Source organism: Peribacillus sp. B65, from assembly GCF_058513295.1.
The window spans coordinates 4,296,992-4,354,114 of sequence record NZ_CP195840.1 but is presented as its reverse complement, the minus strand read 5'-3'; the positions used below and the strand labels follow the sequence as shown (position 1 = coordinate 4,354,114).

The following is a 57,123-nucleotide window of genomic DNA, read 5'->3' as shown; positions in this document are numbered from 1 at the left end:
CATTGGGTGTTTTAGTTCCTTTCTTTTTCTTTGCTGTCAGTTTGCCCAAAGTGGGTGTCGGCCTTGGAACGATTCTTTGTGCTGCGGAACTGCCCTCAGCGATGGTCGTTTCCGTCATCTTTTTGCATGAACAGGTTACGTCACTGCAATGGTTCGGGATGTGCTTGATCATCGTAGGCATCGCCTTGCCTGAGGGAATAAAGCATCTGCCGCATTTCCTTCCTGACAGAAAAAAAACGCTGCATGAAAAAAGGATTTCATAACGTGCATGCGCACAAGAAAGACCATTCCCGTTAGCGGAATGGTCTTCTTTTGTATATATTGTTTTTCCTATCCTTCTTAAGAATCCAATTGTTGTACTTGAAATAGGTTGTAGTAATGCCCTTGCTTTTTCATAAGTTCTTCGTGTGTTCCCATTTCCGTAATTTCCCCATTATCGATATGAACGATCCGATCGGCATGGGTGATGGTGGATAACCGATGGGCCACGATGATGGTTGTCCGGTCTTTCGCTAAAATATCCAGCGCCTCCTGGATGTAGTGTTCACTTTCCAAATCCAATGCGGATGTGGCTTCATCAAGTACAAGGATTGGCGGGTTTTTCAAAAATACCCTCGCAATGGCCACCCGTTGCTTTTGGCCTCCGGATAATTTAACTCCCCGCTCCCCGACTTTCGTTTCATATCCTTCTTTCAGACCCATGATGAAGTCATGGGCATTCGCCGCCTTTGCCGCTTCAAATACTTCTTCATCACTTGCATCAGGCCGTCCCATAAGGATGTTGGCCTTAACCGATTCGCTAAATAAGATATTATCCTGTAGAACCATTCCTATTTTATCTCTTAGGCTGCGGACTTGATACTTACGGATATCCGTCCCATCCAATAATACCCTTCCCTCCGTCACATCATAGAAACGGGAAATCAAACTGACGATCGAGGATTTTCCGCCGCCGCTCATCCCGACAAGTGCAATGGTTTCCCCTGGTTTGACATCCAAGTTTATATGTTTCAAAACGGGTGCCTCTTTTTCGTCATAAGCAAACGATACATCCTGAAAGGTTATTCTGCCTTCCACATGCTTAAGCTCTTTCGCCCCTGGTTCGTCATCGATATCATACTTCTCATCCACAAACTCAAAAACCCTGTCCATGGACGCCAATGTCTGGGTCATTGTCGTCGAAGAGTTAACTAAACGTCTTAGGGGATTATAAAGCCGGTCAATGAAACCGACGAAGGCAACCATGGTACCCAGTGACAATTGTTCATGAATGACCTGATAACCGGCAAATCCTATTACGAGCAAGGGGGCAATATCCGTGATCGTATTCACGACGGCAAATGACTTGGCATTCCAGCTTGTATGCTTTAGGGCCTTATCGAGGAAATTCTTGTTTTGCTTCGCAAACAATTCCTGTTCCCTGTCTTCTATCGCAAAGCTTTTGATGACTGACATCCCTGAAACCCGTTCATGAAGGTGACTCTGTACATCAGCTAACGCTTGGGATCGAATCCTTGTATAGGTTCTCAGCTTGCCAAAGAAATGCTTAATCGAAAATGCGTAAAAAGGAAGCATGATGATCGATACAACGGTTAACTTCACGTCCATTGTAAACATGATGACTATCACTATGATGATCGTTGCTATATCGAGCCAAAGGTTCATCAAACCCGTGATGACAAAGTTCTTCGTTTGTTCCACATCCGTGATCATCCTCGAAATGACCTCGCCCACCCTTGTATTGGAATAATATTTAAAACTCAGTTTCTGTATATGAGTAAATAAATCATTACGAATATCATATAAGATTTTCGTTCCGGTCCATTGCGCAAAATATTGTCTGTAATACTCAATCGGCGGTCTAACTGCAACGAAAATGAAAATCATGATGGCCATTGCCCATAAAAGGCGTTCGGATTTCACGGCCTTGGACAGATCACCATTTCCGATGATGTCATCCACTATATACTTACTGAGCAATGGAAGCAGAAGCGGAATTGCGAACTTTAGCAATCCAATCAGTACCGTTCCGATTATCTGCCATTTATATGGTTTGACGAATTGCAAATATCTCTTAATGCTCCCCACGGAATACCTCCTTTTCTGAATCATTAAATCCAAATGAAAAAAGTCCATACCAGCAATTTGGAATCTTATATGCACTGTTCAATTATATTTTCCTTTTCGATGATTAAGTATCAAAAGGATTTCATTCACTAACTTTCAAACACATTTAAAGGAGGTTTAATGGTTCCTGCATCGTGATAGATTGAAACAGTTGTGTAGATATATGTTACACAATGAAAAAGCCTGCCAATTAAGCAGCAGGCCTTTTCTATCATCGATAGGTTAAAAAGCGTTCATACCAACTATCAATAAACTCTGCGGAGAATGGTCCTTTTCGCTGGCGTATCATATAAATCAAATAGTCTACGTTCTGTTTCAATATTGAATCGATGGCATCCGGGTAATTCATTTCTTTCCGATGCCTTTCATATTCATCCTCATCCAGCAAATTAAACGTCATATCTGGGAATACTTTAATGTCCAGGTCATAATCAATGTATTTCAATGCTCCCGAATCGTATGTGAACGGCGAACTGATATTGCAATAATAATAAACCCCGTCCTCTCTCAACATACCAATAACATTAAACCAATACTTTGAATGAAAATAGCAAATCGCCGGCTCTCTCGTAATCCAGGTCCTTCCATCTGATTCCGTTACCATAGTACGGTCATTCGCTGCTATCACCAGATTTTGGGTCCCTTTTAAAACGGTTGTCTCTTCCCAGATACGATGGATATGTCCATTATGTTTATAGCTGTGGATTTGGATTTTTCCTCCTTCGGCAGGAACAATCCCCATTTATCTCTCCCTACTTTCTATAGACACCCTGACAGCGTACTGTGCCCTATTCCGTTTGCAGTTGTTGTGTGTATTTAAAATATATACTTTTTTCCATTTACCCTATATTCCTATATTATAGCGATTTATTCACAAATTTAAAACAAAAGTGGCTAATCTCCCAGTGAAAATGTGTAAATAAGTCGAAAAAGTCTGACCATCCACCCATTTTAACTAAGAAATTAGCCGGTTATTTATCGTATGGCAGCCTGTCCTTGCTGAAAATAACGGATGACTTCTTCCGTTTGCTTCTCGAACATATCATGGATACTTTTCAATTCCTGCTTTTTGAGTTGAATCTCTTCCTGAATGGTGACCGCTTCACTCTCCTCTTCCAGGGCAAGGAGTTGCTTCTCTATATCTTGGCATCTTTCGATTTCGGATTGTAAAAGTAAAAGCTTATCCATCGTTTTCAACTGGTTGTTAATAAGCCGGTTAAATTCCTCCATGAATGCACCTTCCTAATCTGTATTTTTTCTATAAGTATGTATATTCTATTTTAATCAGCTTTTTCCTTTGACATAAAATGTAAACACAACGAAACATTTGTCGAATACAATGAAAGGCAAAAAAAAGCACCCTTCATAAGAAGGATGCTTTTTCATCGGCAATTAGCCTTGGTTTTTATTGCTTTGAGATTTTTGGTTTTGTTGTTTCACTTCTTGAACGTTAGTTTCAGAAGCAAACTCTGTACCGAATTGGCCTTGTGCTTGACCTTGGCCTTTTCTTTGTTGAGATTGCGCGTTTTGTTGTCTCACTTCTTGAGCGTTGGTTTCAGAAGCAAACTCTGTACCGAATTGACCTTGACCTTGTTGAGATTGCGCGTTTTGTTGTCTCACTTGTTGAACATTTGTACCTGCTTGTGATTTATTCATGTTTTTAGCCATTGATATCACCTCCACGATAATAAGATAACCATTATCCAGGAGTGCTATCCAACAAAAATCATTTAAATTTTTCCAGTTACATTAAACAAGCAATGAAATGCCTCCATCAACAATTACGGTTTGTCCACGAATCATACTGGCTCCATCGGAAATTAAAAACAGGATGGTATTCACCATATCTTCCACCTCGACCATCCGGCCAGCGGGAGTCTGATCTGCCGCCTCAGCAAGCATTTCATCCCGATTCGGGAAAGACTTCAGGGCATCCGTATCGATCACACCGCCTGATACAGCATTGACACAAATATTTTTTGCAGCCAGTTCGACCGCTAAATATCTTGTCAGTGCTTCAAGTGCAGCCTTGGAAACTCCAACAGCTGTATAATTTTTCAAATAGCGAATGGATCCCAGTGAACTGATGCTGACAATTTTCCCTCCGCCGTTCCTCTCCATTAATTTCGCCGCTTCCTGTGCGCAGAAAAGGAGGGCTTTTGTATTGATGTCCATGGTCCAGTTCCAATGGGATTCCTCCAGCTCCATCAATGGGCGCTGCACTCCAGAGGCCGCATTATTAATGAAAATATCCAAACGTCCATAATAAGCATCGATTTCCTCGAACATGCTTTTCACTTTTGCAACGTCACCGACATTTGCCTTAACTACAAGGGCTTTGCGCCCTAACGCTTCAATTTCGGCCGCCACTTCTAATGCTTTCGACTTGCTCCGGGCATAATTAATAACGAGGTCGTAACCTTCCTCTGCAAGCCTTATTGCCGTGCTTCTGCCTAAACCTTTACTGCTACCTGTAACGAGTGCCACTTTTTGTTCCATACGTTTATTCATCCTTTCTGAGTAAACACCTAGTAATAAAAATCATTTTTTTTAAGGAGTGTTACTGTTATGTATGTTGGACGTGATATGACAGAGTTATCGATGATGCAAAAATCGGATTGGGAAAATAGTGAACTTGCCTATTTTCATCACTCCCTTCAACAAATGGTACCTTATTTAAACCAAGAAGGACAGAGTATCCATAGCGAAATCGTCAAAGAAATTGAAAATAGAGGCGGACTTAATAGACAAGAAGCAGATTATACCCATGGAACGAAAACCATTTACGATTGATTTTATACGGATATCGTTTTAATAATCAACAAAAGGAAGAGGATATCTTAGCGGATATCCTCTTTTAGCATAATATCCCTGTTCCCAGGGAAATACAAATCGCACCCAAAAAATAAAGAATGTAATATGATTGACCCCATGAATGCTTGAATACTATAAAGATTTATTCGATACACTCTTTTTCTTTATACGCTCTCATCATTTTTTGGTGGGAAACCGGAAATGCCAACTCCTCCATCTCTGCCTCACTCACCCACTTAAGTTGCTGTTCTCTTAATGTCTCTTCACTGATGGCTTCTTTGACCACTCCGATATACGTGTCCACTTTCCAAACGAGGTGTGAGAAAACATGTTCAATTCTTACAAGTGATTCAGTGATTTCCGGTTTGACGCCATACATTTCCTGAAACCTACTTTCGAAGAACTCCCTCTTATGCAAAAGGGATGAATGGTTTTCGAAATTCGGATATTCCCAAAGATTTGCAAGCAATCCTTCTGGTGCTCGCTTGTGAATTAAAAACTCACCTTTTTCATTCGTTAAAACGGCAGCTACAATTGGTACATCCCGCGTCTTTTTCTTTTGGATTTTCACCGGCAATTCCGACTGAACCCCAGCTTCAAATGCTAGACAATGACTTTGGACGGGACATAATAGGCAGGCAGGCTTACCTGGTGTACAAATCAATGCTCCAAGTTCCATCAACGCTTGATTGAAGGCTGAGGTATGTTCATGATCGATCAGCTTTCTGACGGCTGCTTCGAAAGTTTTTCTTGTCTTTGGCTTTGCAATGTCTTCATATATCATCAATATCCTTGATAAAACACGCATGACGTTTCCATCAACGGCTGGCTCCGGCTTACCGTATGCGATACTAAGTATCGCACCAGCTGTATAAGGGCCGACACCTTTCAATTTGGATATTTCATCGGGATCATCCGGTACAATCCCATTATAGGATGCCTTCACTTCCTGAACGGCACTATGCAGATTCCTTACACGTGAATAATATCCCAGCCCTTCCCATGCTTTTAGGATTTTCTCTTCATCGGCATTGGCAAAATCCTCGAGTGTAGGAAACCATTCCACAAACCGGTTGAAATAAGGAATCACCGTGTCCACTCTCGTTTGCTGCAGCATTATTTCAGAAACCCAAACACGGTACGGGTCCTTATTTTCCCTCCATGGCAATTCTCTTTGTTCTTCGAGAAACCAGGAAACCAAATCTTTTTGAAATTCATCGATTTTTATTTTTTCTATTGTCGGGATCGTTATTTCTTTCACATCAGTTCCTCCAAAGATGTTACACTCTTATCAAAATTGGGAATACCTATAGTAGGCCATTCTTTTTTTAATATCATGTTCATATTCATTTATTTGTAAAGATTCATGGAAATAAATCAAAATTATATTCATTTGATGGTTAATATATAAATACGGTATGATGAAAGAAGACCATTTTTTTCAAATTGTGGCAGGGAGGTTAGTTTTTTGGATACAGGTACTCACTTTGTCATGGGAATTGCTCTTGGAGGTCTTGCCACATTAGATCCTGTCATTGCGCAGAGCCCAGTCACTGCAAGTGCAGTCATAGCAGGTACGATATTGGGATCACAAGCTCCGGACATTGACACTGTTTTAAAATTAAGGAATAACGCTGTATATATACGAAACCACCGTGGAATCACGCATTCCATTCCCGCTGTTTTACTCTGGCCCTTGATTATCAGCGGAGCACTTTTCGCCATCTTACCTGAAGCAAATTACCTTCATCTTTGGCTTTGGACCTTTTTAGCCGTTTTCCTTCACGTGTTCGTGGATATATTCAATGCTTATGGGACCCAGGCTCTCAGGCCGATTTCGTCAAAATGGGTAGCTTTAGGGGTCATCAATACATTTGACCCGTTCATTTTTGGAATACATGTTGCCGGCCTGATATTATGGGGCTATGGATTTCCTCCAGGCTATTTATTTCTTTCCATTTACGGAATACTCGTCATTTATTATATTTCCAGGTTCAGGGAACAAGCTTTTATAAAAAAAGTGGTCAAAAAGCAAATTCCAGGAGCAAGGAAAATCCTATTATCACCGACCATGCGTTTTCATCGCTGGAAAATTGCGGTGATTACCGAAAAGAATTATTATGTGGCACGGGCCGATAATGGATATGTGACGATTCTAGATACCTTCGATCGAGTGCCATTGCCTGAAAGTGAAATTCTTGAAGCCGCCAAAAAGGATATCAACTTGGCAGCCTTTCTGTCCTTTTCGCCGGTTTACCGATTTGAAATCGAACAGATTAAAGAATATTATGAAGTCCGTTTTATCGATTTAAGATACCGCAGCAATGGATATTACCCGTTTGTGGCAGTGGTCCATTTAGACAGCGAATTGAATATCTTGAATTCTTATACCGGCTGGATCTTTAGCGAAGCGAAACTGCAGAAGAAATTGAATATTATTTTGTAGTCACTGCGTATTGAAAAAGAGCTGATTCCAGGGAACCCCTCTGGAATCAGCTTTTTTAATGCACTCGATTCTGCTGATTTAATAACTGTTGATATTTAGGGTTTTTTGCAATGAATTCGTGGAATTGCTCACCGTAGTTATCAATCCAGGTCCTTACAACTCGCGATGTCATTTCTTCTCCGGCATATTCATGCCCGGCCTTTGCATAGGTCGCCTCGAAATCTTCCCATAATAATTCCACCCAAGTCAAAGCTTGCTCATACGTGATGTGTTCATTTTTCTCAAGCAGTATCTTGGTTAATCTTTCATGGTAATCATTCATTAGAACCACCTCATTGCCAATATTTTTACAGAATGAACTATACTGTTCCATACCCATACTAGTGGTAAGCGGAAACGCTTCTGTCTTTAATCTGATGCTTGGAGGAGAAAAATTTGCGAAATAAACAAAAAGGATTCCCCAACCAAAACAATAATAAATTCCAAGGCGAGCCTCGTGCCAAAGCAAGGTATGCTTCAAAGCGTGCAGATGGCAGTATAAATACACACCCTCAAGAAAGAATGAAAGCCTCAAACGAGCGATCGAATTAAAAGATGCACCAGAAGGAATCGGGTAGTTCCCCGGTTCCTTTTTATTTTAACATTGAAATCGGCAGTGCTTCTTCCTTACCGCTTCCGCCTAAGCGGTATCCCCAGGCGAATACGCCATTCATATAATCAATTTTGAAATAGACACCGGGATCTCCGTCAATTTGATATATTTCACCTTTTTTGAAATCATCCGGATTTAACAAATAGGCCTTTGCCATCGTCACTTTTCGTTCCAATACTGAAAATTCATTAACCATTCCCAATTGCTCTGCTTTTCTCGCTTTTTCAGTCAACGCTGCAATTTCCTGCTGTAGTTCATAGGCGGACAACTTGCTGTATCTTACGTCGCTCATATATATGACTCCTTAAATGAAATATTAATTTACCTCTATATTAAACAAAATTTTGCGATTTGGCTATCGATGCACTTAATCCCCATCAGGATTGGAAAGATAACGCTCAATCAATTCTATTGGAAAACCTTTTCGGTATAATGCCTGCTTCATTTTTTGTTCATATTCGAAGCCTTCATGGTTTTTATATCGACGTTGCATTTTTTCGGCATGGTGGCAAAGAGAATCCCATTGTTCATCTTCATCCTTTTCAACCGTCACATCTTCAAGTGCTTCATGGATGACATCTCTTGGGAAGCCTTTCCGTAACAAGGTTTGTTCAACCTTCAGCTTTAAAGCTCGTTCGGAAATGTTTTTTTCCTTTTTGACCGCTTTTCCAGCAAGTTTGCTTGCATGTTCAATCTGAATATCATAGGGGTATTCCTTCAATGCCTCGACAACCAACTTTTCTTGCACCCCTTTTTCCTTAAGCTCGAGCTTAAGGGTAGTGGGCCCTTTATTGCCGCCATTCACATGGGTCCGTACGTAAGCCTTGGCAAATTCAAGGTCGTCTAAATAGTTAAAGCTGTAAAGTTTATGTATCGCTTCCTTAATGATCGGCTCTTCCGTTTCCTTCTTTTTTAAATAAAGGCGAATTTCCGATTCCGAGCGCATCCGGTATGATAAATAATTAAGTGCATCGGTAAATGCTTTTTGGATTTCATCATGGAATTGTATTTCAGCCAAAAGCAGGTCATCAAGTTCCATACCCTTTTTTAAGTGAAATTTCAATAGCACTTCTTCGTCTACACTGAAGGCATATTTTTCGTCAACGAAAATGTTATAACGATCTTTACGTTTCTTTTGGGTTGTTATTTTTGTTATGTTTGGCATAAATCCACCCCCTCCACTACTTTACCCCTTTACGTTTACCATTTCTATATATAGCATGTCTAAAAATGAAAAAAGAACATGGGCATGTTAAAGTGAAGGAAAGAAAGGGAAAGGAAGTGGTTTTCATGAAAATAGCCATTGCTGGTGGAAGCGGTTTTGTCGGCACAGCCCTTATTGATGAATTATCAAAAGAAAATCATGATATATATATTTTGACGCGTCATCCCGAAAAATTTAATAAACAGACTAATTTGACATATATCGGCTGGTTGACCAAGGACGCAAAGCCGGAAAAACACTTGGCAGGGCTCGATGTTTTCATTAACCTTGCTGGTGAATCTTTAAACAGCGGGCGTTGGACACCTGAACGGAAACGCCGGATTGTCGAAAGCAGGGTCGAAGCTTCCAAAGAGATGAACCGGATCATTTCCATACTGCCCGATAAAGTGTCCGTCATCATTAATGCAAGTGCAATCGGATATTATGGGATTTCGGACAATGAAACCTTTACCGAAACCTCTGAATCGATTGGTGATGATTTCTTGGCCCGTACTGTTCAACTATGGGAAAAGGAAGCGGCTAAATCACGCTCTTACAGTAAAAGGTTGATTCTGACAAGATTCGGGGTGATTCTTGGAGAAAAAGACGGTGCACTGCCAATGATGGTCCTCCCCTATAAACTATTCGGCGGAGGAAAGATGGGCAAAGGGAATCAGTGGCTTTCCTGGATTCATATCCATGACGTGGTCCGTGCAATCATCTTTTGCATGAACGATGCTCGGATAGAAGGTCCAGTCAATTTTACTGCACCGAACCCCGTTCAGATGGATACATTCGGGAAAACGATAGGAGCTGTCCTGCACCGGCCCCATTGGTTGCCCGTACCTCCCTTCTTCCTCAAGAAACTGCTTGGGGAAATGAGCATACTTGTACTTGAAGGGCAAAATGTCCTTCCCGCTAAACTTAAAGAGGAAGGATTCACCTTCTCCTTTCCAACCCTTAAAGAAGCTTTACAAAATACCTTAAAAGAAGATTCTCACGTATGAAAGGGTCATTTTAGGAAAAAATAGGGATATTAAGTGGAATGGAGATGATCTAATTGCTTAAAAAACACGATAAAGAGAAAAGTAACTTGACTAGTACACAAGCGATTCTTTATGCTCGCGAATTTAAAAAAGCAGATCGGGCTGGTGGATATACCGAAAAGAAATCCCGTCGTTAAGTTTGGAGTTTTTTCCCGTACATTTTGAACAGCCACTCAACACAAAATAAGCTGGAGATGATAAATGAATTCATCTCCAGCTTATTTTTTATTCTAGGGGGCGCTAACATGGGACGCAATAACATACACCATAATCGAGATAAGAACAAACAGAAACTTCCTCAGGTTCCTAAAAACCTGAAAAGTGACGGACTTGACGTTGAATATTCTTCCGAACTGGCTGACCAGGAAGACATCGAGGCACAAGCCCGGGCAAATGCGGCTGACCGCCGTGCTCATAATCGCCGCTTATAAGCAGGAAAAACCAACCAAGGGGCTGTAAATCAGCCCCTTATGTTTTCTTTATTTACATAGCTTATCCACAGCCCTGTGTATATTGTGGATATATTCAGAAAATACTGATAAAAAACAAGTACAATAAATCACCTTATCAACATGAAAATAATGTTATTTCTGGATAACCCTGTGGATTATGTGGATAAAGTAGATTTTAAGCTAACCACTCAGCATTATTTTTGTGGATAACTATTCTCTCTCCTTGAATTGTTCCACAGGATTATTATTTATATAATAACTATCTGTTACGGTCTATATTAAGTCTTACCTCCAAGTATTATCGTATGCCAAATGACTTTTCCACCCCTAACTTGTCAGTAGGCTTATTGCTATTGACCCCAGCATTAAAGAAGGTTCCCCAAACTTTTTCCATCAGCATTTTCTTCCAACTGTTTACGAAGCAAGAATTTTTGCATCTTCCCACTTGCGTTTCGAGGCAGCTCATTACTGAAGATATATCTTCTTGGACGTTTATAGTTCGCCAGTGTTTCACTGTTCTTACACCAGGTTTCTAAGTCGGATTCCGCTAGCGTTGGGTCTTTGGCTACGATGAAGGCCGTTACCATTTCCCCCCAATGATCATCTGGCTGACCAAGGACTGCACAGTCGAGAACTCCTGGATGCTCATATAATGTATCCTCCACTTCCCGTGGATATATATTTTCCCCACCGGAAATGATCATGTCGTCCACCCGGTCCTTGACCCACAGATATCCATCCTCATCCAGGAAACCGATGTCACCGGAATGGTACCAGCCTTTGTAAAGCGCCGTTTCGGTCTCTCTATCTTTTTGAAAGTAACCCTGCATGATACATGGACCCTTCACAAGGATCTCCCCTGTTTCCCCAGGTTCAAGCATATCCTCGGGATCCGATGGCCCTTCTTCATTCGGGCGGACAATGATGATTTCATGTTCGGAGCATGCCTTGCCGGCAGAACCTGCTTTCCTAATTTGATCTTCCTCCAATAGGAGAGTGATGGCGGGACCCATTTCAGTCATTCCATAAGCTTGGATGAACTGCATGCCGAGTTTCTCCTGACAGGCCCTTACAAGTGAGGGGGCCATCGGGGCTGCTCCATAAAGCCCAAGCTTCAAACTCTGGAATTTATAATCATCCAAGTTTTCCTGAATGAGCATGTTCCACATCGTAGGAGCAGCAAAAAACTTGGTGATCCCCTCGGATTCAATCAGTTCCATTACCTTTTTGGGATTAAACTGATGTAATATGACATTTGCGGCACCGACCTGTACGCGAGGTAAAAAGGAACAGTGCAATTCGGCACAATGGAACATCGGTGCAGTAATCAAACCGATATCAGAGCGTTCGTACTTCATTGCTTCTATTAAAATCTCTGCTTGTTTGACCATATCTTTATGAAGGTGGATGACCCCTTTGGGACGTCCGGTAGTCCCGCTCGTATACATGATGGCATAGATATCATCCTCGTGAACATCCACTTCTTCTGGCTTTGATGAGATGCTGGCCAATTTCTGGCGGTAACCTTTGGCATATCCAGGTACATCATCATCAATATACCAAAAGGCCGTTTCCGAAAAACGCTTTTCAACCGCGGCAACGTTCGCTTCCAATTCGTGTTCGAATAAAACGACCTTTGGAGCAGCGTCGTTCAAGATGAAAGCCAACTCTTCCGGCATTAACCGGAAATTGATTGGATTAAAGATTGCACCGATTTTTGCACAGGCAAAGAATGCTGTTGCAAGCTCTTCATTGTTGTAAAGGTACGTAGAGACCCTGTCCCCTTTCCGCACCCCTTCCGCTTGAAGGGCCGCCGCCAACCTATTCACCTGCTCATTCCATTGAATGTACGTATAGCGGATATTTCTTCTCACGTCGTAGATAGCTTCTTTAATGGGGAATTCCTGAACCGTCTGATCAAAGATATTTTTAATCGTCACTGACATATCATTTTCCTCCTCAAGTAGGCCCACCATCAACAGGAAGAGTTCAGGCAAAGCCTGCGATGGTCGGCTTCATCCCTTTTCAGCTTTTACTTTCGTGCGAATTACGAATATTCATAAATGGAATGTCCAGTTTCAGTCCAATCTTTCTATGATGGTCGCATTCGCCATCCCATGACCTTCACACATTGTTTGCAGCCCATAACGGCCGCCAGTCCTTTCTAACTCATGGATCATTGACACCATCAATCTGGCCCCGCTGCCGCCAAGAGGATGACCCAAGGCAATCGCCCCGCCATTTGGATTCAGTTTCTTCGGGTCTGCCCCCGTTTCTTTTAGCCAGGCAATCGGTACAGGAGCGAAAGCCTCATTCACTTCAAATATGTCGATATCTTCAATTGTAAGACCTGCTTTTTCCAAAGCTTTTTGGGTGGCGGGAATCGGCCCCGTAAGCATCAGGGTGGGATCTGACCCGACAACAACCCGTGTATGCACTTTAAAGCGCGGTTTCAATCCAAGCTCTTCGGCTTTACTGCGTTCCATCAATAATAAAGCGGCAGCACCGTCACTGATTTGACTTGAATTCCCCGCATGGATTAAACCGTCTTCTTGGAAAACCGGTTTCAATCCAGCAAGTACTTCAAGCGTAGTTCCACCCCTTGGGCCTTGATCTTCCGTAACTTCGATATGATTTCCTTCTTTATCAGTACCCGATACTGATATCATTTCACGATTAAAATGTCCCTCTTTTTGAGCACGTATTGCCTTGGCATGGCTCTCCACGGAAAACTGATCACAATCTTCACGTGTTATTCCCCACTTATCGGCAATTCTCTCAGCTGATAACCCTTGGTTGATCACCTCATAAAGGTCCATATACTTTTGGCTTGTTACAGCACCTTGGTAATTAGACCCCATGGGAACTCGTGACATGTTTTCCACTCCACCTGCCACTACCACATCCATATCACCCGACAAGATGGCCTGGGAAGCGAAGTGGACTGCCTGCTGACTTGATCCGCATTGACGGTCAATCGTCGTTCCCGGCACTTCAATCGGAAATCCGGCAATCAGTGCAGCAACCCTTGCTATATCACCGGCCTGTTCGCCCGACTGTGAAACACAGCCTAAAATGACATCATCGACAATAGCCGGATCGATGCCCGCCTTTTCAATCAGCTTCTTCAATACTTCCCCTGCCAGATCATCAGGGCGGACGTCTTTCAAGACACCATTCCTTCTGCCTACTGGCGTGCGAATCCCTTCAACGATAACCACTTCCCGCATATACTCTCTTCCCTTCTCAACCTTTTTATTAAATTAAAGACCCATATTCTTAGCGATGATCTTCTTCATGATTTCATTTGTCCCGGCATAGATGCTCGCTACCGGAACATCCCGATACCTTCTGGCAATCTTGTATTCCTCCATATATCCATAGCCGCCATGAAGCTGCATGCATTCAATGGATATTTTTCTGGCAGTCTCCGTCAAACGCCATTTTGCCATCGAAACTTCCGTTACAACCTGTTCACCAGCCATATGTTTGGTGATCAATTGATCTAGGAAGGCACGCCCCATTTTGATTTCCGTTGCCATTTCCGCGATTTTGAATTGAGTATTTTGAAACTGACTTACGGATTTTCCGAACGCTTCCCTGCCCTTCACATACTCAATCGTATCGGCCAGCATATCCTCAGATGCGGTTTGAGCACAAATTGCCACCACAAGTCGTTCCTGCTGCAGTTTATCCATTAGGTAATTAAACCCTTTGCCTTCTTCACCAAGCAGGTTTTCCTTTGGAACACGGCAATCCTCGAAGATGAGCTCTGCTGTATCCTGACTGTGCAAACCAAGCTTCTTCAGTTTTCGACCCCTGGAAAACCCGGGTGTATCCCTTTCGACCACAACTAAGCTAACGCCTTTATGTTTCGGAACAGCATTTGGATCCGTTTTACAGGCAACGATGACCAAATCCGCATGTATGCCATTCGTGATGAATGTCTTTTGGCCATTTACTATGTAATGATCTCCGTCCAAAATGGCAGTCGTTTTAATATTGGCCAAATCCGAACCTGTACCAGGCTCTGTCATGGCAATGGCTGTAATGATTTCCCCCGTCGTGCATTTGGGAAGCCAGCGCTGTTTCTGCGACTCATTTCCGTATGCGGAAATATACGGAACGGTGATGTCACTGTGAAGTCCGAAACCAATGAAACCAGAACCGACTCTTTCCAATTCCTCATTAATTATGACTGAAAAGCCCCAATCTCCCCCTGAACCCCCATAATCTTCTCCTAGGTCCGGACATAAAAAACCCTGTTCCCCCATTTTCACCCAAAATGACCGGGGAATGATCCTCTCTTCTTCCCATCGTTCATAGTGGGGAACTGCTTCTTTCTCTAAAAACTTTCGGAATGACTTACGGAAAATCTCATGATCTTCACTTAGGTATGGATGTTTCATCTGTTTTATCTCCTCTCCAATTCTTTGTCGGAGGCTCTTTTCCTGGATTTAGAATGGATTGCCCTGAAGGAATTAACAACTTACCTGGGTGACATTCTAATGGCCCCATCCAGTCTGATGGTTTCCCCATTCAGCATTGGATTCGTTATGATGCTTTCCGTTAGTTTAGCGTACTCTTCTGGATACCCGAGCCTTGATGGGAATGGTACGGTTTTCCCTAATGACGTCCTAGCTTCATCAGGTAACGAATCGAACATCGGAGTATGGAATAGACCCGGCGCAATCGATACGACACGTATCCCTTTGCTGGCAAGCTCCCTTGCGATTGGCAGAGTCATACCAACAATCCCACCCTTGGAGGCACTATATGCGGCTTGTCCGATTTGTCCTTCAAAGGCAGCGACCGAAGCAGTATTGATAATGACGCCACGCTCCCCTTCTTGATTCGGCTCATTTTCGACCATTTTTTCCGCGGCAAGCCGGATTACGTTAAACGTACCGACCAAATTGATTTGCACGACTTTTGAGAACGCTTTCAATTCATGCGTACCTTTTCTGCCTATGACCTTCTCTGCAATTGCAATGCCTGCACAGTTGATGACCGCATTGATGCTCCCGAATTTTTTCATCCCTTCATCCAACGCCACCGATACGCTTTCTTCACTTGTTACATCCGTTTTAATAAATAGGACTGAATCTCCCAATTCCTGAGCCATTTTAGCGCCTTTTTCCTCAGAAAGGTCAAATATGACCGCTTTTCCACCTTTTTTAATGATGTTTCTTACTGTCGCGGCTCCAAGACCTGAAGCTCCTCCTGTCACAACTGCAATCGTTTCTTGAATTTCCAAATCCTCACCCCATTTGTTTCTAGAATATATATTCATCTTTCACTATCATCAAAACCTATTTTCAAGATTTATTTCACCGCTTGCCTGTTTTATCGTTCACTTTCAAGTCATGAAGGGTTTCGGTAAAGCCTTTGATTACCAGTTCAAAATCCTGCTTCAGCCCATCCAGCTCTTTAATGCGTTCATTTATTTCGTTCAGCTTCTGTCCTGCAGTTTCAATCGTTTTTTCCAATTGCTTTATGCCTGTCCTATCCTTTTCGAATAAAAGGACGATATCTTTTATTTCCACTAACGAAAAACCATACTTCTTACCGCGCATTATGATTTTGAGCTGTGCATATTCCTTCTTTCCATAAACCCTTTTTCCCGTTTCGGTACGCTTTGGTTTAAGCATACCCAGTTCCTCATAATATCGGAGGGTCCTTGTCGTCAATCCGAATTCTTTTGCTAAATCAGAAATGGTGTACATGTTAAAACCACACTTTGCAAAGGGATTATTTACCTTCATTTTAACATTGACGTTAACGTAAACTTCAATAATTATTCACAAAATTTATAATATATGAAACTATATGAAAGATTTAAATTGATATACTAAGGGTATATTCTTTTAAAGAAGGGAATGATCGCTCAATGCTATGTTCAAAAATATTAGTTGCTTATGATGAATCCGAATTGGCACTTAAATCTTTAGAAAAAGCGATTGAATTAGCGAAGCTGGATCCCGCTATCGAAATCCAGGTGCTTCACGCTGTTACGCTGCCAATCAAACCAAATATATATGGCAATGCCTTTCAGGAAATTGAAGAATCAATGCTCAAGTATGGCAAGGAAGTGATTAAAAAAGCGGAAGCGCTTTTATCCGAAATCCCGAATGCATCCCAAACATTTGTCATAGAGGGTTCAGCCATCACGGCTTTATTGGAACATGCAAAATCCCAGAATTGCGACCTTATCATCATGGGCAGCCGCGGATTGAGTGGCTTCAAGGAATTCCTTGGCAGCGTGAGCCACTATATCGTTCAACATTCCCCAGTTCCTGTCTTGCTGGTCAAATAAAATTCACGGCAGTACTCTTTATGACCAGCCCTTTCCTAGGCTGGGTTCCCCTTGGAATCCAGCTTATTTATGCGTGCATGAATTCCAAACTTATCATGTTTTACAAACACTTCCGTTTACAGGTAAAATGAAACTAATTTAAACGAGGATAACAGGTGACGCAATGGATATTAAACATTTGCAATACTTTATAGAGGTAACCAATTTCAATAGCTTCACTCGGGCTGCCGACCATTTATTCATTACCCAGCCTACCATCAGCAAGATGATTAAAAACCTGGAAGCCGAGCTAGGAGTTGAGCTTTTTGATCGTTCACGCAAGCAACTGATTTTGACCGATGCAGGCAGGGTCGTCTTAGAGCAGGCAAAATTGATTGATAAGGCCTTTCACAATTTGGAAACGGAAATGGACAATTTATTAGGCCTGAAAAAGGGACATATACGCATCGGGCTTCCGCCGATAATAGACGCTTCTTTCTTCCCCCGGATACTTAGCCGTTTTCACGAGGATTATCCTAATATTACCTTTCAATTAGTAGAGGATGGTTCAAAGAAAATAGAAGAATCCGTTCAAAGTGACTTAATTGATATAGGCGTAATAGTCCTGCCAACCAACACCGCACTTTTTCATCATTTTGCTTTTTTGGAAGAAGACATCAACTTGATTGTCCATCCCTCCCATCCGCATGCTTGTGTGGAAGAAATTGATTTGGCCGACCTGGAAAAGGAATCTTTCATCTTATTCAATAAAGATTACGTCCTTCGAGATCTCATCATTTCATCCTGTAGTGAAGCTGGTTTTTCTCCACATATCGTAACGGAAAGTTCACGATGGGATTTTATTGAGGAAATGGTTTACTGTAAACTTGGCGTTGCTCTATTACCTGAAAGTTTATGCCGTCATGATGATCGCGTAAAGACAATCAAGGTTAAAAACCCCTCCATTAGTTGGAATTTAGGATTTATTTGGAGTAAGGACCATTACCTTTCATACGCTGCAAAAGAATGGCTGAAATATACGAGGGAAGCGTTATCAGATAAGCAGTGAATTATCTAGCATGGTTGATGTAAGCACTATCATAGATTTAGGTTATGCACATGATAACATCTAACCATTTTACAATGCGTTACGGCGGGGTTAGACTAGTATAAGTAAAAAGCACGGTAAATGCTGATGGATCCATATATTCTAAAAAGGAGATATTCATGATCACTTTATCTAGTGTCGATGAGTTACAGGCAACAGAAGCAGCGCTGGAGAAAATTAAATATTCATACCCCGAACTATTTGATAAACTGCTCCATGTCGTTGCCTTAACACGGGCTCTTCAATTTAAATATCAATATATGGGCACATTACTCATGGATGAAAACCCTAACGAATACACCCCTGAATTCGTTATGCCCTCCGTTATCGGATTATATATAGAGGAAGTTCAAAAGTTAAAGGATGATCCGAATATCCAGGCATTACTTCAGACCTTCTCCCAAAATAAAAATATTGGATATGCCAAAATCAGTATGCTTGTGCTCGGTAAAAGCCCTGAATCGCTTTTAGGCGCCTCATGCATCAAATGAAACCCCCTGATATACTCCGAAAAAAAAAAACCTCCCTTTTATGGAAGGTTTTTTTCTTTACGTGTAATTAAAGCACTTTACTCAAAAAGGCTTTAGTTCTTTCCTGCTGGGGATTATTGAAAATCTCACTAGGAATATTTTCTTCAATAATATAACCTTCGTCCATGAAAATCACACGATCTCCAACTTCTTTTGCAAACCCCATCTCATGGGTCACAACTACCATGGTCATGCCTTCCTTAGCCAGCTGCTTCATGACCTCAAGGACTTCGCCGACCATTTCCGGATCTAGAGCGGAAGTCGGCTCGTCGAATAGCATGATTTTCGGTTCCATCGCCAACGCCCTGGCAATTGCGACGCGCTGCTTTTGTCCCCCCGATAATGAATCCGGATATGCGTTCGCTTTCTCGGCAAGTCCGACTTTCTTAAGCAGTTCCATCCCTCTTTGGGAAGCCTGTTCTTTGGATATCTTGCGGACCTTTATCGGCGCAAGCATTATATTCTCAAGAACAGTCTTATGTGGAAATAAGTTAAAATGCTGAAATACCATGCCAACTTCCGTCCGGACTTTATTGATATTGACCTTCTTATCTGTCGTATCAAGCCCTTCAATGAAAATATGGCCTCCCGTTATCGTTTCAAGTTGATTGATACACCTTAGGAAAGTGGATTTTCCCGACCCAGAAGGACCAATCACCACGACTACTTCCCGAGGGGAAACGATTGCATTGATATTTTTCAATACATCATTATCGCCAAATGACTTCTTAAGATTCTCCACCTTTATCATTCTGTTTTCAACCTACTTTCGAGTCTATTTAATACAAAACTTAAGATGAGGGTAAGGAATAGATAGATGAAGGCACACGCCAAGTATGGCTCCCATACTTTAAAGTACTGACTCCCCATCGCTTTCCCCCAATACATCAATTCCGGGGCAGCAATGACACAAAGCAGTGATGAATCCTTCAATAATACGATGAATTCATTTCCTAACGGAGGAATCATCCGTTTGAAGGCTTGAGGCAATACAACATGTATCATTGTTTGCACATGGGTCATTCCCAATGAACGGGCCCCTTCCATTTGCCCTTTATCGATGGATTGAATGCCCGCCCGGAAAATTTCGGCTATATATGCAGCTGCATTTAAAGATAAAGCAATGACACCGGCAGTTACTGCATTCGTTTCCCCGGTAAAAAAGGGCACAATTCCAAAATGGATTAAAAAGATTTGAACTAAAAGCGGTGTTCCGCGAAAAACCGTGACATAACAGTAAAATGGAAAGGCAAGCACCTTGTTTCTCATGATTTTCCCTAAACCGATCAATAACCCCAAAAAGGTTCCGATGAGGATGGAGGAAACTGACAGCCCTATAGTAAGCAATGTTCCTTTTAATAAGAAAGGAGCATATTCAAAAATAATATCCCAGCGAAAACTCATTTTGTTTCCCTCCTAAGGCCAAAAAAACTGCGTAACTTCACACGTAAAGTTACGCAATCTTTTTACTATCCATTTATTTTTATTGTTGTGATTTCAATGTTTCTATATCTGGATCAGTACCAAACCACTCTTTATATATTTCTGCATATTTCCCATTTTCATAAATGGCATTCACGGCTTTATCGAACTCCGATTTCAATTCACTGCCTTTTGGGAACATAAGACCATAAAACTCCTCATTGAAACTTTTGCTATCTTCAACGACTTTCAGTTTTTGATCGGGGTTATTTTTCACATATTCTTCAACAACCGTATTATCAGCTACGACAGCCGCAGCTCCGCCTTTTAGTAATTCCTGAATGGCCAGGTTATTATTTTCGAATTTTTTGATATCCTTGTGATTCTTTCCAAGGAGTTTCTCTACCGCTTCCTGTCCAGTAGTACCGGTCTGAACGGCAATGACGTTTCCTTTCAATTCATCTCCAGATTTTATATCACTATTCTCAGGAACTAGAATCTTGTTTGTGGATAAGAAATACGGAACCGAGAAGTCATAAGATTGTTTTCTTTCGTCATTCACTGTAATCGCAGATATGGCGACATCCGCTCTCTTACCTTCGATTTCAACAAAAATCGGATCCCAGCCAACAGTTTCCAATTTAACTTCATAACCCGCTTCTTTTGCAACGGCATTGATGAAATCAACATCGAATCCTACAATCTTATCGCCTTCAAGATATTCAAATGGAGCATAGTTGGCGTCCGTCACGATCCTGAGTGTTTTTCCATTGGACTCTTCTTCATTACCAGTTGTCGAGACTTCCTTACCCTTCCCGCATCCTGTCATGACTAGTAACAAAGAAGCTACCATGGCAAACACTAAAAAAGAAACCTTTTTCAAAATAATCCCCTCTTCTCTCTCGTAAACTCTCTTTTTTTAAAAAAAACAGATAAATCTAACTTTAGAGAACATTCAGTATATTCTTTTAAGAATATTATACGTTTATTTGTTTTTTTATGCAATAAAAAGTCGACAAATAACTTTAGTAAAATAAAATTTTAATCAATTAACTTGGTAAATCAAATACGCAGCTAAGCTCCAATGGGGAAAGATGCACCCTTTTACCCTTTTTTCGAATTAATGGATATTATATTGAAAATAGATAGTGCCACCTTTCAAAAGGTTTAATAGAACAAAAATAAGCAGCGGCCATATTAGCGTGGCCGCTGCTCAAATGATTATTATGGAACTTCCTTATTCCCCTCTTCAATATCTAACATATCCAACAGGAAGATGAAAATCGGTATTCCGATGATCAATCCCCATATCCCAAGGAAATGCTCGGAAAACAATAGGATGATGAAGGTGAAAAATGTTGGAAGATTTGTTTTTGCCGACATGAATTTCGGATTTAAAATATAGCTTTCAATTGAATGGATTACAACTATCATGATTAATACAGCAATCACTTTGGGCATGCCGCCGATACTATAGGCAATCATACTAAGTGGAATGAGGGAGATGATGACCCCTGCAACCGGAATCAAACCCAGGAAGAAAATCATGATCCCTAGACCGAGCAACTGCGGGAAGCCAAGAATCCATAAGAAAGTTACAGATAGGACAGCATTCGTAATGGCTATCAAGAACTGGACCTCAATCACCTTTCCGAATGAATTGATGAATTTGACGCCAAAGTGGCTTAAGTTTATAAAGAAAGATTTAAATTTGGCCCGCTTGAATTTAGAAGTGAAACGAATGATTTTATCTTTTTCCAATAAGAAAAATAGACTAAGCAACATGGAAATGAAAATTTGAAATGCCAGTTTACCGAAATCGGATATATAAAGATAGAGTGTATTCATCTGTGTTTGAAGATCGAGCGGCGATCGCAGCTCGTTCATTATATTAATGGCATATTGAATGACCCTGCTATCTGGTGGATGTTGAAAGAAGAAAACGATCTGTGTCACTAATTCCGTGAATTGTAGCGTAATGACCGGTAGATATTTATAAAGAACGATGGCTAAACAAGAAATGACGACTGCATATAAAAAGCTTATAACAACCTTAGAGTTGATATGCATCACTTTATTCAGCCGAATCATGATAAATTGCTCCAGCCTTCCCATCAGGAAAGTGAAAACAAATGTGAATAACACGATATTAACCATACTGCCGATGCTTATTAAAAAGAGAACTAATACAATTAATGTAATTAACCTTGAAAAACCTTCGCTTTGCAAATACTCTTTTACCACTTACCTATCTCCTAACTACCATTCTGCCGTGATAATTCCATCTACCTTTCATTTTACACGGAATTGAGGAATTCTACTACAATTACCTTCCATTGACAACAAAATTATTTGAATGGGTAAGACTCAGGATGAAGACGTAGTTAAGACCGTTTTCGAAAATTCGACCATTAATTTCTCAGCACTTTCTGCATGAAAAAACATCTGCCAAATTTGCAGATGCCAGACTTTAGACAAACTCAATGAAAATCGAGTATGTCTAAGCTTTTTTATTGTTTTTTAGAATTTGGACGTTGATTTCCGCTCCAGCCACTCGCTTTCCGCGGGCGGTCGCGGAGCCTCCTCAGCTTGCGCCTGCGGGGTCTCCTCTAGACGCGCTTTTCCCGCAGGAGTCTCGCACCTTACGCACCAATCAACCAAATGGGCAGATGTTAATCTTCATCCTTCACATCGATATCTTCGGGGATGGGTTCGTTATAATAATCCGCTAAATCCTTCTTATATTTCTCCATCTGTTCAAGATGCATATTAAACTGATCTTTAAAAATCAAATGCTGCTCACCATCATGAACGGTGCGAATTTTATTTTGAACGATCAAACTTTCTATATAAGATTCCGGCATCGATAGATATTCCGCAGTCTCTTTTACTGTCAAGTACATGCCTTCACCCCTTTTCCTCTCTAACTATACTAGATATGAGGCATTATTTGAAGCGCTTGATTTTTAACTAAAAACCCCTTACATGCCAAGGAAAGGACGATACCCGATTCGGGGTATTGTCATGCAACCTCACCAGCTTAATCAATTTCCGCCAATGGAACATTTTAGATGAAACAACTTACAATCCCTTCCATTAACATGTAAGATAATGTTAAAGCAATATATCCATAGATTAAGAGGAGTGGACAAAGATGACCTTCTTTTATGTCATTCTTGCGGCAATTTTTGCTGTTTTCCTGGTCAATTTCGTTAAAGGGCTAAGTGAACCGGCTAAATTAGAACGCTATCAAAATGAATTCCGTAAATACCATGGTGAAACTTTAGATCTGCATGCAACGGAAATCGTTTCAGAAGCATTGATAGAAAAGCTTAATAAAGCACTGGATTTCAATTATATGGAAAAAGTCAATGCTGAATTCCGCCTGAAGCATCCTCGGGACTCACAGTTAAAGGTCAATCAGGCTTGGCGTGAATTGAAACGCTATTTGATTATGGCTGCAGTGTTTGGAAAAGTTGAAATGTTTAATTCAGTCATCGATGAGTTATGGCATATCATGCTGAACTATAGACAGGAATATGATGAGTTTTGCCAGGTTTTCATCGGTAGGACCATTCAGCACCATCCTCATTCAGAACCTGTTTTCAAACCCGATGAGCGCACTCTTTTTGACTTTTACTATGTACAGCTATTTACGGTGGACTCCCATTCCATTCAAAAATGGGGCAAATTTTTCAAACATGATAAAGGGCTAACGCTTCTCCGAGATTTTGAAACGTTGGAGCTGGAGCAGTTAAAAGAGAAATATATGCGGAAACCGACAAGTATACAGGCGGAACGGACCTTTGAATCTTTCACTTCCCAATTTAAAGAAAATCGCCCCATGTCAGAATTGAATTGGCGGAAAACGTACGATCAGACTGACTACGCAGCTCCCGCCTATTTCACTTATGCAAGCACCGATGATTTCGACAGCGAATTTAAAGATATTTTCGGTAATGAACCGAACACAGTTTCCACTGGATCCGGCCATGCAGATCATGGTGGCCATAACGGTTCCCATGACAGCAGTTCTGATTCCTCTTCAAGCTGTTCTTCATGCAGTTCTTGTTCGTCTTGAGCTTTTCGCTTGGAGAAATCCAAGCGTTTTTGTATACACAAGAATTAGATGAACTGGATTGATGAAGCTTAATTTTTTACTCAATTTTAAAGGAGTTACAACTGATATGCATGATAATGAGATACGAAAATTCAGACCAGTTTTTGTCTATGCAAATTTGGAAAATAAGAAAAAATTAGTGCAAGGTTTAACTGAAGATCGAGTGAAATTAATTCAAGAATTAAAAAAATATAGAAATGCCCTTTCACCATTTTTAATTAATGTTTTGCAAACTAATATAGATCAGTGGGAAATAGAAATTCATGATTGGGAAGAGGAAATAAAAAAAATAGAAGCAGAGAAAGAGAGCTTTTAAGTACTCTCGGTTTGCAGACAAAAAGGGTTCGGAATTTATAAATTCCGAACCCTTTTTGAGATTTCCTTTGAATTTTCGTCCAAGGTTAAGAGCTCGGGTATTTGACGCATTCCATTTCCTTCTTCATTAATTCCACCGATTGAACCAATTCTTGATCCTTTGTTTATTTTTCTCAAGAACCTCCTTCGATGTCCGGTTGTCTTTTTGTTTTTTCCATTCAAAGAAAGATGCAATTCCGATAAGCAGCCCTCCACCGATGATTAAATACAGCCACCATGGCATCTCGCTCCACATAGAATTGGTATTCATATATACATTGAATAAAATCGTCCCAGTTCCAGCGATGAAATAGGATTTATATTTCATCATGAATCCAAAGAGCATTGCTGCCAATGACACGGTTCCGATAATGAGGGCATCATATAAGGTGTTTCCTGCCATTGCATCAATGATCAGGGCTAAAAACAAAAGGAAAACAATACCGCTTTCGATATATTGTGTGATTTTGCCTTTAACAAAAATTTTCCTTAGCAGAGTGGTGCTGACAATGAACAGCGGCAGAATATTCACCTCCTCCTCAAGTACAGGAGGGATCGTGAGCTGATCGACAATGACCCAATACGGATATAGGCTGAACAAAATCGCTGCTGCCAACTGGGATTTTCTTTCCAACATGCCTGTCGTCGTGCTTCTCATCAAAATGAAATAGGCCGGAATCAGAAGTGCCGCGATGATTTCCAAAATGAAATGTGCCGGTCCCCCTGTCAAAACATCCATGTTCATGGCAAGAAGAAACAGCAGACCATAGACTCTGTAAAAATCCAATTGAAGTCCTGCCCCGCCTTTATCTAGCAAGCCTTTAAAGTATTTCTTGCTTAGCAAGACCATTATGGCCGTACACCCAAAAAGGACTGCCGTTCCAACGAAAGGCTGTAATGTGTCCGCGTACACGATGATGATCCAATACGGATACAAACTGAGAACTCCCGTCAGCCAAACGTAGATGCCCTTTTCTTTTACATCCTTTGTGAAACTTCCAATCAAGATGAAGTAAACCGTGATCAAGAGCGATACAAAAACTTCGAGTAACTGGGTCAATGTTTCAGTTGCTGGAAATCCCCGATTCATGGCCAGTAAAAACAGCAAGCCATATATCCTGTATGCATCGAAGGTGATTCCTGTTTCTTCCTTTTTGATTAAACCATCGAAATAACGCCGGCTTAAAAGCAGCATCCCTGACATACAGCCAAAAAGGAATAGCAATCCCATTACAACAGATAAGCTGTCGGCATAGCCGACTATGATTAAGAAGGGATACAGACTGACTAGTGCAGCAATATTGGAATAGATTTTCCTTTCTAGCTTTTCCGCTGTCAAGCTTCTCAGGAAAATGAAATAAGCGGTTAACAGCAGCGATACAAAGACTTGGAGTAACTGATGCTTAGTATCATTAAAAACCTCCGCATTCATATCGATCAAAAAGAATAAACCATAAATCCTGAAAGGATCAAAGCTGATGATGCCTGATCCGTTTTTCTTGAGTAATCTGCTGGAATACAGGCTGCTTAACAACAACATACCTGCCATACAGCCAAAAAGAACAGCCAAACTCGTGACGATTGGGAGTGTATGGGCATAAACTATGATATTGATGAACGGGAAAAGGCCGATGATTGCCGCTATTCCCGAGTAAATGCTTTTTTCTTTCTTATAGATCGTGAATCTTCCCATCAGGATGAAGTAGCTAGGCAACAGCAGGGAAACAAAAATCCCCAAAATCGCAGAACCTGTATCGCTCATAAACACTTCCAGATTCAGAGTACACAGATATAACAAGCCAAAAATTCGATAATAATCAATGACTCTCTTCGTTCCCTCTTGGTTGAGCAATCCTTTGAAAAGGCGTCTGCTAGCCATCATCATCACAACCATACATACAAGCAATACGATAATCGCCATAACCAGAGCTAATGTATTTACATACATATTATAGAAGATGAACGCCAGGCCTAGAGGAACCGCAACATAGTTCCGCCAATTCCTTTGCATGAGCAGATACCAGGCAAACAAGAGCTGTACAGTCATCACTCCTACCCAGACTAACTCGCGGTTAAGTGGAAAGTCCCGGATTGCCGTTTCAAAAATGGATATGCTTATCCCTAAATGAATGAATGGAATAAGGTAATACTCAATGATGCCTTTCCAATTCTTATTGGATAACGCCCACAGAATGGTTATGAGTCCTGCTGTAATCATCATGCATATTGATGTAATGAATACCATTTGCTCCATGTTTACCACAAATAAATGGACCTGTAGGAAAAGGACTGAAAACCCTAGGTACGTAAAAACGTATTTTTCCCATTTCACATGCGCCCTTAAAGCACTTAAAATATAAATCGACAGTTGCGCAACATATAGTAACGGTGAGCTTTCCGTAAAAATAATGAGCAAATATCCAACAGGAATCGACAGTAAATTGGCAAGGTGACTTGCGTAAATGAAATACAGTTTCCCATTTTTTGAATATTTCCCAAGCCATTCTCCTAATAGGAAAAAGATAGTGGGGCCGAGCAACACGAACGCAATCCTCAGCACCATTGAAGCAAAATCAAAAACATCGTAGAGTGAAGCATATAAGCTGGCACTTGTAATCACGACAGGCACCCAGAATATGTGCTTCCGATGGATATGGACGGACCAGCCGTTTATTGCGGTAGCTACGGCAATCACTCCGCTTGCCTCCAAAGGATTCCGTGAATCGAATGGAATCGATATCAAGGAAAGGAAGGAAAGAATCTGTCCGCTATATGCAAAAACTGGAAATAATTTATGATATCCCTTTTTAAATGTGTAAGCTGCACCGATGGAAATCAGTGAAACACCCATTAAATAGACGCTGAGCGGGATATTTGACCGAACCCATTCTAAACTCTCCATCAAATATGGATAGAAAGCAACCAAAGCCAGTACGAAAGTGATTGGAAATCCGTATAAGGCATTTTCCTTCATATGCTTTGTTTCGTCTTTTATAAATGTGATGAAGAAAAGCCCAGAGATCATGGCGAGCGCCACACTAACTGCAAGCCAATCCATTTCGCTGAATTTAATGGTCAGTATCACTAACATGATCATTGGGGAGATAAGTAAGATACTCTTCCTAAACAGGATGTACCTTGGGTGACGATTATATAAATATACTCCAAGATATTGAATGACCTGAATAACAAAAATCAGATTTAAGATGGTAGAAAAAGAGACTGGCAATGCAAAGAAAAGGTATAGTAACGCTAAGTCGAAAATAACAACAGCCGGGTACGTGAGGCTTGAATTTCTCGATTGAAGGGAAACATAGGCAAGCTGAGCGGATACTAACATGAGCGCGACGAATATTTGCGCATAGTTCTCCTGGTACACCATCGCGTTACTATATAAGAAAACGATCCCGCTCCCAATCAAACTGGTGAACGTGAAGTTCTTGGAAAGCTTAGTCATTTTGGATTTAACCAGATATTTCGATAGCATGGTAAAAATGATTGGTACAAATGCAAATGCGGTGATCATGTACTCACTTAAAAACGAGTTATAAACAAGATGGATATATCCATACGTGAAAACGGCGCTAAAAGCCATTTCATAATATTTTTTTTGGAATTTGACCGAAATAATTAAAAACAAAACAGAAAAGACCATCAACGTTAGCGAATACACCAAGTTGCTTGAAAATAACGTCAGGATCACAAAAGTCTCCACGATAATCTTAAACTGGATAAATTGAAAAATGAATGGTTTAAATAACGTTAGTGCTTTTTGATTTTTCAATTGCTCAATATTCCATAATAGCATTAAATTAAGAACGCCAATCGCCAAAAACATCCACGCAATAGTCGGCGTCACAAAAGCCAATCCGAAATAGCAGGTAATGGCAAACGTGAATATTGAAATGAAAATGAATATTTTCGACTTGAAGTAGTCAGCAATCTTACAATAAATGGCTAAGCAGAGTAATCCCCCAAGAAACCCCAGAAGCCCCCGCCCCCCACCATTAAGTGAAAGGTACTCTCCAAAAATCCGATAATATGAAGCTGATAAAATCGTAATCGGAATGAATAAACCCGCTAGCGTCAAGAATGCAAAAGAGGTCTGTTCAATTTTCAGTTTCGAAGCGATGAAGGCCATCCCTGCAAAAATGACGGATACCATTCCAATGAAGAGAACTTTCAGGACCGCATTCAGATCCCCCCATGAAGTGGTTGCTAAAATCAACCCGCCAAACAGAAGCAATATGACCCCAGTGAGCAGGATGACAGAAATATTCCGTTCCCTGATTTGCTCAGGTGTTTTCTTCGGCCTTGCCGGTTTTACCGGTTTCTCCCGCTTGATGGCCTGCTTTTGAATAACCGGTTTCCTATCAGTGATCTCCTTGACAGGTTCAAGGCTCTCCTCTAAACCGGATTCAATGTGAGCATACCCGGCCTTCTCATCTTTCATTATCGATTCGTTCAATCCACTGGATTCCTGAAATTGCAATGAAGATTCTTCGATCAGGCTATCCTGAATCCTCTTATCGGCACTTTCACCGATTTCCGTTTCAGTTCCATGGGTGGATTTCTTCTTTTCTTGCTCTAAGCGCTTTTGTTTATGGAGGGCTAATTGGAAATGCCGATTGTATGCCCTGCTAATCCGGATATATTCTGATTTAGGGATGAGCCGCCTTTCCCATAAAACATCCAGCTCTTCTTGGAAAATACGCTTCCTTCTTTCTAATGTCATTTCTTCGTTTGAAGAGTCATTCATTCCAAGCTTCCCCTTCCTTCAAATAGACCTTCTATCATCTTATGTATAATCTCTTTTCGATAATAACAAAGTTTTTCCATTTTTAAAATATATAGGATAATGCACCAAGGGTGTTCCTACTGACTCAAAAAAAAGAATGACTTCCATTGAAGCCATCCAACGTTTCTATTATATTGATTTTACTTTATCCTCGCTCCTGATAATGCATAAATAAACGATCATTGAAATGAAAATCGAGGCGGCTGCAGTGATATAGATGCTCCTATATCCGAAGAGGAAGCCAATCTGCCCGAACACGATGGCACCTATGCCCACTCCAAGATCGAAAAATGAAAAGTATGTGGCATTCGCCATCGCCTTCCGATTTGGTGCCGTCTTTTCAATCGACCATGCCTGCAGCGCCGGCTGGACAGAGCCGAATCCAAATCCATAAAGCACTGCCGCAATGTAAAGGACCACTTCACTCGGCATCCATGCAAGCAGGAGCATCCCAGCCATGATGAGTACTGTTGAAGGCACGAATATGGCTCGATGTCCCCTTCGGTCATATAATCGACCCGCAAATAATCTCGTGACCATGAGGGCCATTGCATATACTAAAAAATACCACTGAATTCCATCCACACCTTTTTCCGCTGTATATAGGGGAAGGAAGGTTGCAATTCCACCGAATGTAACGGAAATGAAGAAAATGAGCAATGATGGCTGAAGGGCACTTTTTTCATATATATCAAACCTTTTGGCTCTGACAGCCGCGGAAGGATCACTTTCCACTTTTTGATACCGAATAAGTGATGCTGTAACAATGGAGAAAAATCCCAATAATGAACAGATCAAAAACAACTCTTGAAACGGAAGGACCGTAACTAGAAAAAGACCCAATGATGGCCCGAATGCCAGCGCTAAGTTACCCGATAATCCGTAATACCCCATCCCCTCACCACGCCGTTTCGCAGGGATTATATCGGAAGCAATCGTTCCTGAAGCCGTTGAAGAAAATCCCCAGCCGACGCCCTGTACAATCCGCATCATGAATAACAAGCCGATGCTTCCCATAAAACCGAAGGAACCCACTGACAATGCAAAAATGGCTAAACCGGCAAGAAAAACCATGCGCCTTCCCTTCGTCTCCAATAATCTGCCGGCAATCGGCCGAACGAGCAAGGCCGAAAAAGTGAAGATTCCAAGGACAGCCCCCACCAGGCGATCGTCACCGCCAAGCTGTTCCACAAACAGCGGGAGGGTCGGCATCGTCATTTGAAAACCCATGAAGATGCACATATTTGCCAAACAGATCATGATGAAATCACGTGTCCAGATTTTATCAGTCCCTCTTACCCGTTCATCCACTAAGGTTTCCCTCATATCCCTTCACCTTCTAATTATTATAGTCATTGCCAGTTTACTAAAATTGGTTAAAATAAGCGAATGATTTATTTCGGGTACCTAAATATATATATATAAATAAAAGACCAGTATGACACTGGACTCCCCCTATATCTTTCATCTACCGGCCCGAACAAGTTTCTGTTCTTTTCTTCGCCGTTTATCTTGAAACATTTTTTGATCCGCTTCCATGAATAAACTATCCATATTTCCTTTTGAATTCGAACGGTAAGCATGCCCAAATGACATACTGATGTGAGGGCCTTTTTTTAGATCGTTTTGCAAAAGGATTTCTTCCTTTAATAATTCACAAAGAGATTCCACTTCTTGCTTGCTTCTATCAATTAGCAGAATGGCAAACTCATCTCCTCCCACTCTCGCTAAAACAGCGATGTCAGAGAATATCCGTTTCAATAGATTTGCCGCTTCTTTAATCAATTCATCCCCTTTCTTATGGCCATGCGTATCATTCATATATTTCAGCTCATCTAAATCACACAAAATCATGGCAACCGGAGTATCAAAATCCAGATTGGATTTGGCAAATATATTATCAAAAAACTGTCGATTATGGATATTCGTTAATGGGTCATGGGACATTTGATACTCAATATCCTGTATGAATCTCACTCTTTCATCGATATTGCGAATGATTCCTTGAACGGCTACCAATTCATCTTTTTCATATATAGGTGTAGCATATTCCTCGAACCACAAAAAATCCCCCTCGATATTTTTCCAACGTTGAATGACCGGCTTAGTATAATCAATCCCACCATATATCTTTTCATTTAGGATTTCAAAGTCATCAGGATGAATCCTTCCGAAAGGGGAGGAAGGGTCATTGTATGCTTCTTCCAAGACGCCATGACCTAAAAGTGTATTGATGGATGGACTTAGATACCTGAACTTGGAACTTGGGTTTGTTTCGTAGCAGTAGATAATATCCTTAGAACTTTCCACTATATTAAAAACCTTTTTTTGCACTTCGAATCCTTTCTTCCGATAGTCCTTTTCCCTTTTCTTGCGAGTGAAGATCGTACGTTTAAATATATCCAATGACAATTTATTGAATTTCATTCCACAGCCCCCATACTTTTGAAGTCATTTTCATTAAAATCTTTCCTTAGATTTGATGGCGGACTTATACTCATTACTTTTAACATAATTATCCTTTATATATTATAATTCCAAAACATCTAAAGGAAAAACTTTAAATGTTTTTCCTTATCTCCTTAAGTAAATGGGAAAGCTTCTAGCAATGGCCGCATAATTGAAAAAAGCCGATTCCAATTGAATCGGCTTTTTCATGCTTCATGACTATTTCGTTATCTCGATTTTTCCATTATTCGTTTCCAATTTCACTAAGTTTTCACCTTTGCCAATGACAGTATCTCCCTCATACTTACCAAGGATATCCACTCTCCCATTGTCAACATGAACATCGAAAGTTGTATTTGTCGGTTCATTCTCCGTTTGGATCATGATTTTACCATTATTACTTTCGAAATCGATCTCCCTATCCAAGTCTTTCGTGACCAATGTGATTTTACCGTTATTCGATGACCCAACCAGTTTTCCCTCCACATTATTAAGCTCTACTTTTCCATTAGCAGATTTCACTTCAACTTTTTCGGTTATTATATCATTTAATTCTACCCGGCCATTTTGAGACCTCACATTTAGATCTTCACTTTTCAATCCTGATATTTGCAATTTTCCATTATCGGATTCGACGGCAAAGGATTTATAAGATTCATCAGGCACATACACCTTTAAATGTAAGGATTGAATATGAAAACCAAAGCTAAAGGTACGTCGATCTTTTAATTGTACCGAAAGCTTCTTCCCTTCCACATCTGCGGTGAAATCCAACTTGGAAACATCCATCCCTTTTGAAACCAACTCTATCCTTGTCTCCTTATCCTTGGTTGGAACGATCTCTACAGCTGCATTGTCAGTGTCGATCTGAATGTCCGTTACGATTTCCGAAATCGTTTTTTCCTCTGTAGTCGTTTCCTTATCCGTCACTTGGGAAAACGTAAACAGACATCCTATTACTCCGATCAATAACAATACAAGTGCAATGATCGATAATTTTTTCACATTAATCATTTTTCAAACCGCCTTTCACAAGAGAAGCGTTAAATTTTAAATAGCGAATGAATCCTTTAGTTAAAGCACTCGTAGCGACAAACATTCCCATGGCAATGAAAATGCCAATCCCGCATAATCCCAATGCGAAGAAAAGATCGAATAATTGAAAGTTACCTATCGCAAGGTTAAAAAGAACGCCAAACGGAGCTAGAATGAACGCTATCGCCGAAGCCCATCCTGCAATGACAACTCCGATCAATGCTATAAATGGTCCCAAAACGATCACTAAATTAAAGAATCCCAAACCAATGACTGCCCAAACTGCCCGCATTACATTACCTGCTGAAGTAGTTTGCTCGACCTGACCAAGACGATAGGATGCCATCAGTTCCTTGGAAATCTGTTTAGGATTCCCAAGAGATTTGGAGATTTCCTGCTCTGACTTCCCTTCTTCCATTCCAATTTCGAAATACTCTTCGTAATCTTGAAGGATATCTTCCCGTTCCTCTAAGGAAAGTCTGGTTAAAGAGGCATTCAATTGTTTTAAAAATTGTTCTTTATTCATTGGTTCACACCTTCCTTGATTAATTGATTGACCCCATTGGAAAATTCATTCCATTCCGTCAACAGCTCTTGAAGGTATCTCCGGCCTTTGTCGGTTAAAGTATAATACTTGCGCGGAGGCCCTTCTGTTGATTCTTGTAAATATGTCGTAAAATACTCTTCCTTCGTCAATCGTCGTAAAAGTGGATATACCGACCCTTCCGATATTTCAATTTGATCCGAAATCTTCTGTACAAGTTCATATCCATAACGATCCTGCTTATCCAATAAGACCAGGACACACAGCTCCAGAACACCTTTCTTAAATTGCACATTCATAGCACCATCACTCCTTCCAAGAGTCCTTCAGTATAGTTCAATAAACAGTACTGAACACCGAACAATACATCTTATGTAAATAATTTACCACACGGTACTGTTCATTGCAAGGTACTATAAATAATATTTTTTTGGTACTACATGCGTTCCAATAAGGGTAGAAGAAAATTAGCATTATATTCAAAGCGGCAAGAGAATACGATGTATAATAGTAAAATGTGGAAGGAGGAGTTACTTTGGCCAACAAAGAAATAACGAAAAAGCAATTCGAGTTTCTTGAACATGAATTTAATTACCTTGAAAAGGAAGGAGTCATCTCCCAGCAAGAGAAAGTGAGGATGTTAGATTCCTATGACGTAAAAGGTAATTTGAGCTTCATCACTATTTTATTATCCATTGGGGCACTTCTTTTAGGTTTAGGCGTATTGACCTTCGTAGCCAGCAACTGGATTTATTTAAGTAAAGCGGTTAAATTCCTGCTTATCATTGCATGCCTAATCGGAGTGAACTTTGCTGGCGTGAAGGTGCAGGTACGCTTTCCCAAAACGTCACGAAGTCTGCATTATGCAGGTATTCTGATCTTTGGTTCAGGGATTTTTCTAATTGAGCAGATGTTTAATATCAGCATCAACTTCAACAGTTCCTTTTTATTATGGGCGATCGGTACGGTATTCATTGGATACTATTTGAAGGATGTCTTCGTTCTCCTTTTTACATCTTTCCTGCTTTTCATTTATATTAACGGAAGTATATTCGTTGATGAAACAGCTTATCCGCTTGCCATTCTTGTATTTCTGCCGGCTTTATACATTCTGTTAAAGAAATTCGATTACCCTAAATATCTGACCTTTTTCATTAACGCTTTAGCCATCAATACAATTGCCTTATTTCTTATGGAATTCGTGCCTAAGCTGGAGTTTGAAAATTCGAATACGATTGTCCTTTCCATTCTGTTTGTTCTGGGAATCGTGCTTGCCTATATTCCGGTAAGAGCCAAATTACAAAACATCACCCACATACAAGGGCATATCTTACATGGTATTACTGCACTCTTCCTTACCTTTGATTTTTCAATCTGGTTCCCTTTAGCTTATTTCGTTTTTCTGCTTTATCTCATTCTAAAAGGCAGTTTGACCAGCATCGTGATAATATGTGTACTGATCTTCAGATATTACATCTATTCTTTTGACTTCCTGCCAAAATCACTTACATTCATCATCGGCGGAATCATGCTTATCGGTTTTGGCTTCTTCTTCGAAAATCAACGAAAAAAAGGAGGGGAGCTCAATGAATAATCCATTATTCCGGCCACTTATCGTATTTTCCATTCCAGTCTTGATTCTGTTAGTCTTGGCGTTTCCTCCGGTCTGGACAACAATGACAGGAGATGTAATCAAGATCAAAACAGCCCCGGTCGACCCGACTGACTTGTTTAGGGGAAGCTATGTGGCTTTGAAATACGAAATTGAATCCGTTAAGCCATCACAGGTCGATGACTCGATTAAAACCGAGTTCCATACAAGAAATATGGGGGATTTTAAAAAGGTATATGTACGTTTAAAACAAAATAAGGATGGACTTTACGTTGTCGATTACGTAACGAAAGAAAAACCCGGCAAAGGCGTTTACCTTAAAGGGAAATTGGAAATCCCATATGACCTGCACAATGCTGAAACCATTCAGATCAGATACGGTTTGGACAATTATTTCGCATCCGAAGAAAAGGCAAAGGAAATGGAGAAGGAAGCATTGGCCAATCCTTCAGTCGCCGTCGTAAAGGTTCGTAATGGGAATGTTGTTTTAACGGATATCATCATTGAATGAACCCGGAAATGACTAGCAAAAAGAGCATCGGTTTTACGATGCTCTTTTTATTGCTGGACTTTTTTCATATGAACATCAGATGTTACTTAATGACTCGCTTTGCCCCTATATATTTTTCTTTCCAATACTTATCACTCATTTTGACGACCTTGACCCCTTTGGTGGTGGTCCCGATAAATGTACCATTTCCATAATAGATTCCTACAAAAGAAACCTGCCCTTTCTTACCTGTCGCATAGAAGACCAAATCTCCCGCTTTTAAATCTTTTTGCTTAACGGCCTTTCCGATTTTATACTGTTCCGCACTCGTTCTTGGAATCTTCATTTCTGTCGCGGCATTTTTATATACATACTGGGTTAGACCGCTAGCATCAAACCCTTTTGGGGTCGTCCCCCCATATTTATAATTGCTTCCCACCTGCTTCTTTGCCAAAGCGGCAACTTCATCGCCATAATTGATAGAGGCTGAAGCATTAGCCGGATTGAATATGAATGCCATCAATAATGCTCCGATCAAAACTATGGCTGCAAGCCATTTTGAAACTGGTAAACTATAACTCATCCTTTTTCCTCCCCAAACTGAAAATGAACCACAATTTTAAATGTATGCTGCATTTCGGTTTTCAGACCAAAATCATTTTAATTGGTGTGATCATCATTTCTGCAAAAAAAAACAAATAAACAGATAACGCCGTTGTGTAGCAAGTTACGGTGTTATCTGGTATATTCTACTCTTCAATAGATGAAAGAATAGTGCCCATTACTTAGGCTCATCGTATTGTCGTGCATTCTCACTATCGCTTAGACCTTTAGTAGTATGATCGACCACACCGCCGACCCCAAAGAATGTAAGCGCTATGAAGTTAATGATGCCTAAAGCCCCGTTCAATGCATCATCAGTAATGGTAAAGCCTATAGGGGTAATGAAATTGTTTATGAACGCGGCAACCATCTGCGCCAATAATAAAAGCCCAGGAAGGAGTACCGTGAATATAAACGTCGGATTCTTAAAACGCACTTTCCAGTTGATCATTGCTTTTCCCCCTCTCTATCATATTAAGTCCGAAATAGTTGCAGACTTACTATATATTATGCGGCTTGTCCTTTTTACGTTCGGAAATTCCATAAATAATCTATCTCTCTAGTTTCCCATTAACATGAAAAAGCCCATCAGTGGATGGACCTTCTCTTAAACTATCAAATAGTTTTAAAAAACGATAGAGCGCCTCACTTTAACAAATAAGTAACAACTTTCTCAAGCTCTATATACTCCTTTGCGTGCCAGTTGATTCCTTCCTTTACTTAAATAAGCTTCTGCCTCTATAGGTAATTTGGAAGTCACCGTCCGCTTACCTTTTCTCTCAATCTCCCCCGGAAATGATACTGGCGGCAAGTCCTCTGCCAGCCAAAACGGTTTATACTGCTGAGGCAATTTATAACCTGATTATATTGAACGCTTGATCTCAAACTCCATTTTTTTCCTCCAAAAACAATCCGATCCGTTCGGCAGCTTCTGTCAATCTTTCGGCCGGCTGGACCAAGGCCATCCGAACATACCCTTCACCCTGCTTCCCAAAAGCATCACCTGGAACGACCGTGACCCCTGCTTTTTCAATCAATGCATAGGAAAAATCACGTGATTTCCAGCCAGCAGGAATTCTGGCCCAAATAAACATGGTAGCTGAGGTTTTCGGCACATGCCACCCCCCTCTAGCAAGACCTGATATCAATGCATTACGTCGGGACTCATATTCCTTAACCTGTTCGGACAGCAGCGAAAGATTGGAAGTCAGTGCCATCTCGGCAGCTTTTTGGATAGGATAAAAAACTCCATAATCGATGTGTGATTTCAACGTTCCCAGGATGTTCAGCACCTCTTGATTACCCACCGCATACCCGATGCGGCAGCCGGCCATGTTAAAAGTTTTGGAAAGTGAGTTAAACTCGATCCCCACTTCCTTGGCACCAGGAATGGACATAAAACTAATTTGCGGATGATCATCAAAAATCAATTCGGAATAAGCAAAATCGTGAACCACCATGATCTCGTTCTTTTTCGCAAACGATATGACTTCCGCAAAGAAAGCTTCATCAGCAAGGGCGGTGACAGGATTTCCTGGATAACTGATGATCATCATTTTGGTCTTTTTCAATATTTCTTCCGGAATTCCGTTGAGCTGCGGCAGGAATCCATTTTCGGCAGTAAGCGGCATCGGATAAATGATTCCGCCGGCAAGCTCTACACTCGCTTCATAAATTGGATATCCCGGATCTGGCACCAACACATAATCTCCAGGGTTTATCATCGCCGTTGCCAAGTGTGCAAGGCCATCCTGCGATCCCATCAGTTGGAGGACTTCCCTTTCTGCATCCAGCTCCACCCCATAACGCTTCCGATAAAAATAACCGACTGCCTCATGGAATTCAGGCGTACCTTTTAACGTATATCCATAGGAACTCGGATCCTGCGCATACTTCACAAGCGTATCCACTACGAAATCAGGCGGTGGTAAATCCGGACTTCCTACACTCAAATCGATAACATCCAGCCCACGTTTCATTGCATCCTGCTTGCGTTCCGCCAACTCTGAAAATATCCCTGTTGTGAATCTTCCGACTTTTTCAGATGGAGTCATATTCATTCTACAATTCCCCTCCATTAATGATTTATATCTATCATTATAGCAATCAATCTCGAGTACTTTAAGAATTCATCAGTATATGTTCCAGAGCCTCATCAAGATGAGGGAATTTAAATGCATACCCCGCCTTTTCCAATCTCTCAGGTATGACCCACCGGCTTTTTAATATCAATTCTGTTTCGGTACCCATAAAGAAAGCCCCCATTTCAAGCATGGGTGTTGGACAGGGCAGTCCAATCCTAATATTCATGAGCTTTCTCAAATGAGCCATCAATTCACGATTTGTAACTGGATTCGGAGATGAACAATTAAACACCCCGCTCAAATCCTGATTCTTTCTCAGAAAAAGGACAATGTTAAATAAATCTTCTAAATGTATCCAACTGAATTTCTGATTTCCTGATCCTTGATGGCCCCCCAGACCAAATTTAACCAAATTCCTATATGGGGTCATCACTCCCCCATCTCCCAATACAATGGCGATCCGTAAAGCAATTTGTCTCGTCTTGGGTAATCGGAAATCGAAAAATGAGCGCTCCCACGCTTTCGCCACATCTACGGAAAAGCCTGAACCGATTACACCATCCCCCTCTGTCATTGGTTTATCCTCAGCATGCCTGTATATCGTTGCAGTACTTGAGTTTATCCATAATGAAGGAGGATTTTCACATTGTTCAATCGCCTTACCTAGCACTTCAGTCGTATCGGTTCGTGAATCCAATATTTCTTTCTTATTCTTGGCATTGTAGCGGCAATTGACCGTTTTTCCTGCTAGGTTTATTAACATATCCGAATTATCGATCGTTTCCCTTATTCCTTCTATATCTTCCCAGCCAGTATGCGGGGTTTGCCTGGAGATGATCCTTACCTCATATCCCAAATTCCTGAAATGCTTTTCAAAGTATTGACCGACAAAACCAGTCCCGCCAGCTAAAACCACTTTCTTTAGCATATATCCAACCCGCTTTCTTTTATGAGTGAATAGGTCCAATGATAACCAGTTCAGCCCTTATTGTGAATTACTTCACAATTATACCATATTATTACATCGGCTGGTATCACCACTACATAACGTAAACGTGTTCAACATATGGTGAACTTGTCCAAGCACAAAGGAATAATACACATAAATTAGTAATGTGAAAATTTATTAAACAAAGGGATGATTGCAGTGTCAAATAAAAAACTAAGAAGAACTGGTGAATCCGATAATGCTGGTTCCACAACTGGCGGTTCAGGTAATGGCAATTCAGAAAATGGAAATAGCAGTGTTAGGACTGCCTTGAGAAGAATATTAAAAGATTTATTAAACAATAATGGAGGTACTTCAATCAAGGAACCTATTTCAATCAAGAAATTCAGAAAAGATTAAGAGATTTCTTTTTTGAGATTAACATGGAAACCCTTTGGAATATTCTAAAGGGTTTCTATATTAATAAACAATAATATGATCTCCGCTTTTTGGTTTAATAGAGAAAAAGGAGAAGTTATGATGTATTTTCGAGACTGGAAACCTAAAAAAGATATCAAGACTTTAACGGATATTACAATAAGTAATTTTCGGGTTTCGTCTGATACAGTGCATGAAATTTTGCAAAAGTCCCATAAGGTACTTGTAATTTGTAATGATAAAGGTAAAATAATGGGATTTCTTTGTTATAATCTTTATTTATATAAATTCGCTCATGTTAATTATGTAGTCCTTGACAAGAAATATAGAGGAAAGGGAATTCTGCAATCCCTTTTACCGAAATTAGTGGCTCATGCGAGAGAAAAAGGAATCCTTGCAGTGTCCGGTTTGGTAAACAGAAATAACCCTGAAGCATTGCAGAAATTTAAAGACTTTGGCTTTAAACCGATTTTAACTTATCAAGATGACATTCTAATTCAATCCTTTTTATAACAAGGGCCTCCTGCCCCAGCTTTGCGTAATTAAGAAGATAGATTGTGAAAACATGGATTAAATATGAAGCATGTGTTCCTCCATACAAAACTAATGAAACCGCCTGTAAATTCTGCACGAATTCATGGGCATTTTCCCTGTACTCTCATAAATAATAGTAAAAAATTCGCTACCTCAAGTAGTTCATTGAATTTTCTATTTTTTCAAATGAATCCCATTATTTTCACCATCCATTCGTGTATAGTGAATGTATACCTGCAAAAAGGGGGATCTTTATGAAATCGATAGAACTTATCATCTTGAATCTGGAAGAGGTTAGAAGAAGAAACATTAAACTATGGACTTCAATACCTAAAGGCACACTACATTGGAAGCCAGACGACAAGGCAATGAGCTGTTTAGAAATGGTTAGACATGTCCTTGATAGTGAGCATTACTACCATTTATCCATTAAAAATCAAGGCAGCTTACCCGTTTATGAATCACCATTTGAAAAACAGCCGCTTATCTCTGTCGAAGCCGAATTAAACTTTGCGGAACCTTACAGGCGTGACTTTATGGAAACAATCCTATCCTTCAGCGAGGACGACTTATCCACTATTAAAATTGACCGCTCCGATATTGGGTATATCAGGGATTTAGGAGATATGTTGCTAAGGATCGCTTATCATGAGTCTGTACATACTGGTCAATTATTGGACTACTTAAGAACTGCTGGAGTTCCTAGAATTAGCGTTTGGGATTAACTGCATCATTTTCATAGGGTGTTTCATCACGGTGAAGCTCAATCAATTGTTCAACAAGTGGCTCTAAGTTTGACTGTCATGTGTATTTCCAAGTGTTACAATCATTGATCATCAAGAAAATGTTTCATGTAAGAAAATTGTGGAAAAGTAATGGTATAGGAGGGATAAGAAATGTTATCTAAAAAACCAGCGGCCAGAATGGTTAGCGCCGTTATTCTAACCGGTTCCCTTTTAGGGGCAGGTGCATCGTTTCCAACAGAACCGGTTGGGGCTGCATCCACAATGGATTCCGCTTCTGGCATAGCTAAGGAACACGCTCTTACCACCTTACACGAAATCTACAACAAAGCTTTTTCAGGGGAAATGCCTTATACTGCCTTGGGTTTGAAAATTGATGAAAACACCCAAAAAGAAGTATATGAGACATTTGGTCCTCCCCCTGAGCCAGGTAACACAGATGAAACTTTTGACTATTACCATGCAGAAATGGGGCATCCAGGATTTGCATTTGCCTATAATGATGACAAAACCATCTCACAAATCCGATATTTTGGGACAAATGTAGAACGGGACCATAATCTAGGAAGCATCACTCCTAAAGTTTTAGGAAAACAACTCGGCAGTGCTGACGAAATACGCCATATTTCCAGTACGAATGAAGACAACTACATTTACAAGACAGGGAACTATGAACTGCAATTCATTGTCGGTGAAGATCAAACTGTGGATCATATCAATCTACTCGAAGCTAAATAATATAATTGTCGCAGGCTGTAGAGAAAGAAAATTTTCTCTACAGCCTTTTTTGTTTCATGCCCTCCCCTTCTTTCTTCTTCTTCCAAACCGCTGTCAGCTTCCCGTAACATATTATGGAAGCAACCCGGCCATTTAATTTACAAAATCCATACTCCCCCCAAACGGGCTCTTAATATTTTCACAATAAAATTAGCTCAACATTATTTCAATATATGGAGGGTGTCCGTAAGATGATTAATAAGTTCAGGGCTTTCACAGGAACGGTTCTAAGCATAGCCATCCTATTTCAGGGTCTTCCGGTCGCGGTTGCTGCAAATGATTCAGCAGACACTCAGACAAATCCGGGAGGCGGATGGATGAAGGGGGAATATCATGCCCATACCACTCAGTCCGATGATGCCGAGGGCTCACAGAGCCTTGAGAGCTTGCTAAATAACGCATTTGATAAGTATGGTATGGATTGGATGGGAATTTCCGACCACTTGAGGATGTCTTCAAGGGATGCTGAGGGAAATTTGATTACAGGCGGGCCGATACCGCTATCTCAGGGAATCATACAATATCAAACCCCGAAAATGGAGCAATTGCAAAAAGAGGGCAAATTTAAAAGTAAAGTCATCTTTTCAGGCTTCAATGGGATATGCCCACATACGAGCATGTCGGCATAGGAATTTTGGGAGACAAGCCGGGCTCACCGAAAAGTCTGAAAGCTGGCAATCAGTTCGAATATCTGTTCACCAACCAGGATGAAAAGATGTTTGATCCTGATGATGTAGCCGTCTGGAAAGCACAGGATCAAAGAGCCAATAAGACATCCAAGGATGCTCGAACAGCATTGGCATGGCTCGAGAAAAATTATAAGAATACAAGTTATGCCATATTGAACCACCCATCAAGAAAAAGGGTGTACAACATATCTGATTTTCGCGACTTCAACAATATAGCCCCGGATGTCATGTTCGGGTTCGAAGGTATGCCAGGTAACCAGATGGAGCCGGATAGAGGCGGTTTAAATCTGACAACACCGGAAAACAGGACCTACGGCGGTTCCGATCACATGCTCGCTAAGGTAGGAGGTGCTTGGGATGCCCTTCTTGGGGAAGGCCGTAAGTTCTGGAACTTTTCCAATTCAGACTCCCATTTTGAAATCAGTGAAAACCGCTTTTACTCAAGCGGCTACTGGCCAGGTGAATATTCCAAGAATTATACATGGGTAAATGGTTCATCGATGCAATCCGTCCTTGATGGCATGCAATCAGGGAAATCCTTCTCCGTTTTTGGTGACTTGATCAGCGCCCTTGATTTCCAAGCTAAAAACGGAAACAACAAGGCAGATATGGGCGGGGATCTTAAAGTTAAGGAAGGACAGATGGTCAAGATCACCATCCGATTTAAAAGCCCCCAAAAGAACAATAACGGGGACCAGGTCAAGGTGGATCACGTGGATCTAATTTCCGGGGAAGTAACCGGGAAAGCAGTACCTGGAACACCTGCTTATAAAGCCACCAATGATACGACAAAAGTGGTTAAACGCTTTACAAGTAAAGACTGGAAAACCGATCGCGATGGTTTTCATACCATCACTTACAAGTTCAGAGCAAATAAGGATCAATATTTCCGTTTGCGCGGCACGAATCTCGGGGAAAATGTCTCTGGAGAAACGATGGACGGTGAACCGCTGATCGATGCAAAGACTGAAATCGAGGATAACGAAAAACGCTTTTCAGAAATAAACAAACGTAACTATAAAGACCTTTGGTTCTATTCGAACCCTATCTTCGTTAGTGTAGAGGATAAAAATCATAAAAAACGTTAAGTTAAAAAGAATCCTGAAATAGTTCTGGACAGTCCAAAAAGCCCCTCTCCGCTTAGCTAATAGTTGACGTGGATAAGGGGCTTTTTGCCTCCTTAGAATGGATATCGGTTCAGCTCCTTCCCTGGTTGACGATACACCTTTCTTTTACTTTTATTTTCACTTCAATGCGTGAAAAACCGTATAATTCACCAAGTTTCATTAACACTAATGATATAAGTTATTTTCATTGACTTTTTTCCTTTTCTTGTATAGTATCACAGAGTATCAATCCCTATCAGATTACTAGGAGGTTTACCCAAATGAAAAAAATGGTTGCACTTTTATCGCTATTGTTAGCTTTCACGGTTGTACTTACCGCTTGTGGTACCGATACAAAAAATGAGGCAAACGATACCGACAATAAATCTTCTTCACAAGAAAGTCTATATGATAAAGTCAAAAAAGATGGCGTATTAACTGTTGGAACAGAAGGTACATATCCTCCTTTCACATTCCACGATGATTCAGATAAACTAACGGGGTTTGATGTTGAAATTGCTAAAGAAGTGGCAAAACGCCTTGGAGTGAAAGCTGAATTCAAGGAAACACAATGGGACGGCATGTTTGCAGGCTTGGATGCAAAACGTTTTGATATGATCGCAAACCAAGTGGGCATCGATGAAGACCGTCAAAAGAAATATGATTTCTCTGACCCATATATTCAATCAGGGGCCGTATTACTGGTACACAAAGATAATACGGATATTAAATCCTTCGATGATTTAAAAGGCAAGACCTCTGCACAATCTTTAACGAGTAACTACAATGACTTAGCCAAATCTCATGGTGCTGAAGTTACAGGTATTGAAGGATTTTCTCAATCCGTACAGCTTATTGGTTCTAAACGTGTAGATGCCACGATCAATGACAAATTATCGTACCTTGATTATAAAAAGCAACACCCGGATGCACCTATCAAAGTGGCTGATGAGGAAGAAAGCGGAGTTGCAAGTGGTTTAATGTTCAGAAAAGACAGTGGCAAATTAGTGGAAGAAGTAAACAAAGCACTTAAAGCAATGAAAGACGACGGCACGTACGCGAAAATCTCGGATAAATGGTTTGGTGAAGATGTTTCTCCTAAGTAATATTTTCACCGACCCCGAGCGTATGAACCAGCTTGTTTCCATCGCTCAAACCTCCCTCTATCCTATGATAGAGGGAGCTATTCAATATACGATTCCACTAACATTGATCACATTCGTTCTCGGTCTTATTCTTGCTGTACTCACAGCATTGGCAAGATTATCTTCCATAAGGATTCTTCAAATAATTGCGCGTGTATATGTGTCAATCATCCGCGGGACACCTTTACTTGTGCAATTATTTATCATTTTCTATGGACTTCCAAATTTAGGTGTAACAATCAATCCTTTCATATCGGCCATTATAGGATTCTCTTTAAATGTGGGAGCATACGCTTCAGAAATTATCCGAGCAGCCATTTTATCCATACCAAAAGGGCAATGGGAAGCAGGCTATTCAATCGGGATGACATATACCCAAGCTTTAAAGCGCATCATTTTGCCTCAAGCTGCGCGGGTATCCATTCCCCCATTATCCAATACGTTCATTAGCCTTTTAAAGGATACATCGCTTGCCTCACTCATTCTGGTAACGGAATTGTTCCGTAAAGCTCAAGAAATCGCTGCAAAAAACTATGAATTTCTACTACTTTACATAGAAGCAGCTGCTTTATATTGGATTTTGTGTACAATACTATCTTTCATTCAAGGAAGTTTAGAGGACAGACTTAATCGTTATGTAGCAAAATAAGAACCGCAGTAGTTAAAGGAGATTTTAAAATGATCAACATTAAGAATCTTCATAAATCGTTTGGTGACCTTGAAGTATTAAAAGGCATCGATTTGGAAGTGGAGCAAGGTAAAGTCATTGTATTGATCGGTCCTTCGGGTTCAGGTAAAACAACCTTTCTTCGGTGTTTGAATCTCCTTGAAGTACCCACGGACGGGACGATTGAAATTGATGAAACCATAATGGACTTCAAAAAATCCGTTAAAAAAAATTCAATTACATCTTTTCGCAGTTTAACAGGGATGGTTTTCCAAAGCTATAACCTCTTCCCCCACAAAACAGCATTGGAAAATGTAATGGAAGGACCCATCATTGTAAAAAACATAGCCAAACATCAAGCAAAGGAAACGGCTGCTGCCCTGCTTACAAAAGTCGGCTTAGGTGAGAAAATCGATTTTTATCCGTTTCAATTGTCCGGCGGACAGCAGCAACGAGTCGGAATTGCAAGGGCCCTGGCCATGGAGCCAAAGGTCATGCTATTCGATGAACCCACTTCCGCTTTAGATCCCGAACTAGTTGGAGACGTGTTACAGGTCATGAAAGACCTGGCGAAAGAGGAAGGCATGACAATGATCGTGGTAACCCATGAAATGCGTTTCGCCCGTGAAGTCGCCGACGAAGTCATTTTCATGGATGATGGAAAAATAATGGAGCGGGGAACACCCGAGCAGATCTTCACAAACCCTAAAGAAGCGCGCACACGTAAATTCCTCAATCTGATTCAATAAAAAAACGGTGCTATTAAAGCACCGCTCGCAGCCCCCCCATTTCAAAAAATGGGGGTTTTTTGCCCACCATCAAATTAATGAGATGCTGGGACCTGTCTAGTCTGTGTCCGTGCATGGTATAACTGAAAAAGAAGCAAAGCAAAAACGGAAAGGATCGCTCCCGATATAAATGGTAAATCAATCGAAATTGAAAATAACCAACCGCCGATCGGAGGACCTGCAATCCTGCCGAACGAGTCGAAGGAAGATAACAGTCCAGTGACACTGCCATGGCCCGTCATGGAACTTTTGGTCAGTAACGCCGAAATTGCCGGACGGATGAACCCATTTCCCACTCCGAAAATCGTCAGGAAGATCGCCGATGTCCAAAAGCCGGAAGAAAACAGGATGAGTATGAACCCAGCTGCCGAGATGATGATTCCCATTCGGATGACCGCTCCTTCTCCATATTTCTTTGTCATCCTACCCACTAATCCACCTTGAACGATTGCACTGCCAACTCCCATGATCATAAAGATATAGCCTAATTGGACAAGACTTATATCAGCCTTTTTGGCTGCAAAATAAGCAAAAGTCGTTTCTAGTCCTGCCATAGAAAGAGTGACGATCAATTGCAGAAAGAACATGGTTTTAAGTGGCCCTCTAAAGGCTTTCCACATAGATTCTTTATTTTTTGACTGCTGGGCCCTCTTTTCAACTGTATGTGATTCCTTCAGTATCGCAATCACTAAGAATAAAGTAATCAAAGAGGTAATTCCAGCAATGTAAAAAGGTAAATTCAAACTTGATTTGGAGAATACCCCGCCAATCGCCGGACCAAAGATGAAACCAAGCCCTGTAGCGGCCCCGATGATCCCCATCCCTTTTCCGCGATCTTCCGGCGTCGTGATGTCAGCCACATACGCCATTGCGGTTGGCATGTTTGCCGATGACAATATCCCGCCAATAATCCTTGCTACAAATAATACCCATAAGGAATCTGCCGAGGCCGTGATAAAAAACGAAAGAGCCAAACCAGCAATCCCGATTATCATGACAGGCTTACGTCCTATCCGGTCAGATATACGTCCCCACACCGGGGCAAAAAATAATTGCATTAATGAATAAACAGCCATTAAAAGTCCAAGCTCAGTAGGACTGCCACCAACCTTTTCTGCAAGAAACGGAATGACGGGAATAATGATCCCAAATCCGACCATGACTAAAAACATCACTAAAAAAAGAACGGGTAACACTTTTTTTGTTTCCATTATTTTTTTCTCCTTTTACTCTTCCACATTCGCTGTATAAGCAATGAATTCCTGAATCATATTACTTAGCATAATCTTCCTGACAATACTTTAAACAGTTTATCATACAACCTTTACCAAATCAGTATGAAGCACGATCTTCTTACCCAAACCACCTTAACTAAATACAGAACAGATAACAGGATTCCTGATCTGAACATAAATTTTTCATTTAATGGCACTTTTCGTGAAAATAATGGATGGGTTCGTTAAAAAACTTTCCCTCCCCTTATTTTTTGTTAAGGGGTACTCTATACTGTAGGGTATGATTGATGTGTAGGAGGTAAAAGAATGTCTAATGATCAGTGGATTTTAATTATTGACGATGAAGAAGACTTGGCACGTCTCATGGAGACGGTTTTACATAAAGAAGGTATCCCGAATATTGTTACGGCGGGGACGATTGCGGATGGGTGGGCAAAGTTTCAGAAGTTCAATCCATCACTAGTCTTGCTAGATATTATGCTGCCAGATGGTGAAGGCTATGATTTATGCAAGCAAATTCGGGAAGTGTCGAATGTGCCCATTCTATTTTTGTCGGCAAAGGATGAGGAAATTGATAAGCTTTTAGGGTTGGCGATTGGCGGGGATGATTATATTACCAAGCCATTCAGTCCGAAGGAAGTTGCATATCGGGTAAAGGCGCAGCTGAGGCGTGCGGGCTTTTCAGAGGAAAAAGCTGCTCCGAAAAAATTTCAAGTTGGTCCTTTTGAGCTTAGTGCAAATGAAAATGAAGTGAAAAAGGATGGCAAAACGCTAGAGCTCACAGCTAAAGAAATCGGACTGATGAGCTGTTTTATGCATCACCCAAATCAGATTTTGAGCAAAGAAACTTTATTTGAACATGTGTGGGGCGATGATTACTTTGGCTCTGATAATACAGTTATGGTTCATATTCGCCGTTTACGCGAAAAAATCGAGGCGGATCCTTCAAACCCTTCTTTTTTAATAACCGTTAAAGGACTTGGTTATAAATTACAAACCAAGGGTGAAACAAGATGAAGTGGAAATTGACACGGCGCTTTTTAGGATCCGTTGTGACAATTGTTGTAATCGTAGGAATCGTAAATACAATTTTACTTTTATGCTTACTCTTTGTTCATTTCGACACGGAAGAGGAATCTGCGGAAAACTTTAGCCGATCTTTTTCACAATATGTAGAACTGATAGATGACAAACCAATGGTAAATGAAGATGGGCTGGAAAAACTGCGGAACAATAACGCCTGGATACAATTTTTGAATGATAAGGGCGAACAAGTTTCTGCCTATTACACACCTCAAAAATTGCAAACCGTATATTCTCCTGTTGAAATCGTCCAAATGTATAAGTATAAAGAAATTGATGCAGAGACGACTGTTTTCGTCGGCGAAGCTCATGATTTCAGCTATTTTGTAGGGGTTAAAGATCGAGGAATAGGCCGATATGTAATGTCCTATAATTATGTTCACATTTTAAAGTACATCAACATCATACTTTTACTGTTTTTAACCGTGGATATTATTATCGCCCTAGTCATTGGACTATTATTTGGTAAAAGATTAACGACACCACTTAACACTTTAATAGAAGGAATACAGCAGCTTCGCGAAAGACGTTTCAAAAAGATGAGTATACCAAAAGGCGTTTATGAAGATGTCTTTCACAATATGAATGAACTATCTATAAAGTTGGATCAGTATGAAAAGGAACGTGATCAACTCGACCAAATGCGTGAGGAATGGATTAGCAATGTTTCTCATGACATGAAGACGCCACTTGCTTCCATCCATGGATATACAGAATTGATGAAAGATAATGCCTCTGAATTAACACCACAGGAATTGTATGAGTTTACATCCATTATTAATAGACAGTCCGTATATATGAAAGACTTATTGGATGACCTCAATTTAACGATGCGTTTGCGCAACCAACGACTTCCTTTGCAATTTGAAGTTGTTGATATCGTTGGGTTTATAAGAGAAATGACGATCGAGCTTTTAAATGATTCACAATTTGGTGATAAACAGGTTGAGTTTGTGGCAAATGTGGATAAAGCAACACGTAAAGTGGATAAAAAATTACTGAAACGGGCGATTTTTAACTTTATCTACAATGCGCTCGTACATAATGATGAAAGTGTCGTCGTGAAAATACAAATTGATGATATTGGTCCACAATCGGAACTTCATACCAAAATTACCATTGCCGATAATGGCCGCGGTATTCCCGACAAAGACTTGGAACAGGTTTTTGAACGCTACTATCGAGGTACGAATACTGCCAGTACACATGGGACCGGTTTAGGAATGGCCATTGCAAGGGACATTATTCTGGCTCATAAAGGTAAACTTGATTTGACTAGCGTTGAAAATAAGGGAACCACAATTACGATACTTTTATAATTATTTAAAGGGCTGTCCATAATTTACAGACAGCCCTTCTTTCATTTATCTTGTTCGTGCTTTTTTTGGAATATCCTCAAATTTCACTTCATCATATGACGAAACCTCATCACCATTTTTCACGTACATCTTTAAGTAAGCGTCTTTTCGAAGATTCTTTTGTGCCGTGAATTCAAGTGGTATCGTTTCACCATCTGCATTTTTGGCGTCCAGTTTATAAGAATAGTAAGTCATCACTGAACCATCATCCAGTTTGGTTTCATGTTGTACCCCATCCTCTGTAATTTGCAAATAATAATTATCGGCATTCATGCGGTTAAAGTCCATTTTAGTAAGTGCGAAGACACCTGCCGCTCCCAATATAAACAAAATGCCAACTACCATAATAAATTTCTTCATCTCGATCATCCTTCTGTTTTATTATTTTGTGTGATAATACGATTATAGGAAGCTACCGTTAAGATATAATACAGACCGTAAATGACCGTATAGGCGATCATCCAGATCAACACAGGTTTTTCCAGGTCCATCATCAATAAGCCCGAGAAGGCTTTTAAAGCAACCGCACTGTGTAATAACCCCACTGCCAGTGGAACGAAAAAGATTACAAACACTTGTGATGCAATGGACTTCCGCATTTCTTTTGCGTTAACGCCCATCTTATGGAGCATATTGTATTGTGATTTATCTTCCTCAGCTTCCGTTAGAACTTTAAAGTAAATGATACTGCCTGTTGCCGCTAAAAAAACAAGACCAAGGAAACTTCCGATAAAGAGCAATGAGCCTACACCTTCAATGCTTGTTTGAAAATCTTGAGGGGCACTGGAAAATAGCGCTTCTTCAGGCAATTGTTTTGCAATTCCCCCCGATAAATCAGTGGAAGCTTGATCAACTCCGATAACACGATAGTTTAGGGCTTCCCCTTCTTTTTGCAATGATTTAAATTGATCATTCGATACAACCACTGCAATGCCTGCTGTTTTGGCATTTAAAACTGTTTGTGTTTTAAAGCTTTGGAATGTGATTGCCGTGTTGTTTTCTGTCCTGATCGTCTTGTCCCTGTATTCAGGTGAAAATCTTTTGTCATATCCAATATCTAAAATGACTGCTTTGCCATTATTCACAAGCAATGCATCCTTACCTTGTACTTCTGCTAATTTGTTATATGTTCTTTCATCGATTATCGTGTAAATCCTTTTATCAGAGCTATCGAATGCTGATCCCTCACTAAGTTCTTTTGTATTAAATGTGACAGATAGTGCTTCGACATTTTCATCATACTTTGTATCTGGCAATATAGCGCTGACTTGCTGATCGCTTTTTGCATCCGTTTGCTGATACATGAAGGTGTTCGGATCAACGGTCATAACTTGGTCATTCGCGTTATAATAAAGGCCATAAACCGCACCGCCAGCCGTTACCGTTGTAGCACTTAACACTGCAATTACGGTCAATGTCCGTGCATTACCCCGAATACGATATAGCAGCTGCGAGATCGTCATCAGATGCAGGCCTTTCCATAGCCATTTTTCATTTTTCTTAATCACCGCTAACACATAGCCTGTCACGCTATGAAACAATAAAAACGTACCGGCAATAACAGTTGTCAAAATGATGAGTGCCGTCATCAAAAAACCGACTTTTTCCCATACTTTAGAAGTAAATAGATCTTGCATCGCCAACCAATAACCCATGACAATCAGAAAAATTCCCAGAATGGCTACAATCATCGATGGCTTCGGAGCCGCTTCCCCTTTTTTCGTTGCATGGAAGAGATCGATTAGTTTAAATTGATAAATCAACTGATAGCCCTGGAATGATGTCACCAAGAAAATAATCAGAAATACGATTGAGGTGTTCAAAGCAGCAGATTCCGAAAATGTAAATGGTGCTATGACATCATAGCCCATTAAATAGATCAAAATCGTCATGAACCCTTTTGAACAAAGAAATCCAAGTAAAATACCCACAACCAATGAAACCAAGCCTAGCAATAGGTTTTCAAAGAAGAGCATAAAACCGATCTGACGATTACGTACGCCAAGCAATGCATATAATGCCACTTCTTTTTTACGTTTTTTCATGAAGAATGAATTGGAATTGGCAATAAAAATGGCAACGAAGAAAATCAGGATGACAGCCGCACCACTCATTAATGAATCCAATTTCTGTGATGAAGCCGTTTGTTCTGCAACTGTGTCACTATATTTTAATGTTACAAATGTAAAATAGATGATAATGCTAAATACCATGGATGCGATATATAAAAAATATTGGGAGAGGTTTCGAGCAATATTCTTTCTCGCCAGACTAAATAACGTCATCTACCTCACCTCCAATTTTTGCAAGGACATCCATAATTTCTTGGAAGAAAGCTTTACGTGATTGGCCACGACGATATATTTCTGTTGAAAGCGTACCATCCTTGATGAAAATGATCCGCCGGCAGAAGCTTGCGGCATATGCATCATGTGTCACCAACATGATGGTGGAATTATTATTTTCATTTAGTTCACTTAAGCTTTCCAGCAGACCTGTTGCTGATTTTGAATCAAGTGCACCTGTGGGCTCATCTGCCAGGATCAATGCAGGCTCTGTCACAAGTGCCCTGGCTGCAGCTGTCCTTTGCTTTTGCCCGCCGGAGATTTGGTATGGATATTTAGCTAATAAGCTTTCAATCCCAAATACTTTAGCAATACGATTCACCAAGTTAGTAATTTCTTCCGCTGGAATTTTTGCAATCGCCAGTGGTAATAATATATTTTCCTTAACAGTCAATGAGTCAAGCAAATTGTAATCCTGGAAGATGAAACCAAGATTATCACGTCTGAAATCCGTTAAGTCTACCCCTTTCATATCGTGAATGCTCGTATCATTCATGAAAATTTCCCCTTCAGTCGGCGAATCAATGGTTGCCAACATATTGAGCAACGTCGATTTCCCCGCTCCAGAAGGTCCCATGATTCCTACAAACTCCCCTTCATGAATCTCAAAAGATATATTTTCCAACGCTGTGAAGGCAGCGCTTGATTTACCATATGTTTTTTTTATATTTTCCACTTTTAATAATGGTCCCATTTGTTTCACCTCTTCAGTATTGTTGATACTTATACTTTACATGCCCATTCTTACAGCATCTTTGTGCCAACCTTACAGCAAGCTTAAATCCATAAAAAAAACGCCTGCCATTTAAATAGGAAGACGTTTTTTTATGGATTTTTTAAAAGTAAAAGTATTTAACTTTGCTTCAGAAGCCTGCGATCGATTACAAAATTACCAAATGGAATGAATGAAACGATGAAAATCATCGCCATTTTTAAAAAGGACCATTTTGATATGATGCTCACATAAAGTAATAAAAGTCCAAATACAACAAATAAGAAACCATGGATGCTACCTAAAATGAGTGTTGCTTCCCCAATATCCAATATGTACTTAATGGGCATACCAATGGCAAGCAATAAAACATATGAGATTCCCTCAATTATTGTAATAAACCGAAACCAACCAATAGCTGTCGAAAACATTCGCTCATCCCCTTATTCATTGTACAAGTACGGCACACAAATCCAGCTTCTTGTCCCCAATCCAAAATCTGTTACTTCATCATATTATATTACTGTGCCATCCACTAATAAATAGTACCAGGTTTGCCTAAAAATAGAACAACAAAAGCCCAATCCAAGGATTGGGCCTGTTAACAACGCAAGGTTCAAATTTACTTAAAGACGTTCAATTTCGAAACCAATTCGCTCCCTCATCCATATGCACGAAGGGAATATCCGTATCAATTACACCGTTGATTCGTTTTAACTCAACATCTTCCCCTTCGAGCCATTTTTCAAAATCTATTGAAGTCGGCTCCTGGTTCCCTCCCAAGGCAATCCAAGCTTTCATCTCCTTAGGTAAATAAGCGGATGTATGAATCGTTCCTGCCCAGCTGCTATATAAATCCGAGAAGACACCTTGATTGGTATCATTAAACAACCTATAAGCATCGTAGGCAGATGAAAGTCTTCCCTCCTGATCTTGGATGATCTCCAATCGGCGTTTTGAATCGATAAGATGGTTACGGTTTTCATTTTTCATGATTTCAAAGTGATTTGTACAGGCATTTGACGTGCGCACCTCTACATTTCTCGGGGAGGTTTCAACGATATAGGTACTTCCGCTTTTATCATAGACGACGTAAGTGAAAGAATGACGATGCGGGATTTCCTTCAACATCGCGACCGCTTCCTGAACGTTCGCACAAGATTCAACAATCAGTCTGCCAATCATGCAACAGATGAAACCATCTCCAGGGTTCTTGCGATTCATGAAGTTATAGCCTATCACCAAACCTTTTTCATTCATTCCATCCATTCGACCAGTCCCTCGCTGACTCGGGCCGATGCTTGAATACCCTTGATCGGTTGGCTGGAATAAGACATAGCGTCCTTCATAGGTCTTTGGGTGGTAATCATAATTGCGAATGAGATAATCATCGCCTGTCATGATGGAACAGCCCGACCGAACATAATCCAAACGGTATCCACCAAACTCTTGCAGCACGCGGTCAATTGGCCATTTCAGCGCTTCTTGCAACCCCAGTAATTCTTCCCAAACTCCAGGGGCGAATTGTGTAATGGCTTTCTTGACCTCTTCTTCTTCAACCGTAAACCGAGGCTGCCTGATCTTCCACTGATCTTCACGATTTTTTACCGTTAGTGAATCTTTTAATTCCTCCCCTTGCATGTATCCAAACTCATAATGTGTACCCCGAAATTGTATGACATCACTATATATTTGCTTCACGGCTTATCCCTCATTTACAGTAGTTGCTATTCAAGTTAAGAATACTTGAAGTATTGTTGAAAATAAAGAAGATAAGCCTTTAAATTTATGAAACAACTCACCACCCCGTACCTCCCTCATAATCTGTAACTAGGCACATTTATGAGGGGGACGGATCATGGAGATGGAATTAACGGCACTCCATTGGATTTATGTTGTATTCATTGCATTGATAATCGGGTTTATGGTAAAACGTCGTGATACTACCCTCATCTGCATAATTGGTATTTTCCTTTTGGCTTTAGTGGCTACAGGCAGTTTAGCCTCTTCCATAAGCGGGATATTCAACAGCTTCATTTTCGCAATCACGGAATTAATGTCCACGATATTAATCATTTCAATCATCGTTGCCATGAGCACGGTTTTAACGAAGTCGGGCATTAATGATGTCATGATTGCACCGTTTGCGAAATTCATTAAAAATCCTACACTTGCCTTTTGGGTAATCGGAATCGTCATGATGATGATATCCTGGTTTTTCTGGCCATCACCTGCCGTTGCCTTACTTGGGGCTGTTCTGCTCCCTGTTGCTTTACGGGCTGGTTTACCTGCTCTTGGTGTGGCGATGGCGATGAACCTATTTGGTCACGGAATAGCATTATCAGGGGATTTCATCATTCAGGCTGCCCCTAAACTAACGGGCGATGCGGCTTCCATACCAGTCGGTGATGTCATCGCTGCGAGCATCCCACTTGTCATTACAATGGGGGTCGTCACCACCCTCTCCGCCTTTATCCTTTTAAAGCGGGATATGAAGCTGGGAAAAATCAATGCGGCGGATAATGAGGGGATCGTCCAAGATCAGACAATGAATGAAGATTTGCTTACATTGAGACAAAAGAGGTTTTTTGCCATTTTCATTCCGATTGCCTTTCTGTTGGATGTTGTGGCATTGTCGATTTTGAAGTTGCAAGGCGGAGATGCAACGGCATTGGTTGGGGGCACTGCCGTTTTCATTTTGCTGATTTTATCCCTTGTCGCACATAAACAACAAGGTCTTGAAAAATCAACGGCCTATTTGATTCAGGGTTTTCAATTTGGCTTTAAAGTATTCGGACCCGTCATTCCGATCGCCGCATTCTTCTATCTAGGTGATTCTGGATTCAATCAGATCATCGGTGACTACTTACCAAAAACATCCCTCGGCATCGTCAATGACCTTGGTGCCGCCTTGGCAGCCTCCGTTCCTTTAACGAAAGAAATAGCCGCCGTCACATTAACGGGCATCGGTGCCATCACTGGCTTGGATGGATCGGGCTTCTCAGGCATTTCTTTAGCGGGATCTGTCGCCAAACTTTTTGGCACGGCAATCGGTGGCGGAACCGCCACCTTGACTGCACTCGGGCAAATAACCGCGATTTGGGTTGGCGGAGGTACCCTGATTCCATGGGCACTGATACCAGCAGCTGCCATATGTAACGTCAGTCCCTTTGAACTTGCCCGCCGGAATCTGCTTCCGGTAACCATTGGTTTAGCAGTGACTACAATTGTCGCGATGTTTCTCATTTAATCGATTTGCGCCGATTTGTGTGGACTTTACATTGAAAAAGGACTGAGTAAAAAATCAGTCCTTTTTCATTTCAATCATCGATATAACTGTGGAAGTCCGTCGATATATTCCTATTTTCGGAGGTATAACTGTAGATTTCGTCGATATATTTTTCCTTCATACCCAACTTATTCGTTATTGAATTTCTTTTTTGAAATCCATATGTTCGTTACCAATATCGCTACTGCCGTCAACTCAAGTGCCGCTAATGCACCCCAAATCGCTTGTGAATTGACTGTGCCTAAAATCAGTACTTCCATGGCATGTTTACTCATGCTTGCTGGATTCACATTGTCCATTACGGGACTTAATCCAACTATGATTCTACAGCCGAGGAGAAATACTATCGAAATTAATGCAATAATACCCTGACTATTAAAAATGGTACTGATCATCGTCGTGAATGAAACGATAAATAGGATCCACAGCAGATAGAACAGCAAAGCCACTATTAAATCCGCAAAATCAACACTCGTAAACAAAAAAACTGCATACAGATATGAAACCAAATATCCCAATGCTACACTGAAGGCAACAAACAGATAATTGGAAATGATCTTCCCGCTTATGTAAGATCCAACCGTCACGGGCCTTGTAAGAATGAAAGCCAGCATACCATTTGCTTTATCGGATTGTACGACTCCCATCATGGAAACGATGATGATCATGACCCCTAGCTGATCAAATTGAGACCCTAAGGTACTGGCAAGAACTTCGCCGCCTTTTTGGGCTGCCATGCTTGGATCAATGGTGATCCCTTGGGCCCCGCCCAGTGCCTCTAATATTGAAGGTAAATAATAACTTACGACTGGTTGAGTTATTCCTAAAAATATAAATACAAGCGGCAGCCAAATCACTTTATATTCACGTACCATCTGAACAAATTCCTTTTTAGCTAAAACGGCAAAATCACTCATCTTTCCACCACCAATTTTAAGAAAATCTCTTCCAATGTATCGTTATCTATTTCGAACCTTATAAGATCAACATTATGCTCCAGAGCATTCGCAAGTAACATATTCTTGTTTGAATCAATATTTTCCACTTCTATCTTCAATTTATTTCCCATTACATCTACACCTTTGACAAAGTTCAAGCTTTT

The 57,123-nt window shown here is 40.7% G+C and carries 63 protein-coding genes (2 of these 63 only partly in view); 26 read left to right on the top strand and 37 right to left on the bottom strand.

Annotated features, from left to right (window positions below; translation table 11 throughout):
• Window positions 1–263, top strand: the 3' portion of a protein-coding gene (locus tag ACSR9O_RS21195; protein ID WP_491725023.1) for an EamA family transporter. Its footprint begins 658 nt before the window's first position; the window shows 263 of its 921 coding nt (coding positions 659–921); its start codon lies off the left edge, out of view; the stop codon is at window positions 261–263.
• A gap of 76 nt (window positions 264–339) precedes the next feature.
• Here ACSR9O_RS21195 and ACSR9O_RS21190 read toward each other — a convergent pair whose 3' ends face one another.
• The 5 genes from ACSR9O_RS21190 to fabL all read right to left on the bottom strand — a co-directional run bounded on the left by ACSR9O_RS21190 (window position 340) and on the right by fabL (window position 4,626).
• Entirely contained in the window at window positions 340–2,088 is a 1,749-nt protein-coding gene (locus ACSR9O_RS21190; RefSeq protein WP_101225958.1) for an ABC transporter ATP-binding protein, read from the bottom strand.
• A 250-nt stretch (window positions 2,089–2,338) separates the two neighbouring features.
• The gene (gene ntdP, locus ACSR9O_RS21185; protein ID WP_048685440.1) at window positions 2,339–2,869 is read right to left on the bottom strand and encodes a nucleoside tri-diphosphate phosphatase; all 531 of its coding nucleotides are present in this window, start codon (window positions 2,867–2,869) and stop codon (window positions 2,339–2,341) included.
• A gap of 233 nt (window positions 2,870–3,102) precedes the next feature.
• Complete coding sequence (locus ACSR9O_RS21180; RefSeq protein WP_063577340.1) at window positions 3,103–3,357, bottom strand: YgaB family protein; 255 nt, start codon at window positions 3,355–3,357, stop codon at window positions 3,103–3,105.
• Window positions 3,358–3,519: 162 nt separating this feature from the next.
• Window positions 3,520–3,795 carry a gamma-type small acid-soluble spore protein gene (locus tag ACSR9O_RS21175; protein ID WP_402944846.1) on the bottom strand — a complete coding sequence of 92 codons (276 nt, stop codon included), beginning with the start codon at window positions 3,793–3,795 and terminating at the stop codon, window positions 3,520–3,522.
• 81 nt (window positions 3,796–3,876) lie between these two features.
• Window positions 3,877–4,626 carry an enoyl-[acyl-carrier-protein] reductase FabL gene (fabL, locus tag ACSR9O_RS21170; protein ID WP_230178804.1) on the bottom strand — a complete coding sequence of 250 codons (750 nt, stop codon included), beginning with the start codon at window positions 4,624–4,626 and terminating at the stop codon, window positions 3,877–3,879.
• Window positions 4,627–4,695: 69 nt separating this feature from the next.
• Between fabL and yfhS the strand changes: the two genes are divergently transcribed.
• Window positions 4,696–4,920 carry a mother cell protein YfhS gene (gene yfhS / locus ACSR9O_RS21165; protein WP_101225956.1) on the top strand — a complete coding sequence of 75 codons (225 nt, stop codon included), beginning with the start codon at window positions 4,696–4,698 and terminating at the stop codon, window positions 4,918–4,920.
• Between the two features lie 163 nt (window positions 4,921–5,083).
• Here yfhS and mutY read toward each other — a convergent pair whose 3' ends face one another.
• The gene (gene mutY, locus ACSR9O_RS21160; RefSeq protein ID WP_101225955.1) at window positions 5,084–6,202 is read right to left on the bottom strand and encodes an A/G-specific adenine glycosylase; all 1,119 of its coding nucleotides are present in this window, start codon (window positions 6,200–6,202) and stop codon (window positions 5,084–5,086) included.
• A gap of 207 nt (window positions 6,203–6,409) precedes the next feature.
• On the opposite strand from mutY, the gene ACSR9O_RS21155 reads away from it, so the two are divergent.
• Window positions 6,410–7,387 carry a metal-dependent hydrolase gene (locus ACSR9O_RS21155; RefSeq protein WP_101225954.1) on the top strand — a complete coding sequence of 326 codons (978 nt, stop codon included), beginning with the start codon at window positions 6,410–6,412 and terminating at the stop codon, window positions 7,385–7,387.
• A 55-nt stretch (window positions 7,388–7,442) separates the two neighbouring features.
• Here the strand turns inward: ACSR9O_RS21155 and ACSR9O_RS21150 are convergent, their stop codons facing one another.
• Window positions 7,443–7,709, bottom strand: coding sequence for a YfhJ family protein (locus tag ACSR9O_RS21150; RefSeq protein WP_101225953.1), 267 nt, complete (start codon window positions 7,707–7,709; stop codon window positions 7,443–7,445).
• A gap of 113 nt (window positions 7,710–7,822) precedes the next feature.
• On the opposite strand from ACSR9O_RS21150, the gene ACSR9O_RS21145 reads away from it, so the two are divergent.
• Entirely contained in the window at window positions 7,823–7,978 is a 156-nt protein-coding gene (locus ACSR9O_RS21145) for a small, acid-soluble spore protein K (RefSeq protein ID WP_034305387.1), read from the top strand.
• A 41-nt stretch (window positions 7,979–8,019) separates the two neighbouring features.
• Here the strand turns inward: ACSR9O_RS21145 and ACSR9O_RS21140 are convergent, their stop codons facing one another.
• Together ACSR9O_RS21140 and recX are read right to left on the bottom strand one after the other, a co-directional pair.
• Entirely contained in the window at window positions 8,020–8,331 is a 312-nt protein-coding gene (locus tag ACSR9O_RS21140) for a YfhH family protein (protein ID WP_063234815.1), read from the bottom strand.
• Between the two features lie 75 nt (window positions 8,332–8,406).
• A complete protein-coding gene (gene recX, locus ACSR9O_RS21135) occupies window positions 8,407–9,204 on the bottom strand; it encodes a recombination regulator RecX (protein ID WP_101225952.1) in 798 nt (265 codons plus the stop codon).
• A 125-nt stretch (window positions 9,205–9,329) separates the two neighbouring features.
• Here recX and ACSR9O_RS21130 point away from each other — a divergent pair, with 125 nt between their 5' ends.
• The 3 genes from ACSR9O_RS21130 to ACSR9O_RS21120 all read left to right on the top strand — a co-directional run bounded on the left by ACSR9O_RS21130 (window position 9,330) and on the right by ACSR9O_RS21120 (window position 10,720).
• A complete protein-coding gene (locus ACSR9O_RS21130) occupies window positions 9,330–10,250 on the top strand; it encodes a TIGR01777 family oxidoreductase (protein WP_491725495.1) in 921 nt (306 codons plus the stop codon).
• Window positions 10,251–10,303: 53 nt separating this feature from the next.
• Window positions 10,304–10,426 carry a YfhE family protein gene (locus tag ACSR9O_RS21125; protein ID WP_081088510.1) on the top strand — a complete coding sequence of 41 codons (123 nt, stop codon included), beginning with the start codon at window positions 10,304–10,306 and terminating at the stop codon, window positions 10,424–10,426.
• A 108-nt stretch (window positions 10,427–10,534) separates the two neighbouring features.
• Window positions 10,535–10,720, top strand: a complete 186-nt coding sequence (locus tag ACSR9O_RS21120) for a YfhD family protein (RefSeq protein WP_101225951.1) — start codon at window positions 10,535–10,537, stop codon at window positions 10,718–10,720.
• 386 nt (window positions 10,721–11,106) lie between these two features.
• Here ACSR9O_RS21120 and ACSR9O_RS21115 read toward each other — a convergent pair whose 3' ends face one another.
• From ACSR9O_RS21115 to ACSR9O_RS21095, 5 genes are all read right to left on the bottom strand, one after another.
• The gene (locus ACSR9O_RS21115) at window positions 11,107–12,687 is read right to left on the bottom strand and encodes a fatty acid--CoA ligase (protein WP_230178808.1); all 1,581 of its coding nucleotides are present in this window, start codon (window positions 12,685–12,687) and stop codon (window positions 11,107–11,109) included.
• A gap of 132 nt (window positions 12,688–12,819) precedes the next feature.
• A complete protein-coding gene (locus ACSR9O_RS21110; RefSeq protein ID WP_491725022.1) occupies window positions 12,820–13,971 on the bottom strand; it encodes a thiolase family protein in 1,152 nt (383 codons plus the stop codon).
• Window positions 13,972–14,004: 33 nt separating this feature from the next.
• Window positions 14,005–15,150 (bottom strand): acyl-CoA dehydrogenase family protein, encoded by a 1,146-nt coding sequence (locus ACSR9O_RS21105; RefSeq protein WP_491725021.1) that lies wholly within the window; start codon window positions 15,148–15,150, stop codon window positions 14,005–14,007.
• An 80-nt stretch (window positions 15,151–15,230) separates the two neighbouring features.
• Window positions 15,231–15,998, bottom strand: a complete 768-nt coding sequence (locus ACSR9O_RS21100) for a 3-hydroxyacyl-CoA dehydrogenase (protein ID WP_101225947.1) — start codon at window positions 15,996–15,998, stop codon at window positions 15,231–15,233.
• Between the two features lie 73 nt (window positions 15,999–16,071).
• On the bottom strand, window positions 16,072–16,467 hold the full coding sequence (locus ACSR9O_RS21095; protein ID WP_491725020.1) for a MerR family transcriptional regulator: 396 nt from the start codon (window positions 16,465–16,467) through the stop codon (window positions 16,072–16,074).
• A 164-nt stretch (window positions 16,468–16,631) separates the two neighbouring features.
• Here ACSR9O_RS21095 and ACSR9O_RS21090 point away from each other — a divergent pair, with 164 nt between their 5' ends.
• From ACSR9O_RS21090 to ACSR9O_RS21080, 3 genes are all read left to right on the top strand, one after another.
• Window positions 16,632–17,057 (top strand): universal stress protein, encoded by a 426-nt coding sequence (locus ACSR9O_RS21090; RefSeq protein ID WP_101225945.1) that lies wholly within the window; start codon window positions 16,632–16,634, stop codon window positions 17,055–17,057.
• Between the two features lie 163 nt (window positions 17,058–17,220).
• Window positions 17,221–18,105: a cidABC operon transcriptional activator CidR gene (gene cidR / locus ACSR9O_RS21085; RefSeq protein WP_260359082.1), complete on the top strand. Its 885-nt coding sequence runs from the start codon at window positions 17,221–17,223 to the stop codon at window positions 18,103–18,105.
• A 158-nt stretch (window positions 18,106–18,263) separates the two neighbouring features.
• Window positions 18,264–18,635 carry a hypothetical protein gene (locus tag ACSR9O_RS21080; RefSeq protein ID WP_101225943.1) on the top strand — a complete coding sequence of 124 codons (372 nt, stop codon included), beginning with the start codon at window positions 18,264–18,266 and terminating at the stop codon, window positions 18,633–18,635.
• Between the two features lie 67 nt (window positions 18,636–18,702).
• Here ACSR9O_RS21080 and ACSR9O_RS21075 read toward each other — a convergent pair whose 3' ends face one another.
• The 5 genes from ACSR9O_RS21075 to ACSR9O_RS21055 all read right to left on the bottom strand — a co-directional run bounded on the left by ACSR9O_RS21075 (window position 18,703) and on the right by ACSR9O_RS21055 (window position 22,999).
• The gene (locus tag ACSR9O_RS21075; protein ID WP_076371113.1) at window positions 18,703–19,425 is read right to left on the bottom strand and encodes an amino acid ABC transporter ATP-binding protein; all 723 of its coding nucleotides are present in this window, start codon (window positions 19,423–19,425) and stop codon (window positions 18,703–18,705) included.
• Window positions 19,422–20,078, bottom strand: a complete 657-nt coding sequence (locus ACSR9O_RS21070; protein ID WP_101225942.1) for an amino acid ABC transporter permease — start codon at window positions 20,076–20,078, stop codon at window positions 19,422–19,424. The genes ACSR9O_RS21075 and ACSR9O_RS21070 overlap by 4 nt, the downstream gene beginning before the upstream one ends.
• 79 nt (window positions 20,079–20,157) lie before the next feature.
• On the bottom strand, window positions 20,158–20,979 hold the full coding sequence (locus ACSR9O_RS21065; RefSeq protein WP_101225941.1) for a basic amino acid ABC transporter substrate-binding protein: 822 nt from the start codon (window positions 20,977–20,979) through the stop codon (window positions 20,158–20,160).
• Between the two features lie 341 nt (window positions 20,980–21,320).
• Window positions 21,321–22,340, bottom strand: coding sequence for an AI-2E family transporter (locus tag ACSR9O_RS21060; protein WP_491725019.1), 1,020 nt, complete (start codon window positions 22,338–22,340; stop codon window positions 21,321–21,323).
• A gap of 428 nt (window positions 22,341–22,768) precedes the next feature.
• On the bottom strand, window positions 22,769–22,999 hold the full coding sequence (locus tag ACSR9O_RS21055; RefSeq protein WP_048687214.1) for an excisionase family DNA-binding protein: 231 nt from the start codon (window positions 22,997–22,999) through the stop codon (window positions 22,769–22,771).
• A gap of 251 nt (window positions 23,000–23,250) precedes the next feature.
• On the opposite strand from ACSR9O_RS21055, the gene ACSR9O_RS21050 reads away from it, so the two are divergent.
• Together ACSR9O_RS21050 and ACSR9O_RS21045 are read left to right on the top strand one after the other, a co-directional pair.
• Window positions 23,251–24,177: a UCP032817 domain-containing protein gene (locus ACSR9O_RS21050; protein ID WP_101225940.1), complete on the top strand. Its 927-nt coding sequence runs from the start codon at window positions 23,251–23,253 to the stop codon at window positions 24,175–24,177.
• Between the two features lie 106 nt (window positions 24,178–24,283).
• Window positions 24,284–24,532: a hypothetical protein gene (locus tag ACSR9O_RS21045; protein ID WP_101225939.1), complete on the top strand. Its 249-nt coding sequence runs from the start codon at window positions 24,284–24,286 to the stop codon at window positions 24,530–24,532.
• 126 nt (window positions 24,533–24,658) lie between these two features.
• Here ACSR9O_RS21045 and ACSR9O_RS21040 read toward each other — a convergent pair whose 3' ends face one another.
• The 6 genes from ACSR9O_RS21040 to ACSR9O_RS21015 all read right to left on the bottom strand — a co-directional run bounded on the left by ACSR9O_RS21040 (window position 24,659) and on the right by ACSR9O_RS21015 (window position 33,694).
• Entirely contained in the window at window positions 24,659–29,329 is a 4,671-nt protein-coding gene (locus tag ACSR9O_RS21040) for a hypothetical protein (protein ID WP_491725018.1), read from the bottom strand.
• Between the two features lie 168 nt (window positions 29,330–29,497).
• Complete coding sequence (locus ACSR9O_RS21035) at window positions 29,498–30,694, bottom strand: MFS transporter (protein ID WP_491725017.1); 1,197 nt, start codon at window positions 30,692–30,694, stop codon at window positions 29,498–29,500.
• Between the two features lie 138 nt (window positions 30,695–30,832).
• Window positions 30,833–31,795 carry a sensor domain-containing diguanylate cyclase gene (locus tag ACSR9O_RS21030; protein ID WP_491725016.1) on the bottom strand — a complete coding sequence of 321 codons (963 nt, stop codon included), beginning with the start codon at window positions 31,793–31,795 and terminating at the stop codon, window positions 30,833–30,835.
• Between the two features lie 240 nt (window positions 31,796–32,035).
• Window positions 32,036–32,830 carry a DUF4097 family beta strand repeat-containing protein gene (locus tag ACSR9O_RS21025; RefSeq protein ID WP_491725015.1) on the bottom strand — a complete coding sequence of 265 codons (795 nt, stop codon included), beginning with the start codon at window positions 32,828–32,830 and terminating at the stop codon, window positions 32,036–32,038.
• The gene (locus ACSR9O_RS21020) at window positions 32,823–33,377 is read right to left on the bottom strand and encodes an HAAS signaling domain-containing protein (RefSeq protein ID WP_101225494.1); all 555 of its coding nucleotides are present in this window, start codon (window positions 33,375–33,377) and stop codon (window positions 32,823–32,825) included. The genes ACSR9O_RS21025 and ACSR9O_RS21020 overlap by 8 nt, the downstream gene beginning before the upstream one ends.
• Window positions 33,374–33,694, bottom strand: a complete 321-nt coding sequence (locus ACSR9O_RS21015) for a PadR family transcriptional regulator (protein WP_101225495.1) — start codon at window positions 33,692–33,694, stop codon at window positions 33,374–33,376. The genes ACSR9O_RS21020 and ACSR9O_RS21015 overlap by 4 nt, the downstream gene beginning before the upstream one ends.
• 236 nt (window positions 33,695–33,930) lie before the next feature.
• Between ACSR9O_RS21015 and ACSR9O_RS21010 the strand changes: the two genes are divergently transcribed.
• Complete coding sequence (locus ACSR9O_RS21010) at window positions 33,931–34,989, top strand: DUF2157 domain-containing protein (protein ID WP_101225496.1); 1,059 nt, start codon at window positions 33,931–33,933, stop codon at window positions 34,987–34,989.
• Complete coding sequence (locus tag ACSR9O_RS21005; protein ID WP_101225497.1) at window positions 34,982–35,518, top strand: GDYXXLXY domain-containing protein; 537 nt, start codon at window positions 34,982–34,984, stop codon at window positions 35,516–35,518. The genes ACSR9O_RS21010 and ACSR9O_RS21005 overlap by 8 nt, the downstream gene beginning before the upstream one ends.
• Window positions 35,519–35,600: 82 nt before the next feature.
• On the opposite strand, the gene ACSR9O_RS21000 is transcribed toward ACSR9O_RS21005, so the two are convergent.
• The 4 genes from ACSR9O_RS21000 to ACSR9O_RS20985 all read right to left on the bottom strand — a co-directional run bounded on the left by ACSR9O_RS21000 (window position 35,601) and on the right by ACSR9O_RS20985 (window position 39,112).
• The gene (locus tag ACSR9O_RS21000; RefSeq protein ID WP_101225498.1) at window positions 35,601–36,080 is read right to left on the bottom strand and encodes a C40 family peptidase; all 480 of its coding nucleotides are present in this window, start codon (window positions 36,078–36,080) and stop codon (window positions 35,601–35,603) included.
• Between the two features lie 198 nt (window positions 36,081–36,278).
• The gene (locus ACSR9O_RS20995) at window positions 36,279–36,551 is read right to left on the bottom strand and encodes a phage holin (RefSeq protein ID WP_101225499.1); all 273 of its coding nucleotides are present in this window, start codon (window positions 36,549–36,551) and stop codon (window positions 36,279–36,281) included.
• A gap of 430 nt (window positions 36,552–36,981) precedes the next feature.
• Window positions 36,982–38,160: an LL-diaminopimelate aminotransferase gene (locus ACSR9O_RS20990; protein WP_101225500.1), complete on the bottom strand. Its 1,179-nt coding sequence runs from the start codon at window positions 38,158–38,160 to the stop codon at window positions 36,982–36,984.
• Window positions 38,161–38,221: 61 nt separating this feature from the next.
• Window positions 38,222–39,112: a TIGR01777 family oxidoreductase gene (locus ACSR9O_RS20985; RefSeq protein ID WP_491725014.1), complete on the bottom strand. Its 891-nt coding sequence runs from the start codon at window positions 39,110–39,112 to the stop codon at window positions 38,222–38,224.
• 219 nt (window positions 39,113–39,331) lie between these two features.
• On the opposite strand from ACSR9O_RS20985, the gene ACSR9O_RS20980 reads away from it, so the two are divergent.
• The 9 genes from ACSR9O_RS20980 (at window position 39,332) to ACSR9O_RS20940 (ending at window position 45,960) form a co-directional block, all read left to right on the top strand.
• Entirely contained in the window at window positions 39,332–39,532 is a 201-nt protein-coding gene (locus ACSR9O_RS20980; protein WP_230178429.1) for a hypothetical protein, read from the top strand.
• 75 nt (window positions 39,533–39,607) lie between these two features.
• On the top strand, window positions 39,608–40,063 hold the full coding sequence (locus ACSR9O_RS20975; RefSeq protein WP_491725013.1) for a GNAT family N-acetyltransferase: 456 nt from the start codon (window positions 39,608–39,610) through the stop codon (window positions 40,061–40,063).
• Window positions 40,064–40,338: 275 nt separating this feature from the next.
• Window positions 40,339–40,809 carry a DinB family protein gene (locus ACSR9O_RS20970; RefSeq protein WP_491725012.1) on the top strand — a complete coding sequence of 157 codons (471 nt, stop codon included), beginning with the start codon at window positions 40,339–40,341 and terminating at the stop codon, window positions 40,807–40,809.
• 171 nt (window positions 40,810–40,980) lie between these two features.
• Window positions 40,981–41,565, top strand: coding sequence for a YjgB family protein (locus ACSR9O_RS20965; protein ID WP_101225504.1), 585 nt, complete (start codon window positions 40,981–40,983; stop codon window positions 41,563–41,565).
• Window positions 41,566–41,795: 230 nt separating this feature from the next.
• On the top strand, window positions 41,796–42,233 hold the full coding sequence (locus ACSR9O_RS20960; protein WP_491725011.1) for a hypothetical protein: 438 nt from the start codon (window positions 41,796–41,798) through the stop codon (window positions 42,231–42,233).
• Window positions 42,206–43,381, top strand: a complete 1,176-nt coding sequence (locus tag ACSR9O_RS20955) for an S-layer protein (protein WP_491725010.1) — start codon at window positions 42,206–42,208, stop codon at window positions 43,379–43,381. The genes ACSR9O_RS20960 and ACSR9O_RS20955 overlap by 28 nt, the downstream gene beginning before the upstream one ends.
• 299 nt (window positions 43,382–43,680) lie before the next feature.
• Window positions 43,681–44,505, top strand: coding sequence for an amino acid ABC transporter substrate-binding protein (locus ACSR9O_RS20950; RefSeq protein ID WP_101225506.1), 825 nt, complete (start codon window positions 43,681–43,683; stop codon window positions 44,503–44,505).
• Window positions 44,489–45,193 (top strand): amino acid ABC transporter permease, encoded by a 705-nt coding sequence (locus ACSR9O_RS20945; RefSeq protein ID WP_101225507.1) that lies wholly within the window; start codon window positions 44,489–44,491, stop codon window positions 45,191–45,193. Before ACSR9O_RS20950 ends, ACSR9O_RS20945 begins: the two co-directional genes overlap by 17 nt.
• A gap of 29 nt (window positions 45,194–45,222) precedes the next feature.
• Window positions 45,223–45,960 carry an amino acid ABC transporter ATP-binding protein gene (locus tag ACSR9O_RS20940; protein ID WP_491725009.1) on the top strand — a complete coding sequence of 246 codons (738 nt, stop codon included), beginning with the start codon at window positions 45,223–45,225 and terminating at the stop codon, window positions 45,958–45,960.
• A gap of 74 nt (window positions 45,961–46,034) precedes the next feature.
• Here ACSR9O_RS20940 and ACSR9O_RS20935 read toward each other — a convergent pair whose 3' ends face one another.
• Window positions 46,035–47,210: an MFS transporter gene (locus ACSR9O_RS20935; RefSeq protein ID WP_101225509.1), complete on the bottom strand. Its 1,176-nt coding sequence runs from the start codon at window positions 47,208–47,210 to the stop codon at window positions 46,035–46,037.
• A gap of 330 nt (window positions 47,211–47,540) precedes the next feature.
• Between ACSR9O_RS20935 and ACSR9O_RS20930 the strand changes: the two genes are divergently transcribed.
• Entirely contained in the window at window positions 47,541–48,251 is a 711-nt protein-coding gene (locus ACSR9O_RS20930; RefSeq protein WP_434167926.1) for a response regulator transcription factor, read from the top strand.
• On the top strand, window positions 48,248–49,636 hold the full coding sequence (locus tag ACSR9O_RS20925; protein WP_491725008.1) for a sensor histidine kinase: 1,389 nt from the start codon (window positions 48,248–48,250) through the stop codon (window positions 49,634–49,636). The genes ACSR9O_RS20930 and ACSR9O_RS20925 overlap by 4 nt, the downstream gene beginning before the upstream one ends.
• A gap of 45 nt (window positions 49,637–49,681) precedes the next feature.
• Here the strand turns inward: ACSR9O_RS20925 and ACSR9O_RS20920 are convergent, their stop codons facing one another.
• From ACSR9O_RS20920 to ACSR9O_RS20900, 5 genes are all read right to left on the bottom strand, one after another.
• Window positions 49,682–50,035, bottom strand: a complete 354-nt coding sequence (locus tag ACSR9O_RS20920; RefSeq protein ID WP_491725007.1) for a YxeA family protein — start codon at window positions 50,033–50,035, stop codon at window positions 49,682–49,684.
• 5 nt (window positions 50,036–50,040) lie between these two features.
• Entirely contained in the window at window positions 50,041–51,960 is a 1,920-nt protein-coding gene (locus tag ACSR9O_RS20915) for an FtsX-like permease family protein (RefSeq protein WP_491725006.1), read from the bottom strand.
• Window positions 51,947–52,714 (bottom strand): ABC transporter ATP-binding protein, encoded by a 768-nt coding sequence (locus tag ACSR9O_RS20910; protein ID WP_491725005.1) that lies wholly within the window; start codon window positions 52,712–52,714, stop codon window positions 51,947–51,949. Before ACSR9O_RS20910 ends, ACSR9O_RS20915 begins: the two co-directional genes overlap by 14 nt.
• Window positions 52,715–52,872: 158 nt before the next feature.
• The gene (locus ACSR9O_RS20905; RefSeq protein WP_034305497.1) at window positions 52,873–53,163 is read right to left on the bottom strand and encodes a DUF3817 domain-containing protein; all 291 of its coding nucleotides are present in this window, start codon (window positions 53,161–53,163) and stop codon (window positions 52,873–52,875) included.
• Between the two features lie 205 nt (window positions 53,164–53,368).
• On the bottom strand, window positions 53,369–54,433 hold the full coding sequence (locus tag ACSR9O_RS20900) for a C45 family autoproteolytic acyltransferase/hydrolase (protein WP_491725004.1): 1,065 nt from the start codon (window positions 54,431–54,433) through the stop codon (window positions 53,369–53,371).
• 157 nt (window positions 54,434–54,590) lie between these two features.
• Here ACSR9O_RS20900 and ACSR9O_RS20895 point away from each other — a divergent pair, with 157 nt between their 5' ends.
• A complete protein-coding gene (locus ACSR9O_RS20895) occupies window positions 54,591–55,982 on the top strand; it encodes a hypothetical protein (RefSeq protein WP_101225517.1) in 1,392 nt (463 codons plus the stop codon).
• 167 nt (window positions 55,983–56,149) lie between these two features.
• Here the strand turns inward: ACSR9O_RS20895 and ACSR9O_RS20890 are convergent, their stop codons facing one another.
• Both ACSR9O_RS20890 and ACSR9O_RS20885 read right to left on the bottom strand, forming a co-directional pair.
• Window positions 56,150–56,938 (bottom strand): ABC transporter permease, encoded by a 789-nt coding sequence (locus ACSR9O_RS20890; RefSeq protein ID WP_260359107.1) that lies wholly within the window; start codon window positions 56,936–56,938, stop codon window positions 56,150–56,152.
• Window positions 56,935–57,123: the 3' end of an ABC transporter ATP-binding protein gene (locus tag ACSR9O_RS20885; protein WP_491725003.1), read on the bottom strand. The gene runs 717 nt beyond the window's last position; 189 of the gene's 906 nt are visible here — the last part of the coding sequence; the start codon falls outside the window, past its right edge; it ends in the stop codon at window positions 56,935–56,937. Before ACSR9O_RS20885 ends, ACSR9O_RS20890 begins: the two co-directional genes overlap by 4 nt.

Bases quoted from the DNA above. Each gene is read 5' to 3' on its own strand.
- ACSR9O_RS21020 (WP_101225494.1), bottom strand. From the start codon at position 33,377: ATGAATAAAGAACAATTTTTAAAACAATTGAATGCCTCTTTAACCAGA.
- ACSR9O_RS21075 (WP_076371113.1), bottom strand. From the start codon at position 19,425: ATGATAAAGGTGGAGAATCTTAAGAAGTCATTTGGCGATAATGATGTA.
- ACSR9O_RS20905 (WP_034305497.1), bottom strand. From the start codon at position 53,163: ATGTTTTCGACAGCTATTGGTTGGTTTCGGTTTATTACAATAATTGAG.
- ACSR9O_RS20940 (WP_491725009.1), top strand. From the start codon at position 45,223: ATGATCAACATTAAGAATCTTCATAAATCGTTTGGTGACCTTGAAGTA.
- ntdP (WP_048685440.1), bottom strand. From the start codon at position 2,869: ATGGGGATTGTTCCTGCCGAAGGAGGAAAAATCCAAATCCACAGCTAT.
- ACSR9O_RS20990 (WP_101225500.1), bottom strand. From the start codon at position 38,160: ATGAATATGACTCCATCTGAAAAAGTCGGAAGATTCACAACAGGGATA.
- ACSR9O_RS20950 (WP_101225506.1), top strand. From the start codon at position 43,681: ATGAAAAAAATGGTTGCACTTTTATCGCTATTGTTAGCTTTCACGGTT.
- ACSR9O_RS21110 (WP_491725022.1), bottom strand. From the start codon at position 13,971: ATGCGGGAAGTGGTTATCGTTGAAGGGATTCGCACGCCAGTAGGCAGA.
- ACSR9O_RS21005 (WP_101225497.1), top strand. From the start codon at position 34,982: ATGAATAATCCATTATTCCGGCCACTTATCGTATTTTCCATTCCAGTC.
- ACSR9O_RS20890 (WP_260359107.1), bottom strand. From the start codon at position 56,938: ATGAGTGATTTTGCCGTTTTAGCTAAAAAGGAATTTGTTCAGATGGTA.
- ACSR9O_RS20945 (WP_101225507.1), top strand. From the start codon at position 44,489: ATGTTTCTCCTAAGTAATATTTTCACCGACCCCGAGCGTATGAACCAG.
- fabL (WP_230178804.1), bottom strand. From the start codon at position 4,626: ATGGAACAAAAAGTGGCACTCGTTACAGGTAGCAGTAAAGGTTTAGGC.
- ACSR9O_RS21045 (WP_101225939.1), top strand. From the start codon at position 24,284: ATGCATGATAATGAGATACGAAAATTCAGACCAGTTTTTGTCTATGCA.
- ACSR9O_RS21080 (WP_101225943.1), top strand. From the start codon at position 18,264: ATGATCACTTTATCTAGTGTCGATGAGTTACAGGCAACAGAAGCAGCG.
- ACSR9O_RS20930 (WP_434167926.1), top strand. From the start codon at position 47,541: ATGTCTAATGATCAGTGGATTTTAATTATTGACGATGAAGAAGACTTG.
- ACSR9O_RS21070 (WP_101225942.1), bottom strand. From the start codon at position 20,078: ATGAGTTTTCGCTGGGATATTATTTTTGAATATGCTCCTTTCTTATTA.
- ACSR9O_RS21050 (WP_101225940.1), top strand. From the start codon at position 23,251: ATGACCTTCTTTTATGTCATTCTTGCGGCAATTTTTGCTGTTTTCCTG.
- ACSR9O_RS21090 (WP_101225945.1), top strand. From the start codon at position 16,632: ATGCTATGTTCAAAAATATTAGTTGCTTATGATGAATCCGAATTGGCA.
- ACSR9O_RS21115 (WP_230178808.1), bottom strand. From the start codon at position 12,687: ATGTCAGTGACGATTAAAAATATCTTTGATCAGACGGTTCAGGAATTC.
- ACSR9O_RS20910 (WP_491725005.1), bottom strand. From the start codon at position 52,714: ATGGGACCATTATTAAAAGTGGAAAATATAAAAAAAACATATGGTAAA.
- ACSR9O_RS20920 (WP_491725007.1), bottom strand. From the start codon at position 50,035: ATGAAGAAATTTATTATGGTAGTTGGCATTTTGTTTATATTGGGAGCG.
- ACSR9O_RS21140 (WP_063234815.1), bottom strand. From the start codon at position 8,331: ATGAGCGACGTAAGATACAGCAAGTTGTCCGCCTATGAACTACAGCAG.
- ACSR9O_RS20975 (WP_491725013.1), top strand. From the start codon at position 39,608: ATGATCTCCGCTTTTTGGTTTAATAGAGAAAAAGGAGAAGTTATGATG.
- ACSR9O_RS20995 (WP_101225499.1), bottom strand. From the start codon at position 36,551: ATGATCAACTGGAAAGTGCGTTTTAAGAATCCGACGTTTATATTCACG.
- ACSR9O_RS21025 (WP_491725015.1), bottom strand. From the start codon at position 32,830: ATGATTAATGTGAAAAAATTATCGATCATTGCACTTGTATTGTTATTG.
- ACSR9O_RS21095 (WP_491725020.1), bottom strand. From the start codon at position 16,467: ATGTACACCATTTCTGATTTAGCAAAAGAATTCGGATTGACGACAAGG.
- ACSR9O_RS21015 (WP_101225495.1), bottom strand. From the start codon at position 33,694: ATGAATGTGCAATTTAAGAAAGGTGTTCTGGAGCTGTGTGTCCTGGTC.
- ACSR9O_RS21105 (WP_491725021.1), bottom strand. From the start codon at position 15,150: ATGAAACATCCATACCTAAGTGAAGATCATGAGATTTTCCGTAAGTCA.
- ACSR9O_RS20965 (WP_101225504.1), top strand. From the start codon at position 40,981: ATGTTATCTAAAAAACCAGCGGCCAGAATGGTTAGCGCCGTTATTCTA.
- recX (WP_101225952.1), bottom strand. From the start codon at position 9,204: ATGCCAAACATAACAAAAATAACAACCCAAAAGAAACGTAAAGATCGT.
- ACSR9O_RS20955 (WP_491725010.1), top strand. From the start codon at position 42,206: ATGCCCACATACGAGCATGTCGGCATAGGAATTTTGGGAGACAAGCCG.
- ACSR9O_RS20925 (WP_491725008.1), top strand. From the start codon at position 48,248: ATGAAGTGGAAATTGACACGGCGCTTTTTAGGATCCGTTGTGACAATT.
- ACSR9O_RS20985 (WP_491725014.1), bottom strand. From the start codon at position 39,112: ATGCTAAAGAAAGTGGTTTTAGCTGGCGGGACTGGTTTTGTCGGTCAA.
- yfhS (WP_101225956.1), top strand. From the start codon at position 4,696: ATGTATGTTGGACGTGATATGACAGAGTTATCGATGATGCAAAAATCG.
- ACSR9O_RS21120 (WP_101225951.1), top strand. From the start codon at position 10,535: ATGGGACGCAATAACATACACCATAATCGAGATAAGAACAAACAGAAA.
- ACSR9O_RS20970 (WP_491725012.1), top strand. From the start codon at position 40,339: ATGAAATCGATAGAACTTATCATCTTGAATCTGGAAGAGGTTAGAAGA.
- ACSR9O_RS21175 (WP_402944846.1), bottom strand. From the start codon at position 3,795: ATGGCTAAAAACATGAATAAATCACAAGCAGGTACAAATGTTCAACAA.
- cidR (WP_260359082.1), top strand. From the start codon at position 17,221: ATGGATATTAAACATTTGCAATACTTTATAGAGGTAACCAATTTCAAT.
- ACSR9O_RS21000 (WP_101225498.1), bottom strand. From the start codon at position 36,080: ATGAGTTATAGTTTACCAGTTTCAAAATGGCTTGCAGCCATAGTTTTG.
- ACSR9O_RS20960 (WP_491725011.1), top strand. From the start codon at position 41,796: ATGATTAATAAGTTCAGGGCTTTCACAGGAACGGTTCTAAGCATAGCC.
- ACSR9O_RS21040 (WP_491725018.1), bottom strand. From the start codon at position 29,329: ATGAATGACTCTTCAAACGAAGAAATGACATTAGAAAGAAGGAAGCGT.
- ACSR9O_RS21035 (WP_491725017.1), bottom strand. From the start codon at position 30,694: ATGAGGGAAACCTTAGTGGATGAACGGGTAAGAGGGACTGATAAAATC.
- ACSR9O_RS20915 (WP_491725006.1), bottom strand. From the start codon at position 51,960: ATGACGTTATTTAGTCTGGCGAGAAAGAATATTGCTCGAAACCTCTCC.
- ACSR9O_RS20895 (WP_101225517.1), top strand. From the start codon at position 54,591: ATGGAGATGGAATTAACGGCACTCCATTGGATTTATGTTGTATTCATT.
- ACSR9O_RS21150 (WP_101225953.1), bottom strand. From the start codon at position 7,709: ATGAATGATTACCATGAAAGATTAACCAAGATACTGCTTGAGAAAAAT.
- ACSR9O_RS21055 (WP_048687214.1), bottom strand. From the start codon at position 22,999: ATGTACTTGACAGTAAAAGAGACTGCGGAATATCTATCGATGCCGGAA.
- ACSR9O_RS21130 (WP_491725495.1), top strand. From the start codon at position 9,330: ATGAAAATAGCCATTGCTGGTGGAAGCGGTTTTGTCGGCACAGCCCTT.
- ACSR9O_RS21030 (WP_491725016.1), bottom strand. From the start codon at position 31,795: ATGAAATTCAATAAATTGTCATTGGATATATTTAAACGTACGATCTTC.
- ACSR9O_RS21180 (WP_063577340.1), bottom strand. From the start codon at position 3,357: ATGGAGGAATTTAACCGGCTTATTAACAACCAGTTGAAAACGATGGAT.
- ACSR9O_RS20935 (WP_101225509.1), bottom strand. From the start codon at position 47,210: ATGGAAACAAAAAAAGTGTTACCCGTTCTTTTTTTAGTGATGTTTTTA.